Here is a 57,671-nt window from a genome sequence, read left to right on the forward strand (position 1 = left end):
GCTTTGCCATCATGCTGGGAGGCTCATTAATGACATTAACGATAGCGGCCTCATTTATCATCATTACAGACAAATGGTACATTGCGTTTGAAGAGAAAGAGATGACGAAAAAGTTTGGAAGGGAGTATCAGGAATATTGCCGTCATGTTCGACGCTGGATATAACTGAAATCGCTATTCAAAGAGATCAAAGCACAAACCGGACGGTAACGGCGATAAATGCATGATCACTAGCCTGTCTGTCGAGCTCAAAGCTGGGGTTAATCAAGTGGGCATCAAGCGTTGTGTATGCTGTTACCTCTGCCATCGAATACTGCGAGTCTGGCTGAAACTCCTGAGACAATAGTATGTAATCCAACACATTTCCCTTTGCAAAGTGGTAATGAGTGGCTGGCCGCAGCGCACTTAGATGTTCAGGTTTGAAAATGTCCCAACTATCGCGTAATCCCAGCCGCTCCCTTTCCTCTTCAACATTTTTAGTCAACCAACCGCAAAGATCACTCGTCAGCGGCTGGTTCAGGTCGCCCATTAATACAGTAGGGATCGGGTGTCTCGCATACTGCTGTTCCATAAAGAGACGCAACATTACGGCTTCCCAACTTCGTTGCTGGGCAGATAACCATTGTCCAATCAGTGGATGACTCTTTTCAACATTGTCGGCTTCTGTCGCTCTCTGCGATTTCAAATGGCAAACGTAAATCGCGACTTCACCAATATCTGGCACATTGATAACCGCGCAGACAGGTTTGCGGCTGAACTCGGGTATAGGGGCAGAATAGCCCTCTAACATTGAAAGTGGCGGTTCAACCGGCGCTAAACTCAGAATGGGGTACTTAGAGGCGATCGCCACCACGGGCTGAGAATACACATACTCGCTCTCTATTTTAGGCCGATCCACGCAAGCAAAGTGTTGGTAACCTATCCCTTCAAATAACCTCTTTGCAGCATCAATACTGAAGACTTCTTGCACCCCGACGATGTCTGCATTCAGTTGTTGAATCGCGTTTTTCGTCCAGCGACACTTGGATTCCCAAGCCTCCGCTTCATAGATATTTTCAAAGTCATAAAATGCACCAGGAGGCTCAATGAAATTGAACAAGTTTGCCGTGGCAAACGTGAGTTTTTTGTCTGTAAGCAAAGTACGACCTTACTGATTACTGCCAGTTTTTAGTGTAAACGCATCACTATGAATCCGCTGACAATTCTTTGGGTTAAACCAACCGACCCTGCTTAACTTATTTTTGTTAAGTCGGTTTCTACCTATGGTCAGTTTACTTTTTATCATCAAACGGGGTTGATCCAATACAACAAAAACGATAATAATTATCATTACAATAAGTTGAGGTCAGTATGGATAACCAAAAACCACTTTACAATGCATTCTTTAAAGCGCAAGACAGATTCATTGATCGCTACACGCCGTATGGATTCGAACCAGATGTCATTCATGATTATATTCATTGGGCGATGACGTTATCGTCGTTTTATGAACATGGCTCAGAGAATGAAAATCCATTGCTATGTGAGTTTTTCCTTCGTCAAGTCTACGCTCACTTAATTGAAGCGATTCAAGATCCGATAAGAAGTCGTACCTTCAGGCGGGTCTGCCTCGACGCCATTCATACTCCCTTACTATGCTTAAAGCGCTACTACTACCAATGGGACGATGGCGACATTAAGTTCTTACACCTACAACAACAATTAAAGCGAATTCAAACGCCGCACGACTAGATTAAAAAGGATCACCAATGACTCAACCTCCTGCCCCGCAAACATTCCGTGTTGAAAAAGACAGCATGGGTGAAGTAAAAGTACCAGTCAACGCTCTCTATCAAGCGCAGACTCAACGCGCAGTCGATAATTTTCATTTCAGTCAGCACAAAATGCCTGCTGCATTTGTCCAGGCCTTGGCATACGTAAAGCAAACCGCAGCGCTGACAAACGCTCAACTAGGTTTAATGGAAGGCGACATCGCCAATGCGATTGCTGATGCGGCGCAAACTATTATTGATGGTCAGCACTTAGAACATTTCCCGATTGACGTATTTCAAACTGGCTCTGGCACAAGTTCGAACATGAATGCCAACGAGGTGATCGCCACTCTGGCCAGCGATATTCTTGGTGGTGATGTCAGTCCAAATGATCACGTCAATATGGGGCAAAGTAGTAATGATGTTGTCCCAACCGCAATTCAGGTCAGTGCTGCATTAATGGCCGAACAGCAGCTTATCCCAGCGTTAAATCATTTCATTACCGTGTTGAAGAATAAACGCAATGAAATTGGCCATGTAGTAAAAACTGGCCGAACTCACCTGATGGATGCCATGCCAGTGACATTTGATCAAGAGCTTGGTGGCTGGCAATTCCAACTGGAACAAGCAAGAAATGGTATAGAACAAAGCCTAGTGAACGTGAAAGCATTAGCGCAAGGCGGCACCGCTGTGGGAACTGGTATTAACGCAGACCCTAGATTTGCTAAAGCCTTTGCAGATAATCTCTCTCAGGCAACGCGCTTGCAATTCACCTCTAGTGAAAATTTCTTCTACAACCTTAGCAGTCAGGATGCCTTGGTCGCTCTTTCCGGTCAGCTCAAAACGGCTGCTGTAGCTATCATGAAAATCTCGAATGACCTGCGTTGGATGAACTCGGGCCCACTTGCTGGCTTGGGTGAAATTGAGCTTCAAGGCCTGCAACCTGGCTCTTCGATAATGCCAGGCAAAGTGAACCCAGTGATCCCTGAAGCAGCAGCCATGGCAGCCGCACAAGTCGTCGGTAACGATACAACCATCACAGTGGCTGGGCAATCTGGTAACTTCCAGCTCAATGTTATGCTACCAGTTATCGCTCATAATGTACTGGAAAGCATCGAACTACTGGCCAACAGCGCGATGGCACTGGCCGACAAAGCGGTCGCAACATTCAACGTCCGTGAAGACAACCTTCAAGTCGCATTAGCGAAAAACCCGATTCTGGTGACGGCACTCAACCCTGTGATTGGCTATTTGAAAGCGGCTGAGGTGGCTAAGAAGGCGTACAAAGAAGGGCGTGCGATTATTGATGTTGCGGAGGAAGCAACCGATCTTGACCGTGAAACGCTTGAGCGCCTGCTTGACCCGGCAAAACTCACTCAGGGTGGGGTTGCGGAGTAAACCTGCTAGCACACATCCTTGTGCTGTGTGCTCTGGTTTAGATCCAAGCCAGAGATAAAAACAAAAATGGAACCGCAATTACTGATGCCATTTTTGCCAGTGACAACATCTCGCGGAGTACAATTTCACGCTTAGGTGATATCGCGTGCTCCGCACTTTGTGCCACTATTGCTTGGGCATTGTTCATATTTCCTCAAACATGCGCTTAGGTCAGTGGAAGCGCGATTTTAAAGGCTTCTCTTGGTCACCGCAATGCTTCCCAACACCATAGTGAGTGAATCATGATAAGCGATCATTAATAACCAATTTTTGTTTTCACTAACAAATGGTCCGAACCTGCTGGAATCGGTGAACTATAACGCTGACAAATCTTTCTACCAGCGCTGACCGACTGGAGCCACAAATGATCGATCGCAATCATTGAAATAGGCGGAGTTTTAAACGCTTCTGCCCAATTTGGCCAACTTGCAACAGGGGCTTTCTGAAACGTTGGAAACATCTTAGCAAAGCGTAGGCTGGTAGATGAAAGATTAAAGTCACCGACCACCATCACTTCATCACTGGGGTATACCTCAAGCAGAGACTCTATCGTTTGAATCAAGGCATTACGTCGATACCACAACGTTTTTGTCCTTGGTGAAGGGGGATGAGCAACAATCAATGTGATCGCCCCTTGTCTATTCGGGTACCAAGTACCACGAATAATATTCTGTTCATCCGGTGTCATGAAGACCGACATATTTTTCAAAGGGGAAACACTCAGAATCATCTGACTAGATGGATAACCAACCCCTTCCTGTCCACCATAAAAATAAGGATAAATATCATTAAGCATTTGAAGTTTGTCGCCAACTTCTGGGGCAACTTCTTGCATCACAATCAAGTCTGCCGGTTTAGTGAGCAGGTAATTGATGAATGCATTCACATCTGGATTCTCATAATAAAGGTTAAACTGTGCTACAGACACAGGGTTAGCGCATTGGGCGACAAGCTTTTGCTCAGACTTAGGGGTCATCAACGCGAACGCTCCAGCTAAAACAACGCATACCGCACTATGTGCCCACTTTTGCATTAGAGCACAGACCAATGCTAGCACTAGGTAGACAATCAAAAATAAACTGGGATACGCGACTATGTTTTCTATCCACCAAGTCGCTTCTTTAAGTGATAGCCCTGCCCAAACCAGTGCAGGAGTGTAGACCATCAACCATATTTTCCAACGCCTCACCATAAATCCTTTTAAGTGGAGCTTTCCTTAAGTATGTACCAGTTCTACGGAAATACCGTTTTTATTCTCGACCCAACATCCTTAAATGCTCTGTCACCTCTTTGCTTGGGGAATCAAAGCAAAAAATCGGTTTTCCTAAAGACATAATTAATACTAGGCTATTAGTAAGCAATTAAACACATAATAACTTACTATGAAAACACAACGTCAACTGGGCATAGACAAACAACTTGCTATTGCCACTCTTCTACTTAGCACAGCTATGGCATTTGTCATCGCTGGTATCAACGTTTACGTCGACTACCAAGCAGAGCAAGAAAAACTCGATAAGCAGATGCTGCATATAGAAGAAAACTATATCGACAGCTTACAAAACAATTTATGGGTGGAAGATCAAAAACGGCTCTTCACTCAAGTCAATGAAATATTTCAACGCTCCTACGTCGATAGACTCACCATCCTCGATAGCAGCAAACCTCTTGTTGAGCTGGGTGAGCCTATCAAAGGGGAAAAAATCACTAACGTATGGGATCTTACCTATCAATTAGGCAGCAAAGGCTTCACTCTTGGGCAACTGAAAATAGAAACCGATCTAGCTCCTGTTTACGAGCAGCTATGGCACAAATTTTTGCTTCTTCTCACCATGACGTTTATTCAGACGTGTGTGATAGTCTCCAGCCTCCTATGGATTACCCGTAAACTGGTTCTAAAGCCCGTAGCCCATCTTTCTGCGGCCATGACAGATTTCAATGGTAGCCCGATCCCCAGCAAGCTGGCGCCTACCAACCGTCTTTTTACCGATGAAATCAGTTTGTTAACCGAAGGATATAACCGTTGTGTTGATAAACTACATACTAACTATCAACAGATCATTGAGTCTAAAGATAAGTCCGAAGTCGCCAACATCAAGAAAAGTGAATTTTTGGCCAACATGAGCCATGAAATCAGGACACCAATGAATGGTATCGTTGGAGTTGCGGAATTGCTCAAAGAAACTAACCCCAATGAAGTACAGCGCAATTATGTCGATATCTTACTCACATCCTCTCATACCCTGCTTGACATCATTAACGATATCCTCGACTTTTCAAAAATTGAAGCCGGCCATTTTGAATTAGACCCCATTGAATTTGACTTAAAGAAGCTAATACAGCAGCAAGCCAATGAGTACAGCATTCGCGCAAAACAAAAAGAGCTATTCTTTGACTGCAATATTGACCCAGCGATTCCACAAACCATTGAAGCGGACTCAGTCCGACTAAAACAGGTCATTAATAACCTTATAAGTAACGCTCTTAAATTCACACACCGAGGCTATGTAGAACTCAATATTAAAATGTTAGAGAACGATGCGGGCAAGCAACTGCAGTTTGAAGTAAAAGACACTGGAATTGGTATCGCTAAAGAAAAGCTAGAAGCCATTTTTAACAAGTTTCAGCAAGCTGATGGCAGTACAACACGGCAGTATGGTGGCACTGGGCTAGGCTTAGCCATCAGCCAGAAAATTGTTGAAATGATGGGGGGTAAACTCGAAGTGTCTAGCGAAATAAGCCTCGGTAGTAGCTTCTACTTTTCTATACCGGTTGATGGTGCGACTGCTGCTTCAAGTACTCTGGCTTCATCATCACCCAATTTGGTCACGTTTCCTGCCTCTGCCACCACACAGATGAAAAGACTGTCTCCCAAATACAAAACTGGCCTCAAGGTGCTAGTCGTAGAAGATACGCGAGTTAACCAGCAGGTTATTCAGGTCATGCTGAATCTACTTGGCCTGGAAGTCGATATCGCCAACAACGGTCAAGAAGCTTGGGAATATTGTCAGAAAAACGAAGTAGCGGCCATTTTAATGGATTGCCAAATGCCAGTGATGAATGGGTATGAAGCAACACAAAAAATACGCCAGCTAGAAGGTTGGGCAGCTTATGTGCCTATTATCGCGGTTACGGCCAACGTGGTAAAAGAAGACAGAGAACGCTGCTTTGAGATTGGCATGAATGGTTTTTTATCCAAGCCTGTTAAACCTAAGGAGGTCGAAGAGGCGCTCATTAACTATGTTCCCGCTTATCAAAGCGCGCAAAACAAAGCAAAAATGGCCTACCGAACCTAAAAACTTGCCTCCCCTCTCTTATCCAGTGACCGTTCAACAAAAACAACAGGACGAATAAGTCACGCATGTTTAGAAGGTCTCCTTACGTCGCTCTTAATGAATCAGAACTATTTATTAATTCAATTATCATCTAAATTGGAAGTTAGGGTTCATAAAGAGACAAACCATGAGTAGGATTCTCGCGTTAGTTTTATTGTTGATATTGCCTCCGCTAGCGGTATCTCAAACGGATGATAAGGTGGTCAAATTTGTTGTTGGCGATTGGGAGCCATATACCAGCAGTCAAAACAATCCGGACCATAAGATTGCCGAAGTTCTCGTTAAAGCCGCCTATCAGACTCAAGGGTATCGTGTCGTCATAGACTACCACCCATGGAGCCGAGCATATCGGTATGCTCAATCCGGTCAATACGATGGAACATTTCCATGGTTTAGAAGCAAACAGCACGAACCGTTTTTTGTTTTTTCGAGTCCGCTTTTCAAACAAAAAATTGTGTTTTTCTACCACGAAGATAGTCACTTCGATTGGCAAAAGCATGACGATTTAAACCAATATCGTATTGGTGCTACTCAAGATTACGAAGTGACCCGATTACTTCAATCTAAAGATGTACGAGTAGAAATTGCTAATGAAGACCAAAGCAATTTCATTAAACTCGGCAAGCATCGCATTGACGCGTACCCCGCAGCCATAGATCGTGGCTACTACATGATGGGTACTGTCTTACCGGCAGTACAAATCAACAAACTCAGAGTTCACTCTAAACCGATTATTGAGAAAGAAATGTATGTCATGTTCGCTAAACACAACCACGAACGTAACAAAAAGCTGAATGACGTGCTCTATATGGGTATGCGGCAATTAATACAATCCGGTGAATACCAAAAAATCATTAGTTTCGAAAACCAAGTTTTCCACTCCGATGCTTCTGACGATGCCATTTACAGTGAGTGAAAACAAACTGTCACAATCCTTCGCTAACCTGCCATGCCAACCTAATCCTACATCAGCGAGAGCCTCGACATGTCTCAGCCTCTTTACGTTTTCGACCTTGACGAAACCCTCATCAACGCAGACAGTGCCATGCTATGGAACGAGTTTCTCGTTGAGAAAGGCATCGTCAATGATGCCAATTTCCTTGCGGAAGACCAACGTCTGATGCAATTGTACGCTCAAGGGCAGTTGAACATGGACGATTACCTTAACTTTGCCATGGCGCCCATTGCTCACTTACCAATCGAAGACGTTCAGATGCTCGTTGAAGAGTGTGTCGATAAATGGATTGTTCCTAAACAATTTCGTCAATCTATTCCTTTGTTAGCGGAACTTCATCAACAAGGGAAACAAACGCTCATTATATCAGCCACAGTGAGTTTTCTCGTAGAAGCCGTTGCACAACGCTTAGGTGTGGAGCACTCCATGGGAATTGATTTGGTCACTACTGATAACCGCTATACCGCAGAAATTTCGGGGGTACCGAGTTATCGAGAAGGAAAAGTGACTAGGCTAGAGCAGTGGCTGTCAGTGCAAGCAGAGCCCTACTCCGAAATTCACTTCTTCACCGACTCAATCAATGATCTGCCTTTGTGTGAGCGTGCTGATTTTGTTTATTTGATCAACCCATGCCCCAAGCTGAGAGCAATATCAGAGCGTCCTAATTGGGTTGTACTCCACTGGGGTTAAACGTTCTTTTGAAGCGAAGCCAACTCAGGGCACAAATCTCAGCCCTAACATAACACAGCCATCCTCGTAATAACGGTCCGTAAACACCTTAAAGCCATAAGAACCGTAGTAATCTTTAAGGTGTTCCTGAGAGGAAATAAAAATGGCATCTTTAGGGTAGATCTCTCGGATCGTGTTAACACTCATTTTCATCAGAGCATGCCCTAGGCTTCTTCCCCGATGACTTTTGGCTATGATCACACGACCGATCGTCACATCCCGATCTTCGGGTTTAATGTACTCAAGAACCTCAACTGGATACCCTAGTCTTTGAGGCATGAGTCGGCTGTAAGCCACCAGCCTATCGCCATCAAACCCCATCACATGACGGGTCTCTGGGTGTGTGTCTTTCCCATCGAGATCACTGTATGGATCTTGTGACTCAACGATGAACACATCAACTCTCAAGCGCAAAAACTCATACAATTCATGTACCGAGAGTTCTGAAAACGTTTTGATTCGCCACTCTAACATTATGCTTCTCCTTACTTTACTAGGAGCAAAGTTAATATTCATATCATCAATATTCATTAACCTTTGTTAATCTGAGCAGCCAGCGTTTAAGAGAACAATGTTGACATATAAGTTACAAACACAGCCCAAAAGCCGCTAAAATCTCTAAAACTCCATCCCAACCTGAGCTCACCAATGCGCCGATATCGTCTGGCTATGTGTTTTATTATGGTATTTCCTTGTTACGCACAAGCACAGAGCCTACAAGAGAGATGGCAATCGCTTTACCAAAAAAGCTGGCAATCGGGGGATGTATTGGTGAGTCAACAACAGCTCAGCCGCTTTCCAGCCGAGTTACTCCAAGAGCGCACCCGTTATCCTGATTTTGAATACTACACTTGGTCAGATATTAAATATATTCACGAGATATCTCGGAATTGCTCTCTCAATGATCCATTGCCTCAACACCTCAGTGATGCTGCCGAGTTCGAGTTAGCGCTGTGTAAACGCCAAAAGCTTAACGAAGAGTGGTTCGCTACTCACCACTTATTACACCCCGCAGGTGGCAGCTTTGCTGATCGCTATCTAGCTCAATATCCAGATATACAGAGTGATAATCTGTTTCGTTACCTAACGGTTAATAACCCTAGACACCCCTTACATAGCCAGTTTTCAGCCCTCTCAGCAACTGGCCGAGAAGCCCTACTCAAAGGCTACAGAGCATGGATGGAAGATGACACTTTGTGGCTAAGTGGTGAACAGGGTTGGAAGTCGATATCAGCAGATACATGGCGGCCCCTTGCACGTCAGCTTGATATCACAATTACAGGTCCGAACTGCACGTTTCGCTACAGCAATCTTTGTATCAGTGAGATGGCAGAAAATGTCCTCGCATTACGCTGGTTTGTCGCAGGTTTATCCTTATTGATACTCTTTACCACCGCCAAAGGTCTCTACGCCAAACGCAAACAAAGTCGTGAAAGACGCTTCGTACTGCAGTTGCTCACTCATGAGTTACGCACACCAATGACTAGCCTAGGTCTAACTGTAGAGATGCTTCGAGATCAATTTGATCACTTACCAGAGAAAGCTCAGGAAGCGGTCTGGCGCTTAATGTCTGATCACCAAAGGCTGTCACAATTAACAGAAAACAGTAAGATTTATCTGAGCACACAACGCTCCGAACAGTTACTTGAACAGACGGCTTACCTCAGTGATTGGCTTGATCACATTTGTGAAAAGCATCAACTCGATTACCAGCTTAACCAAAATAAAGCGTTAACCTTGCCTTTCTATTGGCTTTCTATTTGCCTGGAAAACTTAATTAAAAATGCCAAACAACACGGCAAAGGCGAAATTGGCATTAACGTAACCTTGGACCGGACTTTAGTTATTGAAGTGACTGACCAAGGAGCTTTCCCTAGCCCAATGAAGCGATTTTTAACTCATCTGCGGCGACCAACAAACAATGAAAATATGGGAATAGGTTTGAATATTGTTGAACACTTAATTCAATTAATTGGCGGGAAGTTAACCATACAGCGCCAACCTACGCGCTGCACACTGGAGATACCGCTATGAAGACCCTGCTATTGATTGAAGACGACCCATTACTCGGGCAAGGGCTTGTCTCTTGGTTTGAGTCGAACGGCTACCAATGTATTTGGGAGCAAGAATCCAGCAAAGTGGAGAAACACTGGTTTAAAGCGGATCTAGTTATACTCGACAGACAGCTAAGCGATGGAGACAGTGTGGCTCATTTACCCCATTGGCTGCTCCTCAAGGCTCTGCCCGTTATTTTCCTCACCGCTAGAATCGACACTGAGCAAAAAGTAGAAGGTCTGATGGCTGGAGCAAAGGACTATGTCACCAAACCTTTTTCCCATCAAGAGCTGTTGGCACGTGTTGTCAGCCAGCTCCGTCCATTAGGAGACAGCACTCTTCATTACGGCAAGATTGAAATCCATCTTGCGAAACGTGAAGCCACCTTCGACAACCAGCCAATCACCCTAAAGCCGAAGGAGTTTCAACTGCTAGTACTACTAGTACAAAACCAAGGGCGCGTCTTTCATCGAGATGAATTACTGAATAAAATCTGGGGATATCAAGCTTTTCCCAGCACTCGAACCATAGACAACCATGTGTTACGTCTTCGGCAGAAACTGCCTGTATTGAATATCGAGACGCATCGTGGTGTGGGCTATCGGCTCAATGAGGCTGCGTTATGATGCACCGTTCATTCTGCCTGCTGTGCGCACTGTTATTTTCGATAACCGCTTATGCAAATTGGTTTAGCGATACGCCACTCTCGCGCACCTACGAAGCCCTACTTAACGGACAGCCTCTGCTCTCCTGGCAGGAGTTACATCTTGCGCTCAGCCAGCAAAATATCAGCCGTGACTACTGGCAGCCTGTGAAATTAGAAATCTTAAACCAAACTCAATGTGGTCAAAAGCTCATAACTCACTCAGAGTTTTTACCAGCCAATATCAGCCTCAGTTTTGTTCGGCGCTCTGGCTTGGCTTCACAGGGTTTTCAAATCAAACTATCCGCTGAAGATGTACATTCCACATTAGACGTTGAGCTCATTTCTCCCACCAAGAAAAGGATTCTGTATGGGTCATTTACCTCTCAGCTAGGCTATCAGGAGATGGAAAGCGAAGAAATGCTGGTTGAGCCCGAATCTGGCATCTACCAACTAAAGCTCAACGAGAATACCTACGCGCTGATCATCGCAATGCCAAAAAATCAAAACTGGCTGACGCTAGATAACATCACACAACAGATCACTGTGACTCCACCTACAGTGACCGACAGTTGTGCGAAAGCCATGGCACACTGGCAATGGTTTGATCGCCACTACACATTGATCGATAGACGAATCCCGATTCAAACACTCAATGCTCCATTTCCGAAATCGAGTCAACAACCAAAAGGAGCAGCACATCTCAGTGCATCGGTCTCAATCTTCGAGTATCAACAGGGGCTTAAGGTTGAATATATACAGAGGCTGGCTCTGCCCTTTTCAGCCAGCCAGTAAGCCAATACACAAAATAATAGAGACAAATGGGTGACATTAAGCACCATAGCGTGCGCTCTAATAGTGACTTAAACCACTAATAGGATTTCGTCATGTCTTTTAAATTCAAACCCATGGCCGCTTTGACTTCGCTGTCGTTTTTCGCGATTCTACCTTTTAGCGCAAGCGCACAAACACTGACTCTGAGTGACCACTCAAATCAGATCGCTATCTCCCCTCAAGATCTGAGCATTCGCTGGAATGATCTTGTCATTAATAGTCCATCTTTGAGTGTCAATGAACAAGCTCAAACGATCTCAAGGCTCACAGTGGACTCACCGACCAAAGCACATTGGGTTCTCCAACCAAGTAAGCTCCGCGTCAACGCGGTATTAAAAGAGCAGGCTCTTGAACTGAGCTTCGCGGTTCCAAAAAAAACTAAGATAAAACGCAACCAACCTATCGTTTTACGTTGGTTTGATTTGCCGCAAAAATGCACCGACACACTTTACCTCCCCTTTAGTGAGGGAATGCGCATCCCAGTAGACAACAAGATGTGGGCGAACTATCTGACAGAAAACCACTCAGGAGCAAATACCACTCAAGACCTGAAAATGCCCTTTTGGACTGTTCAACAAGGCAAAAAAACGATCAGCTACCAGCTTGTCAATGCGACTAACAACAGCCTCACCTTCTCTAACACAATGCCCAAAGTTGATATGTTAGCAGACCACCGCTTTACTACTCTCAATAAAAACCAAGCCTTCAAAGTGCGAATAACCTTAGGTGACAACTGGATGGATGGCGCCAAAGCTTATAAGCAATGGCGCATTGATCATCATCAATCCACAACGCTGGCTGAAAAAGCACAGCAAACGCCTCAATTGGCGAGGTTAATTGGTGCCAGTCAGGTCTATCTGTTTGGCAAAACGCTGATCAGTACTGACGATGTCACAGATTGGTGGGGACTCAAAAATTGGTATTTTTCACAAGACGATCTCACACAACCTCAGGCGGCAATCCAAGAGATCAAGCCACTCACTAAAGGCCGAGACTGGCTGAGTCGCTATCATAAACAATTACTTGTTGACTCACTCAATGCGTCCTTACAACTAAAGTTCCTCGCCCCTGCACCATCACAAAACAACAATGCTATCGCAGCGCAATACCAAGCTGCACAACGCCAAAAACACTGGCTATTGCAAAATTCTTCACAATACCTAATCTCACCTGAACGATGGGGGCAAGCGTTATCACTCGATATGCTCGACAATATGAAAAAAGCAGGTCTAACCAAACTTTGGCTGGGCTTCGACAACTGGATGCCTGCCTTTTATCAGCCTCAAGCTATTGATGCTGCCAAACAATTGGGTTATCTGGTCGCCACCTATGATTCTTACAACACGGCGATACCAAAAGGCCTTAACGACGGTTGGTTAACAGCTCAACTCCCTGACCAGATGAGAGAGCAATGTGCGATTGAGCAAGCAAACGGTGAAAAGAAAACAGGGTTTCGTGGCAATGGCTACTACCTTAACCCAAATTGCGAACTGGATTACGTGAAGCAGCGCGTTGAGGACATCATCCAATACGGCCGATTCAATAGCTTGTTTCTCGACGTAGACGCAACAGCAATGGCAAGAGAAGACTATCGTGATAACAGCAGTGAAAGCGATATGCTGAATGCGTTTAACCAGCGAATGAACTGGATTGCCAAGCAAGGTAATCTGGTACTGGGCTCAGAAGATGGCAATAGCCTCACCACAACCGGCATCGCATTTGCTCATGGGCTTGAGACTGTCGGCTTCGGCTGGACAGATAAAGAGATGAAGCACGACCAACACTCGCCTTATTTTTTAGGGCGCTGGTACCCAGACCAAAAACCAGAGTTCTTTTTTAAGAGTGCGCAGGTCAAAGAGCCTTATAAAACACTGCTATTTTCACCTCAGTTTAGAGTGCCTCTTTACCAAGCCGTCTTTCATGACGAAGTGATAAACAGCCATCACTGGCACAGTGATAGCCTTAAATTCACTAACGTCCAAGCCGAACGTGACTTGATTTCCATGCTCTACAATACACCGCCAATGGTGCATCTGACACGAGATGAAGCAAACTCACCTGACAGCCCTAGACTCAAAGCACTAGCGCACTACCAGCAGGCATATACTCCCATCCATGAGCAATTGTGGGACAAACCACTCACTAGCTTCAAGTGGCTGGATAAATCAGGACAGGTTCAGCAAACCTCTTTCAGTGACGGTAGCACTATTACCGCTAACTTTGGCTCCAAATCCATCGAAAATTCAGGGGTTAAAATTGCTCCCCACTCCATACTGGCACAACTGAGCAATGGGCGTCAGATCCACTGGCAGGCTCACCATCCATAAACATAGAGCAGCCAAAGTCGCTCTTTCAAATATAAAAGAAGACGAACTATCAGCAGTTGGTTCTCTGGTTTCAGCCCTATATGGTGGGCTAACAACGCGCTAAGCTACTGACAATTTGTCGCACGGAGTTTTCATAAATGGAATGTATATTTCCGAATTTACCATTTAAACAAAAATAACATTAATGTTACTTTAAACAATGTTGGTTACACTGATACAAAGTCATTCTAAAGACCACGAATACTTTATAACAGTTTGGATATGGAAATTAGACCAACAATCTCCAAACTAAAAAATTTAAATTGTTGCCCTTGTTTGCCCGTACAGTCTGCCCACTGTGCGGGTATTTTCTTGCGAATCGACTTACCAAACTTAACTCACCTCACAGTATTCGATTAATTAATCACTTGATTAAATACTGTTGAATTTTTCACATATCGCAGACAAAAACAGCACTCTATAATTAATCAGTTGTTTAATATCTGAGGCATAATTTCGTGGCTGAATCATTGAGGAAAGCTGGCCGTCCAAGTACCAAAATCGATGTTCGCGCCAAGCTTATTCACCACTCTCGTGAGCTATTCACCATGATGGCGTACGACAAGGTATCAACTCGGCTCGTAGCTAAGCGTGCAGGCGTCAATGTCGCAATGATACGTTATTACTTCGGAAGCAAAGAAGGCCTGTTCGAAACCATGATCCGCGAAACGCTCCAACCAATGAAGCATCAAATACGGACACTGATCGCCGACAGTAACCAAAAAAACTTTTTCGACCTCATGCGTACGTACTATCGTGAAATGATCAAGATTCCACAGTTTCCTAGGCTCATCGCTCAAGTGATGAACATGCCACCATCAGAAACTCAACGTAAATTAATTGAGAAAGTCTTCGATGATATCGGCCAACCAATGCAGGACGTGATCTTTGACAAGCTCATAGACAGTGGAGTGTTAAGACCTGACGCCGACCCCAAACTATGCCGTGTTTCTTACATCAGTCTGATGGTTTTCCCCTTTATTGCTCCTCAAGCTTTACTGGCCATTCATGGCATTGAGCTCAACGAAGAATTTCTCAATCGCCTTTTTGAACACAACATACAACTTATGACACAAGGCTTCCTTCAGCCTTCCCAATCAACGGAATGACCCTATGAATATCAACAGAAAGCTGCTTTTCTTCCCCGCACTCGCCGTGGGTATCATCACGTTGGTTTTGGCCATCAAGATGAAGCCGGAGCTCCCCGTAAAACCAGCAGGAGATCGAGCAAGGCTAGTAGAAACCATCCCGCTCGAACTACAATCTATCGCACCGATGGCTATCGGCTTTGGTAAAGTTGCCCCTAAACTGGAGTGGAAAGCAATTGCAGAAGTGACGGGTAAAGTCGTGTATCGACACCCTAAACTAGAAAAAGGACAAGTACTTCAAGCTGGTACAGAAATCCTTAGAATCGACCCTCTCGATTATGAATTAAAACTGATACAAGCTCAGGCGGATCTTAAATCTTCACAAATTTCTTTAGCTAAGCTGGCGCTGGAAGAAGACAACCTTAAGCAGACGTTAAAAATTGAGAAAAACCGCCTCGCTATCGCCAACAAAGAGCTTGAACGCAAACAAAACTTACGCAAGAAAGGACTCACTTCCCAATCCGACGTCGATCAACAGGAACAGAGTACCCTATCTCAACGTAAGCTAGTGGTTGATATCGATAATCAAATCGGACTAATGCCCGACGAAAAACGACTCGCTGAGGCTCTGGTTAAAGTGAATACGTCCAAAGTCGAGGAGGCCCAGCGGGCTCTAGAAAAAACCGTCATCACGCTCCCTTATGACCTACGTATCGCTGATATCGAAGTTGAGCAAAATCAAGTTGTCAACCTACAGCAAACCATGGTGACGGCACATGGTATCAATGTCATGGAGGTGGAAGCCCAGCTATCCATTCATGACATGCACACGCTCGCTTCCAGCTTAGGGGAGTTTGGGCGAGACGCAGCAGGTATCCCACAACCCGATATGATTTCGGTCACTGCCATGATTGAACTCAATAGCGGCAACCTCAATGCCAACTGGCCTGCTAAAGTAGCGCGAATCAGCGAGACAGTAGACCCCAATCAAGCAACCGTAGGTGTGATTCTTGAAGTTCAGCAAGATTATCGCAACCTAAAACCAACGTCAGTTCCCCCTCTAGTAAATGGTATGTTCGTCAGGGCTAGAATCGAAGGTCAAGGTAACCCAAGTTGGGTAATTCCAGAACGAGCATTGCATGGTGATAAGGTCTACATCAAAGGTCACGACAACAGGCTACAAATACGTACCGTCAATGTGCTTTACCGACGAGACAACCATGTTGTGATCGACGGTCGCTTTGAACAGGGTGAAAAACTGATTGTGAACGATCTTCTCCCTGCGATTGAGGGAATGCTCCTCAAAGATCAAGCCGACAACAGTGAGGAGTCTGAATCATGATCCGATTCTTCGCTAAACACCCAACGGCAGCAAACCTGCTAATGCTAACGCTGCTGATATTGGGTATGACTTCTTTATCGACAATCAAACGAGAGACATTTCCAGAATTTGATCCTCCCTATATCATGGCGGGAGTGACTTACCCCGGAGCCTCACCGCAGGAAGTAGAAGAAAGTATTTGTGTCCGCATGGAAGATGCTGTCGATGGACTGGCCAACATCGAAGAGACTCAATGCGAAGCGATTGAAGGGTCAGCTCGCCTTATCTTAAAGTTAGATGAGAAAGCAGACATTGGCCGTATGCTGGTCGATGTACAGACTCAAATCAATGCGATTAACGACTTCCCCCAAGAAATAGAATCCCCTGTGGTGCAAGAGCTGGACTGGAATGAACCGGTAGTGGATGTTGCGATTACTGCTGACACCACTTGGCCAGAGCTCAAAGCTTACGCAGAACAGCTTAAACGGACATTAAAACTCGATTATGACGTTTCATTAGTCGAGGTCGCCGGGTTTTCTGCTCACCAATTTCAAGTCGAACTGGACAGCCAAGCGATGCGTCAGCTTGGCCTGAGCGTTGGTGATATTGCTGAACAAATTGGCCGTCAGAACGTAAAACTACCCAGTGGCAATGTGGAAACACCCGATAAGAACTTCCTGATACGATTTGACGAAAGGCGAATAACCCCTGAAGAACTAGCATCTATCGTTGTCGGCTCTGGTCCCAATGGTTCTCTCATCCGCTTACATGATATCGCAACCATCACTGATCGCTTCGAGTTGGATGAGCAAAAAGTTCTGTTTGACGGGCATCCTTCCGCGCTTTTGAAAGTCAGCAAAAACAAAGAGGATGATGCACTGCGCATCAAAGAGCGGGTCGCTCAGTTTGTTGAAGACCAACAAGCCATCGCCCCCGATGGCGTCACGTTAGAACTGACTAATGATTTGTCGTCAGTGCTGTGGGACCGTTTGACCATGATGGTCAAAAATGGTTGGCAGGGTATCATATTAGTCTTTGCTACTATGTGGCTCTTTTTTAGCCTTCGTTACTCATTCTGGGTTGCGGCAGGCCTCCCTGTAGCATTCCTAGGTGGTTTGTTTCTGATGGCTCAATTGGGCCTTTCGATTAACATCATGTCTCTGGTCGGGCTACTCATGGCGATTGGTATCATGATGGATGACGCCATTGTGATTGCCGAATCGATCGCGGCCCACCTCGACCGAGGTCAGAAGGTGGACGAAGCCGTAACCAATGGCGTAAAGAAAGTGCTACCCGGTGTTATTTCTTCTTTCCTGACGACTGTCTGTATCTTCGGAAGCCTATTATTTCTTCAAGGAGAAATGGGCGCCGTACTCAAAGCCGTCCCACAGGTGTTGATTTTAGTTTTAACCTTAAGTTTGGTTGAAGCTTTTCTTATCTTACCTAACCACCTTTCTCATTCTTTGCATAAAGAAAAGCAAGATAAGCCGCCAGCAAAATTCAAACAAAAACTGCTGAGTGAATTCGAATATTTCCGTAATACCAAGTTAGTTAACGCCGTTGAGAAAGTAGTCCAATATCGCTACGCCTTTATCGGTGGGGTATTTGCCCTATTATTGATTTCTGCGGCAACCTTAGTCGGTGGGCTACTCAAATTCCAGCCATTTCCTGAGCTAGACGGCGACATTGCAGAAGCACGTATTATTCTTCCGCCCGGCTCTTCACTCTCGCAGACGGAAGACGTTGTCGATAAAATCATCGCTTCGGCACGAAGGCTTGATAAAGAGTGGAGTGACAATCAGGAAAACGGCACACCACTCGTCCAGCATATCACCAGTCAGTTCAATGCCAACGCTGATGCGAGTGAATCAGGCCCACATATTGCCACAGTGCGTTTGGATTTGCTGGGGGCTGAAAGCCGAAACACATTAATTGAGGAATTCATTGCAGCTTGGCGTGAAGATGTCGGCGAGCTCGCTGACCCAATTTCACTGGTTTTTAAGCAACCGACTATGGGGCCGGGTGGACGTGCCATCGAGATACGGGCGAAACACAATGATCTCGACGCTCTGAAAGCCGCTTCCATCGACATTCAGCAATATCTCAACGAGTTTGATGGCGTGCATGGAGTGCTTGACGATATGCGGATGGGTAAAGAAGAGGTGCTCGTCAAACTCCGTCCTGGCGCCGAAACCTATGGTATTAATGGCCAGCTTATCGCAAATCAGCTGCGTGCTGCTTTTTTTGGTCAAACCGCCGATGAGATTCAGGTCGGCGTGGAAAACATTTCCATCGAAGTCCGTCTCGATAAAGACCAAGCGGGAGACTTGCAACAATTAGCAAACTTCCCGATCATTCTGTCGGATGGTAGCCAGATTCCTCTCGCAACCATTGCCACTTTGAATTTCCAACGCAATTACGTGAGAATACAACGTATTGATGGATTGCGTACCATCAGCGTATTCGGAGATATTAATAACACTAAAGCAAACTCAACCGCCATCATCACTCAGTTCCAAAAAGAAGAAGCACCTAAGTTAATCAAGAAATACCCGGGGCTTCGATTCGATTTTGAAGGGGAGGCAAAAGACACCGCAGAAACCGCCACTTCAATGGGTAAAGGCTTTTTACTCGGTCTGTTCGGTGTTTTTGCTATTTTGAGTTACCAGTTCCGCAGTTACCTAGAGCCCTTTGTCGTCATGCTGGCTATTCCGCTGGCCTTTATTGGTGTGGTTTGGGGGCATATTCTGCTCGGCCACTCGCTGAGCATGCCAAGCATGATGGGCTTTGTCTCTCTAGCAGGTATTGTGGTCAATGATTCGATTCTCTTGGTGCAGTACATCCGGCATCATGTCGATGAAGGTGACAGTGTTCATGACTCGGTTGTCAAAGCCAGCCGTGAACGTTTCAGAGCCGTTTTTCTCACCTCTATGACAACAGCCGCAGGTTTATTACCTCTTCTGACGGAGACCAGCTTACAGGCACAAGTGATCCAGCCACTGGTCATCTCCATCGTATTCGGCATCTTTGCATCCACACTTCTGGTGCTGTTTATGATCCCTGCCGCTTATGCCATCCTCGCCGATTTTGGTGTAGTGCATAAACATGAAGAGATTTAAGAACTGCAGTCTATGAATACAACAAGGGCGCTTTTTGCTCCCTTGTTGTTCGTTGTTATTCAAATGCAGTTTTGCGGTTGTGTATCAGCTTATGCTTAGCCCAGCGAAATATGCCTTTGATGTCATCAAGCATCAAGTATAAACATGGTACCAACACCAAGGTTAGCAATGTGGCAAACAGCACCGCAAACCCGAGCGCTACCGCCATCGGAATCACAAACCGTGCCTGTAAGCTGGTTTCAAACATAATAGGCAATACACCAACAAAGGTGGTAATCGAGGTGAGGGTGATAGCTCTAAACCTTGCACACCCAGCTTCAATCACCGCTTCTTTGATGGCGCTCCCTTTTGTTCGTAGATGGTTAACGTAGTCAGTCATTACCAAGGAGTCATTGACGACAACGCCTGCCGCCGCGATCAAACCAAACGTAGACATCATGCTCAGATCGAGACTGAACCAGTAATGCCCCCAAATGGCTCCTGTCAAACTGAATGGAATGACCGACATAATAATCAGTGGCTGGGTATAACTCTTCAATGGCACCGCAAGCAAAATATAAACAATGATCATCCCAGCAACGAAAAAGATTTTTTGCTCATCTTGTTGAGCTTGCTGTTCTTCAATAGTGCCACCAAGCTGGCTTTTTACCCCTGTATAATTCACTAACATATCTGGAATGATCTGCTCGTGGATTCTACCGACAACTTCATTAGGCTCAACCAACTCTTCATCAATCGAGCCATACACGTACACACTGCGGAAACCGCCTTCACGGCGAATGCTGCTTACTCCCGGCTTTTGGTTAATTTCCACCACATCACCCAACATCACCTTCTTACCTTCCGGGGTTGTGATGACCGCATAACGTAAAGAGGCAAATGCTTCTCGGGTCAGTTGCGGGTAACGAACCATGACTTTGATCTCTTCCCCATCACGCAGCACGCGTTGCGCTTCACCACCGTAAAAACTGCCACCGACTTGCAGAGCTATATCGGACAGGCTAAGCCCTAAGTCATAAGCCACAGGCGCAAGAGATAACAAAACTTCCTGACTACCTGCATCAATGGAAGACGAGATATCAAACAAACCTTCCTGCTGCTTAAGTTCGAGGATTAACGCTCTTCCCGCCGCATTGAGTGTATCGATATCAGAGCCATACAGCAGAAAGCCAAACTCGTCGCCTTTCTCATCATCATTCACATTGTCTGAAACAGTAAGCATTTTTAGGCCAGGGATCACAGGTAGCGCTTCACGCCAACGACGAGCTAATTCAAAGGTATTGAAAGGGCGCAGCTCTTCATCCACCAAAGGGATCACCAAACGCCCTTCTTTGCGCCCCTGACTGAAGGTCAGAATGTCGCGAATCATTTTCTGACCGGTTTGTTTTTCCGTCTCATCATCAATGTTGAGCACCGTACTTTCTATTAACTTCAGTGCGTCAATCGTCTGCTCACTCGACACGTTGTCATTCATCACCAACTTAATACTTGGGAAATCGTGTGGCACTTTAGGGGAGGGAATTATCCTGACGTAGTTCGCCATCACTAGAGCCACACTGATCACTAAAAGTGCCGTAAAACTGGCAAATACACTCCATCGCCAATACGTACAGAAAGTCACAAAACGCTTGTATGGACCATTCACAAAGCTGAAGAAACGATGGTTAAATCGGTCTCGCCAACTGCCTTTTTTGATCGGTTTAAACGTCGAGTGCGCCAAATGTGAAGGCAAAATCAGTTTTGATTCGATTAAACTAAAAATCAAACAAAGAATCACAATAGCGGCAATACCAAAGAAAAATGCTCGCTCGATGCCCTTTGACATCAAGAAAGGGGCGAATACCGCAATCGTCGTCAACACACCAAAGGTCGCAGGCGTCGCGACACGCTTGACACCACGGACGACATTATCAACCCCTCCGCCACGCTTCTCTATTTCAGAATAGGCACTTTCACCAATTACAATCGCGTCATCGACCACTATACCCAAGACCATAATGAACGCGAACAAGGACACAATATTGATACTGACGCCAATCGCCGGCATTAGCATAACCGCACCAAGAAAACACACCGGTAACCCTATCATTACCCACATGGCCAGTTTAACGCGCAAAAATAAACTCAGCATGAGCGCAACGAGCACCGCACCTTGTAGTAGGTTTTTCAGCATCATATCGAGGCGAGCATTGAGGTAGTAAGTCATGTCCACCAGTGTTTTGATCTTCAAATCCGATGGCAATTGAGTATTCTTCTGCTCAATATAGGCCTTCACTGATTCTGCAACCGTCACCATATTCTGGTCCTTAGTCGCTTTTACAGAGAGGTAAATTGCGTTTTCACCGGAATATTTGAAGTATCGGTCATCCTCAGTAAAACCGTCTTTGATGGTCGCAATGTCCTGCAGTAATACTCTGGCACCGTTTGCGCCTATTTTGACCGGGATATCGCGGAACTCTTCTCCGTTGTAATACTGATTTTCGATACGAACCGAAATCATCCCTGCATTGGTTCTCACCTCACCGGCGGAATAGTTAGCGGAATAACGTTGAATCGCCTGGGTGATGTCATTTAAAGTCAGGCTGTATTTACGAAGTATCTGTGGTTCAACTTCAATCGCAATTTCATATTCTGGCGCACTGAGATCCACCAAGGCTACATTTTGTAGCTGAAGTAGCTCGTCTTCGATGTGTTTGGCTATCGGTTTGAGCTCGATCAGTGAGCGGTCACCAACCAACGCCATTTCAATCACATCCTGGCGATATTCAAATTGATAGACCTGAATCGGCTCCATACCCGCTGGGAAGTTGGAAACAGAATCCACTTTCTGTTTGACTTTATCCAGTACGTCTTCAACATCTTGGTTAACATCGACCTCTATTTCTATCGCTCCGCTTCCACGAGAGGCCGTCGTCACCGCTTTTTTGATCCCAGTGACATCTTTGAGAGACTCTTCGAGTTTAATCAGAATACTCTCTTCAACTTCCTGCGGAGATGCACCTGGGTACTGAGCACTGACGTTAATGTAATTCACTTCAATGTTGGGGAACATTTGACGCTGAATAAAAAAGAAACTGACCGTCCCAACAATGAGCACAAATGCCATAAGTAAATTGGCCGCAACCGGGTTATGAGCAAAGTAGGCAATCAGCCCTTTTTGTTTTGAATCATCCATGTGCCATTCCTACAGGTTTAAATCTGTTTGGGTGGCTGCGACTTCAACTCGCATCCCTTGCTGTGGGTATTCAGGGACGGTCAGTACGATCTTATCTTCATCCGTCAGGCCCTCATTGATTAACATAAATTCTTGCTCTGCTCTTAGCACATTGACAAGACGAGGCTCAAGCTCATTATTTTCATTCACCACCCACACCTGCCGATTATTGACCAGTTCTTGAGGCAAACGGTAAATATGCTTAAGCTCTTTACCAACAAACTGAACTTCAACGTAGGAACCAAACTTGAGCGGTGACGCATTCGATTCAATCGCGTATGGGTCATCAACACGCACAACCATATTGATCATTCGCGTCGCACTGTCGACAACACCAAGATCACGCGCAATAACTCCCTCTCGTTGGGTATCCACAATGCCTCTTTGTATAACATTGGCGGCTATGCCAGCATAGTTCTTAGGTAGAAACGCACTATCGAATCCTGCAATCGGAATATGTATCTCCGCGGCCTCGACATTGTTCAGCGTTGCGACATGCGCACCTGCGGAAATATACTGACCGACACCAATATCTCGGGATACCACTAACGCATCATACGGAGCAACAACATTGCAATGTTCAAGATCACGGTTAGCTCGCTTGAGTGCAGCTTGCGCTGATTTCACCTGAGCTTGCGCGCTTAAAACCTGAGGTTTACGTAAATAGAGTTCCGTCACCTGTTTGGCTGGTAGGTTTTTTGCCTGCCGTTTAGCCACTTCGGCTTTGGCTTTTTCTTCGATTAACGCCGCTTGAGCACTTGCTAGATTCGCTTCTGCTTGAAGCACTGCTGCTTGGTAATTATCGCGCTCAATAGAGAAGAGTGTTTCCCCTCTTTTTACCACTCCACCAACAACAAAATTGGGGTGCCAGCTGACCACTTCTCCTGAAACCTGAGCTGAAAGTTGAGTCACTTCAGCAGGAACCAATTCGCCATAGCTTGTGATAAGTACTTTGTGGTCACTTGAGCGTACTGTTGATACCGTGACCATGAGAGGTTTCTTTTCCGGCTTAGTTCCCGATCCATCAGAAGCACTCGCAGTAATCGCAGCATAGCCAGCATAAGCCCCTCCTAGAAGAATAAAGGGAAGCAACCAACGTAACGGCTTAATTTGCATAAATAATCCTTATTAGAATGACAGCCTATTGTCCTTACCTGATTATCGTCAGACATATTTTTATACGAGTCAGCACTAGCTTCGACATCATATAGATAATAAATATCCATATCATTTATGCTTTTTATTGTTCATTAATTTCACTAAAGAACTGACTTAGCGAAAATTTTCAGCAAAGACAATGCCAACCACAAAGTATTTAAAATACAATAAGTTAAATAAAAAGAAGCCACACCAAAAAACATGAATAAGGTAAATATGTCTACATGTTGGCGAAATTTACCTAGGTTCCTGACAGCCACATAAAGTTGATGTATTCAGCACGGCCACGGGAAGAGCAAGATCTGTTTATTTGATAGGGGAAGTCTATTTCCTACGGCAACACAAGGAAATGTTTTGGGCCTGAAATCGAAGTCGCCGGTTACGACTTAACATAATGCTAAGCCGTAAACCCTGATTCAATCTTCCAAATTAAGGGGCTATCGGCTGAGGCTGGTAGCGTCCAGGCTTGTGATTCATTGCCAGAATCAAGTTTGTCGTTATCGCACCGACAACAGAGAGAAGAATCAAGGAAATATCAACGATAAACAGAGATAAAACAACGATCGAGCAATCGAGCGCCATTTGGACTTTACCCGCTCGAATACCAAAACGCTCCTGAAGAAATAACGCGAGAATGTTAAACCCTCCTAGACTCATCTTATGACGGAAGATAACCAACATCCCCATACCTATTAAGCCTCCTCCTAGCAGTGCAGCGTATACAGGCTCGATACGAGCAATCTCTATGACATGATGGAGATGATCGACAGCAAGGGAAACAATGCTGACAGCGACAAAAGTATTCACGGTAAACCGCCAGCCCATACGGGTAATCGACAAGGCATAGAACGGTAAGTTAAGTACAAAAAACACCTGACCAAAGCTGAAATCGCTTACCTTGGTCAGAAATATCGATAGCCCTGCGGTACCACCAGTTAACAAACCGACTTTATTGAAGAAAATCACTCCAAGTGAAACCAGAGCACTCCCTAAAATCAGCGCAAGTAAGTTCTCACGCAAACTATGTTCTTTATCCATTTTGGCTTCCTATCCTAATACAGCTCACAAATCATGCATGAGCCAAACGCGGATAAGATGTCGATAATTGACAATAATGTCGAGATAATGCGTTAAATCTGTTAATAGCTGAGTGTTTAAGAAGGTTTACAATTCCTTAAGATAGGCCCTAACACTATTTAGCAATTTCAAACGATGTTGATAACTAGGTTAATCATTGATTGATGTTAACCTGACTGATTGAGAACCTTTTTTACAAACGGTTGTTTTACCATCAAAACAAACCGAACCTGCCATCCGCTTTGCTCTGTACATGGCTTCATCCGCCATACTTAACAACACCTCTTTGTTCTTGGTTTGATCAGGGAAGTAACTGACACCTATACTCGCCCCAACGTTAAGTGTTCGGCCATTAAATTCAATTGGTGCGTTGATCGCATCCAGTAATTGCTCTGCCTTTTTCGCAACAATTTCAAAATCATGCAACAGATCAAGACAGATAACAAATTCATCGCCACCAAAGCGTCCTGCAAAATCAGACTCTCGAATGGCGGCAGTAATACGACTGGCAACTTCAATAAGAATGGCATCTCCAGCTTCATGCCCAAAGGTATCATTCACAGATTTAAAGTCATCCAAATCAATGAAGAAAATAGCCAGCTTGCATTGAGTTCGGTTCGCTTTCACGATGGCATTTTCTAGTGCTTTATCAAAAGCTCGGCGATTAACTAGGTTAGTCAGTGGGTCATGTTCAGATAAAAAGATCAGTTGTTCCTGCTTATGCTTAAGTTGCTGCGTTTGGCGCATCACCTCCTCTTCCAACTCTTGCTTAGTCACCGTAGTTTCACACAATGACAACGTCATCTGGTTAAAAAACTGCGCCATGATTCGAAACTCGGTGTCCATTTTCACTGCTTCTACTTTCGAGTCTAATTTCCCTTCAGCCAAATCAACCATCGCGTTTTTCATGGCTTCTGCACCTGATTTGAAGCGAAAAGCAATTAACCAAGCCGTTGCACTGACTAAGATTGAGCAGATGACCAACCAAGCCGCGGCATAGATCATCACTTGGTGAAGGCTATCTGCATTACGATTAAGTACCGACTGATAAACATAAGCGAGTTCTTCCGTCATATTCTGAACAATCATATTGTAGCGAGAGTGAAGCAACCCCCGAGCATTAATGTTCCCAGAGCCCTGGTCATCCAAGCCATTAATTGATAAGAAGTAGACTTGTTTCTCTTTATTAAGCAGCGCGTTCAAGCTGCGGTTCATACGTTGGATATTACCCAGCAGACTATTATTTTGTTTATAGGCAGTTAATTTCGTGGCTAATTCCGCCTGAGCTAACTCGACTTGATTAAGGCTAGGCTCATCACCAAATTGAAGAAAAACCCACAGCTGACTTCTGAGCAAATCGACACACAACTGCAAATCAATGATCTGATCCAGCTCGGCTTTTGTCTTACGTTGCTCATCCGATACTTTTGCAAAAGAGATAATGATGAACAAAGTCAGCATCAGTGTAGTGGTCGATAGAACAAACAACTTCTTAAACAATGAATCCAACATGGCTTACTCTCGCAAAGCAATGATCTGCTGATAGGGTTGAGTAAAAAAAAGGTTCCTAAAATCGGGTTGTTCATTCGCGACCAACTCACTTTCTACTGCCCATCTTGCTTGATATTGCAGGTTGGAAAGTAAAGAATTGCCCAAAGATAGGCGGAAAACATAGTCCTCCCAAGACCATTTAACCTGATTTTCTGGAATATTTAGACGCTTGGTAATGATGCTTAGAGCCTGACTAGGATTGGCATTAATCCACTCTACAGCATCATCAATGGCTTGTAATAAATACGTGGGCTCTTTGCCGGCAAACTCGAGATAAGGTGTTGTCGATAGTAAGTTGAAAGAGAGTTGATAAACCCCTGGAGTCCCTAAATTCAACACTTCAGCTGCAGATAGAATATCCGCTTTATACCCCATAGGCTCCCATGCTGAAATGGCCTCCACACGGTAAGACAATAAAGCGGGAACCAGCTCATGAGGCTGAAGGTAGACCTTTTCGACATCAAGACTTTTGAGATTACTGGCGATTAAAATAGCATCGAAATAAAACTCACTGGCACTACCTTTTATCACGCCCACCTTTTTACCCTGTAAAGCGCTTAAATCTTTGATTCCAGAAGGATCCAGCGTCAACAGTTTCAAATCGTTGTCGGATTCAACAAAGCTGACCAGCAGGGCCAAATCATTGCGTTCGAAACTCTGGAACATGACTACGGATTCGGAAGCCGTCGCATACTCTACATCACGATTTAGCATCAGTTGAGTGCAAGCAAGGCCTCCGACACAAGGGTAAAGAGTAACATCAAGATCATAGTCTTCAAAAAAGCCGAGATGCTCAGCAATTAGAAAAGGCGAAGAGAGTGGGGTCAGAGAGACACCAACTCTTATTTTGTGGTTACTAGACTCTTCCTGCCATTCATATTTAACGACCCCAAAAGCCGCTACACCTATCAATACAGAGCCAAGACCTAAAGCCAATAAATTCCATTTAACAAGTGGCATGACAAACCCGCTCTAAATTAAGAAACCTAGCTCATATAAAGTTAGCTTATAGATTTATGACTTTGAAAGAAGGCACCATTTTTTATAGGGTTCAGTGTAATTCTTTACCGTTTACGTGAAGGAAATCACAATAAATCACTAAAAAGTCATAACTCTCAGAAATAATACGTATTTAACAAAGTTAGCAATAAACTCCCCTCACCTAGAATACGTAAGAACAAATCAGACTCATAGTTATACATATATCCCTCAACCACACTGCTTAATTTTAGGGTATCCGATGAAAGTACTAATTTTTGGTGGAAACGGTGGCATAGGCCACGCAATTTGTCAGCATTTAGCGCAAACAATCCCTTCGACAGAAGTGCACGCAACCTATAGAAATACTCGACCACCGAGCTCACATGAAGCAATCATTTGGCATCAACTAGACGTAACAAACGAAGCGAAAGTACAATTGCTAGCTAATGAAATAAAGTCATTAGATTGGATTATTAACGCGGTTGGATTGTTGCATGATAAGCACCACGGGCCCGAAAAGAACCTCAAATCATTTGAACCCGATTTTTACCTGAAAAACATCATGAATAATGCGATGCCGACTATGTTGATCGCCAAACACTTTCAAAGCGCCTTGAAGCATAGCAGCCAGCCAAAACTCGCAACTATCTCAGCCAAAGTCGGCAGCATTAAAGATAATCAATTGGGAGGCTGGTATAGCTATCGCTCATCTAAAGCGGCACTCAATATGCTACTTAAAACCCTCAGTATTGAATGGGGAAGAACTATGCCCAAAGCATGTGTTCTTTCACTACATCCAGGCACAACGGACACCGAATTATCAAAACCTTTTCAAGCCAATGTACCAGAGGGAAAACTGTTTGAACCTGATAGAGTGGCCGCAGATCTCGTCAAGATCATTTCCGAAGCAACATCAGATATCAGCGGCAGCTTTCTTTCTTATAGCGGTGAAGAACTGCCTTGGTGAGGCATAGGTTTAAGCAATGACAATCAAACCAAACTTCGACAGTAACTGCTCTTGCTGCCAATCACAGATCTTCACACCACTAAGTGAGACCCTACGCATGTCTAAAGCTTCCAAGTCAACATGAGTTAAGTCTGCGCTTTCCAAGTTAAATGTGCCCCACTGCTCTTTGCTGAATTCACCACGCGACAAATCCGCACCCAGCATACTGGCTCCGAACAGGTTGGCACCACTCCAACGATTTTCAAACAACTCGCACTTTTCTAGCAATGCGCGCTCGAAGTCGGTGTAACTCAGGTTACACCCTGTTATGTACGCCGAACAAAAGTAAGCTGAATGGCTAATACGGTTCACAAAATTCGCACGCTGAAAGTTCGCACCTTTTAAATCGCACTTTCTCAATTCGATACCAAAACAATCTGCACCAACAAACTGGCTCATGGCTAACATACAGTTTTCAAAACTGGCATCCTTGAGGTTGGCATATTGGAAGCTGCACCCTTCCAGCGCTTGCGCTTCAATGAATTTACAGTTGATAAACTTTGCATCACGTAAATCCGCTCGGTCAAAGTTGCATTTAATGAACTGACAACCCTCATACACCTGCTGCTGTAAGTCCTGATGAGAGAAGTCTTGCTGATGATACGTCTGATCTTTTATAGACATGTGTTCTCCTTAGTTGGCGCAAGACTAGCACTCTAAGCCTTTGTTTTTCCATAAAAATAAAACCTTAAACATCAGGCGCTTAAAACACCCTAAAATCGCCAATTTAAGGCATCAAAATGGCGATTTAAGAGCCTTCTACTTTGAAATTCGAAGGCGCATATCAAGAAAAAAGTTTAAAGCTTTAAATCACTGTTCAGATGACCGTTTTAAAAAGTAAAAAGGCGTAGAGCATTTGGAGCAGTTTTGCTCTAATACACGGCAGTGAATCTCAAGAGATAACGTAATGGAAGAAATCTATTTTGCTGGTGGCTGCTTATGGGGTGTACAGGAGTTTATGAAGCACCTGCCAGGAGTATTACTAACTGAAGCCGGGAGAGCCAATGGCACTAGTCAGGATACCAAAGGGGAATATGATGGCTATGCAGAATGCGTCCGCACTCAGTTTGACCCTGAAAAAGTATCAGTTCTGGAATTGATGGATTTCTTCTTTGAAATTATCGATCCATACAGCCTCAACAAGCAAGGCGAAGATATCGGTAAAAAATACCGCACTGGCGTATATAGCATAAACCATAAGCATTTAACTCAGGCTCAGGACTTTATTGAGTCTCGCTCAGATCGCGAACGTATTGTGGTAGAGATACTTCCGCTGACCAACTATGTCAAAAGCGATGATGAGCATCAGGATCGCCTGACCCTCTACCCAGACGATTATTGCCACATTCCGATAGACTTACTACACAAGTATAAGAATCAATACAACCAAGGCTAGAGTAATACACTAGCCTTGATGCTATTTAGGAGGAGGCTCCTAAACTTTAAACTTGCTGAGATTAGTGTGTAAGTCATTGACATGTTTGGCGATTGCTTCATTTGCCATGGCTGTACTCTTCGTTTCTTCCGCGGTTTCTTCTGCAAGAGTTTTAATGCTGGTCAAGTTATTATCCAAGTCTTGAGTAACCGTCGATTGCTCCTCAGCCGCAGCAGCAATTTGTAAGTTAAGCCCTGCGATCTGATTGACTGATTCTGCAGCAATTGAAAAAGTATTGGCAGATTCTGAACTCTTCTCTAAACAAAGTTTTGCGGTATCTGTCCCTTTCTTCATACTCGATACAGCATTTCTTGCTTCAGACTGCAACGTATCGACTAGCTGCTGAATATCCACCGTTGCTTCTTGAGTGCGCTGAGCGAGTGAGCGAACCTCGTCCGCAACCACCGCAAAGCCACGCCCTGTTTCACCTGCGCGAGCCGCTTCGATGGCAGCATTCAAAGCAAGCAAGTTAGTTTGTTCAGCGATACCTTGAATAGATTCCAGTACTTGCCCGATATTGTTGGTCTCGGAAACAAGGTTTTCAATCACACTCGATGATGTGGTGACCTCATTTGCCAGCTCTTGGATAACCTCCTGAGTTGCTAGCGCTTCTTTCTGACCATCCATGACGCGTTTTCGAACTTCATCAGTCACCGAAGACGCGTTGGCCGTACTGTTCGCCACTTCCTGTGTCGTCGCGTTCATTTGGTTAATCGCTGTCGCCACCTGCTCGATATCGCAACGCTGCTTTTCAACGTTCTGTAACGTACGCTGCATAGCGGTAACGGCAACTTGTGAAGATCCACCAAGCTCTCGCGCCTGTCCATTGATTTGCGAAATTGTTCCTATCAACACACCTAAAAAATGATTGAACGCATTCGCTACTGTTCCGGTTTCATCTCGAGAAGAATCGTCGAGTCGAATAGTCAAATCTCCATCGCCTTCAGCAACCTGCTTTAATCTATCAATTAAATTTAAGATTGGCGTACGAATAGCACGTGTGACCAAGAAAGGCAGAAGAACACCTAAAGCTATCGACACTGAAGCAATGATCGTCATCCACTTGATCGCATACTTCTCATCCTCTTCAGCTTGCAGTGCACTGGCGAGAGTAAAGTTGTGCACCTCATCAAGAATCGAAATCAACGATTTATCAATTTCATCTTCATGTGCTTCCACTTTCTTAGAGAACTCAAGCATCTCTTCGATTTGACCATTGCTGCCGTAGTCCATTGTTTTGTCAACTTCACCAACAAGCGTGCTGTAAGACTTCTCGACAACTTTCAGCTTGCCAAGAAGCTTCTCGAATTTTTCTTGCGCCTCAACTGAGTGCAACAGTGGTATGGCTTTCTCAATGAACTGTTCAACTTCATAGAGTTCTTTTTCGGTTTTGACCGTCAGGTCATGAACCTTTTTCTTGGCTTCTTCGAATACGCTCATCTGGGCCATTCCTTGCTCAACGCGGATCGCTTTAATGAGTGCTCTTTCGAACAGAATCGCTTGTTCCAACTGATGCTCTGTCACCACCGTCAACATTTTAGTTAACGGGATATCTTCTTCTGCGATATCAACCAGCTCGTTACCAATCTTGTTCATTTGATAAAGGGCAAAACCGCCCATAATCATCATGGCAAGCAATTGGGAAAACCCAAGTAAATACACCTTTTGGGCAATGGTTAATTTAGATAGCATACCTATCCCCTCAATCCTTTCTAACAAAACACTTTAATTCACATCACTGACTTCCGCGTTGTAACAAGCGAATGTATGTCGTGAGAGCTAATATGGCGAATGTTGGGTTGGCAGGTGTTTATAGCTCGCAGAATGATGATCTATTCTCTACATTGCCCTATATGCTTTGACAGAGTCCGTTCTAATTGCTTTTGCTTAAGCCGTTGAATCGTTCCACTGACAGGCACAAATTCCAACATTTCCACTTATGGTTCCTAACTCTCTTACTTCAAAAACCATACTGTTTATTTAATCACTTGGCTCTGAAGCCATCTTGCTCTTTTGCTAGCGCATAGAGGGCTCAAAATTGGCTGCTGAGCACATCTCTATGCAATAACCCTGTCAAACACTTTCTTGAACATGGCTCTGATAGCTGATATGCAACAGGGTTTAACAGAATGTTTACAAATTATGTGCCAGAGACAAAATCGTACTTTAATGATCGATTTGAGAGAAAAGCGGGTAATAAAAGCCATTAAATCAAAAAAACAAAACGCATATTGCAACCACATTGCAATATGCAATTGCAATGTGGTTAAAGCAATCAATAACCACACAAATCAAATGGAAAAGAGTTACTTAGGTTTTTTGCTGACTTTTTACGGTTGGCATCAATGCTCCAATCCGCCAGTCAAATTTTACGGCACATACAGCCAACAATATCCCAATGACTCCCAAACCTTGCGATAGATTCACCACATTACCAAAGGCAAAGTAATCCACCACTAAAGCGGTCACGGGGTACACGAAAGATAAAATGGCGATGAGATGAGTGGTGAGTTTTTGAAAGGCATCATACATAATGACGTACATAAATCCGGTATTTACTAAACCAAGTGTGAGTAACGCTCCCCACTGAACTGGAACCTTCGGCAGCGCCGACCAATCCACCATAGGTAACAGTAAGACAACACCCACACTGACCTGAACAAGTGCAATCACGCTTGGCGATACTTGGCTGACTTCTTTGGTCAATAATGTCGTCACTGTGTACAACAGTGCAGCACCCAGCGCCAATAACAGCCCAAACAATATTTGCTGGCTGCCAACATCTTCACCTTGCAGCAAAGTACTTAGCTGCGTTAGCTCCAGATCAGTCACTAACACCAACCCAATCACTGCTACTGATAGCCACACAATGAGGTTCATTGATGGCAATTGCCTTGCCATCAATGAACCAGCAACAACTAACATAATTGGTTGCATGTGGTAAGCAATCGTCGCAATAGAGAAAGGGATATAATCAAAAGAGGCAAAGAGCAAAACCCAGTTACCCACCAAAGTAATACCACCCGCCACAATCAATCCAAGTACCTTTCTATTCAGGCCTGCAGTAAACGAACCATACTGCCATTTAACGTAACCAGCCAGAAACAGGCCTGCGATCAAACAGCGGAAAAATACGACATTCCAAAACGACTGACCTGACTCAATCACAAACAATCCTATGGTTCCCGATAACACCATAGCGGTAATCATTTTGATGGTGCCTGCTTCTGTATCATTCCTATACATAATTCATCCCCTTGAATCTACTAAGTAATACACATAGATTAAGAAGTAATCCCCGACAAAGGCATGGCGAAATGAAGCTCATTTTTCAATGAGACTTAAAAAAGGAAGACAAATATGCGTAAGAACCTTAAAAACGAAGATTGGACGCTGGACGCCATCGATAGCCAACTACTCGACTTACTTAACGATAACGCGCGAATGCCAGTCGCAGAGCTAGCCCGAGAAGTGAAAATGTCGTCTCCGAGCGTTAACGAGCGACTCAAGCGTATGGAAGAGTTCGGCGTTATTTCAGGATATCGGGTTCAACTCGCACCAGAAAATTTAGGATTCCCACTTGAAGCCATCGTACGTATGCGTCAACTACCGGGAAAGATAAAACAGCTGGAAGCCATGATCATCGAAACGCCAGAGTTTATTGAATGCGACAAAGTCACTGGTGAAGATTGTTTTTATGCTCGGATGCGTTTCGGCACAATGGAGCAATTGGATGAAATCCTAGACAAAGTATCCTCTCTGGCTGAAACCAATACCTCCATTGTGAAATCAACACCCGTCAAACGACGTAACGTGCCTTACCAATATTCTCGCTCACAAAAATAATGGGCGAGCAAAATTCTGCTCACCCATCTTAATCTTCGCTCAATGAATCAATCCATTCATCGACTTTGACCTGCTAACTTAGCGCTTGCCGCTCTGTGTTTTTCCGTGGCAGGTTTTACAATCAAACCGATGCCTATCAGAAATAACGCACTCGCGATGACTTGAGACACAGAGAGCACTTCGTCATACATGAAATAGCCACTAACTAAAGCGAATACTGGAACAAGCAAAGTCAAAGGTGCTGCGGTGCTTAACGGGTATTTAATCAGTGTTCGATTCCAGACCCAGTAACCAAACAAGGTGGTTGGATAAGCCTGGAAAGCCACCGCAATTGTCGTACTCGTATCCCAGTGTTCATAAGCTTGCCAAAGGATTTGTTCACCGTGCAATGCTGTCGCGAACAACACGAGCGGTACAGGCGCAAACAACATTCCCCACACATTAAATGCAAAAGCCTGTTTGGTTTTGGAAGCTTTAACGATGACTCCCATTAAGGTCCAACTGATTGCCCCAATCATAATCAGCATAAGGCCTGAAGCAGTAATATTACCGTTAGTCGCAGACACCAGCACCAATAGCGCGACCATAGCAAGCAAAGCCCCCATCCATTTTCGAGGCGACGACTTTTCTTTAAAGACAAAAAGCCCGACCGCCATGCCGATCAATACGTTGCTCGACAGTAAAACCGAAGACATTCCGGAAGACAAACCCGCAGTAATCGACCAAGACGCCATGCCCCAGATCCCGACGCCAAACACTAACCCATAACTGACCAGATAGCGCCAAGCCACGTTTGGTCTGGCGATAAAAAAGATCGCCGGGATCACCGCAAGCGCGAAACGGGCAGCTGTCGCAATCAGTGGGTGAACATTGGTAATCCCCATTTTGATCATTGAGAAGTTAAATCCCCAAATAGCCATGACGAATACCGCAAGTATTAGGTCGTTTTTCTTCATTGTTATCCCTCCATTCATTCTGTGAATATGAGTATCGCTTGCGAGTAAAAAGGGATACAGATACAATTTTTCAAATAAAAACCAGTACAGTTGTTGTGATGATGAGCATTTATAAGCAGTTAGCCAATCAATTCATTGAAGATATTCAACACGCTAAGCTGTGTGAAGGGGACAAAATGCCCTCTTTACGGCAGCTCTCACAACAGCACTCTGTCAGTATGTCGACCGCCGTTAGTTGCTATCAGGAGCTGGAATCACAAGGCTGGATTCAGTCACGCCCTCAAGCGGGTTACTTCGTCGCACCTCGCCAGCACTCCCACCAAACACCTGAACTCACGCAGTTTGTCAGCACAATTTCAAAAGTCCGCCACTTTAATTCTGTACATTCAGCACTGCGTGGTCCATTAGGTGTTTCCAGTACTGCTAATGATGAACAAGCCGTAACAGAGCTCGAACGCAGTTTTCGCCGAGCCTTGCGTCGAATGGGCGACCGACTCAACCACTATCCTGATGTTCAGGGAGAGCCTCTGCTGCGTCAGGCATTATCGACTCACTTTTCTAAAGTCGGCGTGCACTTTTCTGCCTGTGATCTTGTCATCACCGCGGGTTGTATGTCAGCGATAAAAGCGGCAATAGAGTCCTGTACCGAGCAAGGTGATGCCATCGCGATCAGCTCACCATGCTTTAACGGCATCATCGAGTTACTTGGCCAAATGGCGCGAAAAATCGTCGAAATTCCTTCTTTAGACGACGGAATAGACTTAGAGCAATTAGAAGGACACTTTAGGCAAGGGACTGTTAAAGCAGGGATTTTCTGTACTTCTCATATGAACCCTCAAGGAATCAGTATGTCAGCCCAGCAAAAGCAAACACTGGCTCTGCTAGCGAATCAGTACCAAGTTCCCGTGATTGAAGACGACGTTTACCTTGAGCTCTCCTACTCAAGCCATACCCCTCTGCCAGCCAAATACTACGACCAAAATGGCTATATTCTCTGGTGTGGATCTGTTTCCAAAAGCCTCTCGCCCAGCTACCGGCTAGGTTGGTGCTTACCCGGGCGCTATATGTCCATTTATCAAGGCAGGTCTGGCGCCAGTAGCTATGGGGTCTCGACACCAATTCAGCTTGCTGTCGCTGACTTTATTGACTCCGGCCAGTACGCTAAGCAGCTCAGACGCAGAAAGCAAAAGCTACTTTCGCTAAGAAAAGACTATCTCGATTACCTGATCACTCAATTGCCTAATCACATAAAGATCAGCAACCCACAAGGCGGTATGGTACTTTGGATCCAAGCTCCGGGTTTGGACAGTAAACAGTTACAGAGTGAAATCGAAACTCAGCAAATTGATATTCGCCTTGGGCATCTCTTTACCACTCTCGATATCTACTCTGACTGTGTCAGAATCAATATGGGTTACCCACTTGAAGGGCGTGCCAAACAGGATTTGGACACACTTATTAGTCTTTTGATTGAACTCTCAGGATGAAGTGACGTTTAAGGCGCGCTTAGAACGTCACATCTTTACTCGTTATACGTTTTCCAATTCAGGCTCGCTGATGGACGCTTTCAATCCTTTTGCAAGACGCTCTACTGCTACCGTTAGCTCCTCTGGCGTGGCATTAGTGTAGTTCAGTCTTAATGCAGGCTTGGCTTCATCTGCATTTGGATAGAATACCGGGCTTGGCACAACCGCAACGCCATTCCCTAGCAACGCTTTTGCTAGTGCAAATGTATCGCAGGATGGCAGCGTAACCCAAATGAACATGCCACCTTCAACAGGCTTCACTTCGCAGCCAGCTGGTAGCTGCTTTTGCAGCTCAGCAAATAGCTTCTCATAGCGGGATTGATACAGTTCTCTAACCGTACCAATGTGCTGTTCAAAGCCTTGGTGTTTCAGTAGACCTAGCAGTAGCGCTTGCATAGGGACACTTGAGTGTAAGTCAGCACCTTGCTTGATCTTGATGAGTGGCTCAAGATATTCACTCTTACCACTTACGACACCAACTCGCAGACCCGGAGACGCGATCTTTGAGAAAGAGCGCAGCACAATAGAGTGTTGTGGACAGAAGTCAGAGACCAATGGAATCGCTTGACCTGAGAATCTAAGTTCACGGTACGGTGCATCTTCAATCAGAACAACATTGTATTGCTCACACAATGCACCAACCTTCTGACGAGTTTCCAAGGTCCAGCACACACCAGTTGGATTATGAAAATCTGGTACGGCGTAAAACATCTTAGTTGACTGTTCAGCGAAGCTCTTCTCAAGTGCATGTAAATCAGGACCCGCTTCCGTTTGAGGTACAGTGACAATATCAGCCTGAACCAAACCAAACACCTGCATCGCACCAAGGTAGCTAGGTGCTTCCATGACCACTTTGTCGCCCGGGTTGACATAAGCACGAGCGATCAGATCTAGTCCTTGCTGCGAGCCTGTACAGGCCATTACTGAGTGCGTCTCTGGCAACTCAAAATACTCTGTTAGGAACTCTAAAAGTGGTGCGTAACCTGCGGTTGCTCCGTATTGGAAAACTTCCGGCATTGATGAAAGGCTTTCTAGTGTCGGCTTCATTAGTTCAATTGGAAATGTACTTTCATCTGGCAAGCCACCCGCTAGAGAGATGACATTTTTATCTGATGCAGCAGCGAGAATTTCACGAATATAAGACGACGAGATTTGTTGCAGGGAGCGAGCGATTTCCATAACAGTTCCTGAGTGTAATTTTAGAATTTTTATCGTCGAAAAGACGTTAATGAAGTGTATAACCCATTGATGAAAATAGGATGTCCGTTTATGCTGTTCAACATGTCCATTTATGCTATTTTTCTTTATGAGCCGACAACACATATTTCGAATCAATGACGTGCTTTATCACATTCATAAAGACATCAGTAAATCCTTACCAGCCAAGGAATTAGCGGACATCGCAGCGTATTCTGAGCAACACTTTCACCGTGTTTTTAAGCAGGTTGTCGGAGAATCCATCCATCAGTATATTCGCCGAACACGAATGGAGTACGCCGCAAATCAACTAATGTTTGATCCACATTCCTCAGTATTAGACATCGCCAATAAATGTGGCTTTCACTCTGTTTCTTCGTTCAGCCGCGCATTTAAATCCACTTTCAGTGTCTCGCCAGGAGAATGGCGAAAGCACGAGCAACAAAACACCGATAAGCCCTACCTTAAAGATCCTGAAATCGCCGCAGGCTATCATCGCGTCGCAAAGAAAACTCTTCCCGAGCCTAAAATCACCGAAACCTCCGATCGCCTCGCTGCCTATGTTCGCCATGTGGGTTACAGCCGAACCGTAAAAAATGCTTGGCGAGTTTTAAATGCATGGGCAAGCAGCGAGGGACGTGACACATCACATCAATACGGTTTACATCATTCAAACCCAGCGTTGGTTGAACTGGATAACTGTCGCTACGTAGCGTGTATCGAGATAGACAAACCGATCAAAGTGCGCGGCTTAGTTAATCAGTTGATCATTCCCGGTGGACTGCACGCGGTATTTCGCCTGACCGGCGTCTATGGAGAGTTGCTACCTCAAATCAGCAAAGTACATGAACAGTGGCTGCCTGACTCCGGCTTCAAGCTAGGTTCAACACCTGCCTATGTCCATTATCACAGAAACCATTTTCTGCATGAGGATGAGCAATTTGAACTGGATTTCTATCTTCCCATTAGCTTTTATTAACCTCCCTCAATATTGCGTTACACATTAATGATGGGGAGAGTAGCCAACGCATAGAGATAGTATTAAGGCAGATGTAGTAACATACACCTGCCTTAATTAAAGCAACGAGTCCAGATCGAGTCAGTTTTATCGACCTTTAAAAGAAACTTTCGACAGACTCAAAATCGATACGGACTCATTTTGAAACTAACTAGTTTATTTACTGTCTCGGGTTTCTTCCCGAACAAATTTCACTTTCAAAGTCGCTACGATAAGGGTTGATATCAAGACCGCCTCGTCGCGTATATCTCGCAAAAACTGTCAGCTTTTCAGGGGCACAGCATCGTTTGATATCAGAATAGATTCGCTCAACGCATTGCTCGTGAAACTCATTATGTTCACGAAATGAGATTAAATATTTCAGAAGACTCTCATGATTGATTTTAGCTCCCGTATAACGGATGTATACGCTTCCCCAATCTGGCTGATTCGTCACCAAACAGTTCGATTTCAAAAGGTGAGAACATAAAGATTCAGAGACATACTCATCCACTGTGCTTCCGCATAGCGCATCCGCATCATACTCAAACGAGTCAACAGTAATATCCAAACCGTCAATGCAATCAAATTGCTTATTTATTGAGGTTTGTTGTGGTTCATCTACATCCATAAATGACACCGTCACTTTAGCACCAGCAGCATTAGTTAAGTCGGACTGCATTTTTTCAATAACAATATCTTTCGACTCAAAACGTGTTTGATTGAAGCTATTTAAATACAATTTGAATGACTTCGATTCAATCAAATTGTTGGACGTATGAGGAATAATAAACTCCGCGATTGCGACGATCGGTTTACCTTTATTGTTCAACCACGAAACTTCAAAAGCCGTCCACAAGTCATACCCAGCATGAGTAGCGACCTTCAGGTCTTTAATCTCATCTCTGCCTTTTTGTCTTGGGATAGGGTCGAGTAACTCAGGTTGATACTGAGAGATATACTCGCTTTTTTTACCTAGGTTCTTATCATAGGTTGTCATTATTATTTAATTCCTTGACGTTGATTAAGCGGGAAAACAATTTCCTTGCGAAATAAATTGGCGCGACACTGAACAGTGCATATAAGATCTTAATAGTAACCTGGCTGAGAAACATAACGAAAAGTACGTCATTGGGTAGTACATTAAAGAATGCAATACTAATAAATAGTGCGCTATCCACAACGGATGCGATACTGGTGCTTGCTATGACTCGAATGGCAAGCCATCGAGATTGAGTGGCGATCTTTATTTTGTTCAGGACGTAAGCATTGATGTTCTCAGAAATAAAGTAAGAACTTAAAGAAGCTAAGAACACTGAGGTCATACTCGTGACAAGCGAAGTATACTGTTCATCCATCGCTTGCCATGGGCCTATGCTAGGAATAGTGGTGGATAAATAGAGAAGAACGAGTATCCCAGCATTGACCACTGTCGATTGTATGATGGCTTTTCTGGCGAGCTTTAAACCAAAGTATTCGTTTAATATATCAACAAATATAAATGAAATTGGGTAAAGAAATATTGCGGCAGGTACAATTAAGCCTGTGTTGAATATTTCTACAGGTTTAATTCCGGTAATGTTTGACAATGTAAAAAGAGAACACAGACACAGTACAAGAAAAGAGTAGCTCATCCAATAACTTTCATGTCTGTCCTCTAGCTCGTATGCTCCTTCAAAGCTCGATTTTGAATAAACTTTCTTACATACTTCAACTAATTCATTTCGATTTAGATCATCAGCGACTTCACTGGAAATAAGATCTTTAGCGGGCATATTCACGACCTTTCCAGTTCCCCGAATCATCACGCTAGCCATCATTTCAGGGGCACCATTAAAGCCAATCAATTTATATTTTTTATTAAACACAAAAACGTTCCTCGAGTATTACTCCAAAAAGAAAATCGCCTTCTAAGAGAGAAGAGTTAGGGGGAAGAGAATGCAATGCACCACCGCGAACAATGAGCTTACTCAGCTCTTTTTCATTGTGATTCGAACGATCAATAATCAGTAGATTGCCCTTGGTAAAATAATTAGACAAAACCTGACCCACTCGAATCGCTACGATGTTACTCCCTTCAGAAAAGTGATAGGTAAGGGGATAATCAGTGACCAGGTCGCCGATGTAATATTCACTTTTCTGGATGAACTCCATTTCACTTAGAATCGGAACAGCAATTGGGTTCTTGTTTCCGCATACCGACACGACAGGTGTTTCAGATAGAAGATCTTCTAGGGATTCATTTTGAATGATATGACAGGTTGTTCCAAAGAAGTTAGCAATTCGTTCAACCGTCGAGGTCTGTACTCTTTCAACCTTGCCATCGAGTATTTTATAGATAGTCGAACGCGTAACACCAGTTTTGCGACTTAATGACGCCTTAGTTTCTTTACTCTTATTTAGGCCAAACTGTATGTTGTCTCTGAGTATGTCCAGTTGCTCACTGTTGTTCTTCATTGATGTGCCTTTTGGTCATAAAGCGAGGCCCAACCTCCCCAAAAAACAAATGATATCAGTATCATATAAAAAAACAATTAAATATACACATACATTCATAATGTGTACACTAAAGTGTATCTTTTGCTGTTGGTAAATAATCATGAATACAGAAAGCCTAGAATCTCGCCTTCAAGAGATAACATATTGGTGCCGATTGATTCACACGGAACCGGAGAAAAAAGAAGCAATAGGCTACCTCTACGTTCACACTCAGCTACTATTGGATGAACTTAAAAATAAGAAATACTCCGAGCAAAAAAATGAGGTTTTAGAATAAACCGTGCCTAACACACTACCTTGCCAAACCTTTACCAACGATTGACACCTATCATTACGTTCTAAAACAAAAGGCTTTCCACATAGGAAAGCCTTGTTCATATCAGTCGAAGTGACCGTAGCGATGTTATTTGACTAAAAGCAGTCGCCCTGTCAGAGCTGGAACAGAAACCGCACCGGATGTTGCCTGAACATTAATCAGCTCACCACTCATCAAGTCTTCAAATTCGTCTGTCGATTTGACTCTTGTTAAATCGACATTGAATGTTTGTTCCGATGTTGATGTGTTCAGCACATAGATGATCTGCTCATCACCATTCACTTTCAGGTCAGCATACAGGTTGTCATCCAACCATAAGTTGCGCCTTTCACCCGCATAAAGCGCCGGATGTTCACTACGAACCTGCATAATTTGAGTCAGATAGTTTTTCACATCTTGTTGCTCAGCAGTCAGTGTCACCCCAGTCACGCCTTGAACTTTCGCGCTTGAGCGAGCGACATGATCATCACACAGCCCCTGAGAAGCACAATCTGATGTGACCTTGTCCGAGAAGTTAGCGACTTCGTCACCAATTTCTTCACCGTAGTAAAGTGTGATTGGTCCAGAGTAAGCCGCTAGAAAGCTAAACGCGGCTTTATGTCGCTTGACTGCTTCACCAAGATTGCCACGCTGAATCAGGTCACCGAAGCGCACCAAGTCATGGTTACCAAGCATTAAGTTTGGCATCGCATGGTAAGGCGACTTGGCACGGCTGTTCCACTCTGCATCCAACACTCGGGCATTGTTGCTTGCCCCTGATTCTTCAACCGCCAGAGCTTGAACTAAGCCGTAACGTAACGGGAAGTTGAACGCCGACGAAAGGCCCGGTTGTGCGTCACTGCCATAGGTTGTTGCCGTAATCTCATCTGCACCTTTCCAGACTTCACCGACCATGTAGCCCAGTGTTCCCCATTGCTTACCAGCATTCTTATTATCCAGTGAGGCTTGCTCTACTGCAGCTCGAATGTTGCGCCATGCCTCAAGTGGAAGCTGATAAGATTGGTCGAGACGCCAGCCGTCAATACCAAACTCTTTCACCCAATAAGTTGCCACCTCTGTGAAGAAGGCTTCACTCGCTGCATCTGGGTAATTCACATACATACCCGGGTAACCCTCTTCCCCTCTCAGGCTTGGTAGCTTACCCATTGGGGAAGGTTTCACACCAGTGAGGTTAGTATGACCGAACACCCCATCTAAAAGCACGTATAGACCTTTAGCGTGAGCAGCATCAACCAGTTCTTTCAGCTTCTCATTGGTGCCAAATTTAGGATCGACATTGAAGTAGTCACAAGCAAAATATCCCGTGGCGTCAAGGCGATCATCACCAGCCTGGCCCGCACAAGAATCAAACACAGGTGTTAGCCACAACGCATTCACGTTTAAGCTTGCAATGTAATCAAGACTGTCAATGACACCCTGAAGGTCTCCATTGTGGTGCGAATTGCCGTAGCCCACACCATAGTTATGGTCTGGGTCTCCATCGACAAATGATTCTACCATCACCTGATAGATCCTCAGATCACAAGCTTTGCTGTCATCCTGATAGCAGGCATAGTCAAGATTTGTATCTACGACAGATACTACCAACGCGGATTGGTCTGAAGCGTCTAACGTAAATTTGTACACGCCTTGCTCGGTCACTGTCACCTTGATATTGCCATTACCTGCATCTTCAAGCGTGACAGAACCGTTGCCAGTCGAGAAACCACCAAAACCAAGGTTGATCGTACTCCAGTCAGAAGAAGCCAGTTTGAACTCATACTCTCCCGGAGTGAGGTAGCCTTCAAAGGCGTACACACCGTCACCCTGATAGGCCATTTCATCACTGGTACTCCAGCCATTCATTGAGCCACGAACGTATACTTTGGTAGAGCCGTAAGGCGCAACATCAACGGGCTTACTATCAACGTTCAGCCCTTCTCCTTGCGCACCATTTTGTGTCTGGACAAAGACAGCCGCTGTGAGTGGTGGAATAGTGAAAGCGCCGTCTTCAAACTTCGCCTGCTTAACGACTGAATCAGACGAGGCTTTCAACACAGGATGCAACTCAAAGCTTTGTGCTCCAGAAATCTGAATGGTTTGTGCTGAAGTATTGGCATTAATCGCAACAACAATTGAGTCGAAATTGCTATCAAGGTCTGCGCCTGCACTCACCCCATCATTCACCGACATCACAATCATGCCCGGTAATGTCAACGGCCCAGTATTATGGAAACGTACACGCTTCAAGACTTGCTCTTCACTCACTAAACGAAGCAATGGCGTGCCGGAACGAATCTTCAGCAGTTCCTTGAAGACCTTGTCTGTCCAAGCAATATGCTCCGGAGTTGCCACGGTATTCGGGTTGCTAATGATTGATTGGATAGCACTCCAGTTAGCCTGATCTTTGTCAGCACGTGGCAGGCCAATATTCCAGTTATTCGTCTGCTTGCTGAAGTCGACTTTGTTGTACCAATCACCACTGTCGTAGCTATCGCGCTCCATGGATTTAGAGCGCAGTAATTCAGACCCCATGTGCAAGAATGGTACACCTTGTCCGAGCATTACAGTTGATAGACCTACGATCTGCATACGTGCACGGTCCGCTGGCGTAGCGCTGGCATCGGCTTTGTACTGGCTGAAATCCCACAACGTTTGGTTGTCATGCTTTGAAACGTAGTTAATGGATTCCTGAGGATCGAGCGTATAAGCCGCACCCTGCCCTCCGTACTGGAAGTCACGACCGTACACAGTGGCACCGCTATACGTTTCTAACGGGTAGTTTTGCAGATTACCTGTCATACCGTAACGGATAAGATCCATCTTCGATTTCAGATCATCATTGAATCGGCTACCCGCATTAGCAAAACCCGGATTTTCAAGCAGGGCATCACCACTATCGAATGGCCCACCACCACGGACGCCATCACGTAGACGATCGTTGTAAGTCCCTATGCCTGTACCCGCCATTGGCCATTGGGTTGCGTTTTCGCCACGTTGACCATCAGCAACTTCACCAAAGTTCCAACCTTCGCCATAGAACCAAGTATCTTCATCTACTAGCTTGGTTTTCTCATACACGTGCAGCATGCTCGACTTCATCAGGTGTCCCATCAAATCGAAGCGGAAGCCATCAATCTTATAGTCCTGAGCCCACATCACTACACTGTCTGCCACTAGCTTCTCGAACATACGGTTCTCAGACGCAGTGTTATCACAACAAGTTGAGTTCTCGACAGCACCTGTGATTGGGTTCAGGCGATGGTAGTAGCCCGGTACAGCTTTATCGAGCACAGATTTGTCATACAAACCTGACGAGTAAGTGTGGTTGTAGACAACATCCTGTACCACTCTGAAGCCCATATCATGAAGCTTCTGCACCATCTGACGGTACTCACGAATACGCGAAATGCCCTCAGTTGCAACAGCGTAGCTGCCTTCTGGTGCGTTGTAGTGGAATGGGTCATAACCCCAGTTGAATCCATCCAGTGGACGAACATCTGCGAGCAATGCCTGCGCTTCGCCACTGTCAGGGTCCGTTTGTTCTAACAAAGACAGAATGGTTGCACCGCGTGAAGTACCATCGCTACACAACTTGGCATCAGGATTAATGCCGCAAAGTTTTTCTACGGTATCGGTCAGATTCACCGTCTTCGCTGGATCTTCAGGGATGGAAGCCAAATCGTAAGTCGGTAGAAGATGGATCGTTGTCAGGCCAGCTTCTTTTAACGACTTCAACTGCTTAACACTGTCGCGTTCATCTTCTAAGAAGGCCAGATACTTACCGTTGTTTGCTGGTGTACCCTGCGTATCGCTGACACTAAAGTCACGTACATGCAGCTCGTAAATGATGTGATCTTCTGGATTCTCCAGCTCTGGAATCGATTGACTGTCCCAACCTGCCGGTTTGGTTTCATCATCGGTGAGATCAACCAGTTGAGAGTGCAAACTGGACGTACTCAGAGAGAGAGAATAAGGGTCAGTAGTCATCATCCACTCAACGTGGTCGGTTTTCGGATGGTAAGCCTTCACACGGTAACGATAGAACACATTCTTCAGTGAAGCATCGCCTTGGTAATGCCAGATGCCAGTTGCTGAGTCGACAGTCAAACTGAATGGCGATTGTGCGATTAGTGCTTTATACTGATCGTACAAATACAGTTCAACATCTTGAGCTGTTGGCGCCCAAAGCGCAAAGTTCGCACTATCGCCTTCAATCCAGCTACCCAGTTTTGCTTCATCCGCATCATTTGGTCCTGCGGTGTAAAGCGTGTCAACAACGCCCGGAATCTGGACGCGAGTTGCGACCAGCGGCTTGCCTTCATCATCGAGTGCCACTGCAATTAGCTGTGTTTTCAACAGCGCTTTAGCTGTTTCAGTATCAACATCCAGATAGAAACCGACACGATCTTTCAGGTGTGGGAAGTCAGGATTATCAACGTTGCCAGCAAATGAAATGTCGTACTTGATAAACTGTTCTGGCTGGTTGATATCACCATTACCCGCAGCACGACTCCAGATTTGGTAACTGGCTGCTTCACTATGATCAAACCAAGCAATGGAATTAACATCGAGCCAGTGAGCAGCTGCACCGTCAAGTTTCACCACAATTTGCTCATCTGGTGAGTATTTAACGACTGAGCTACCGTGTGTCGTATAAAGTGTATTACCTTTAGCAAATTCAGCCTTCAGATCGTCACCGCCCAGCGCTTTTTCGTCACCTTTGTGCACGATGAAATTCATACACGCACCGTGATCGGATTTCAGTGGTACAACATACTTAGCACCATATTGCGGGTCGATTTCTCCCCAAGCGTATGGGTTGCCCCAATCTACGCCGTTTAAGGCGTCAGCCGACACTGCGTCACAAGATGCGTTATTCCACAGGTGCAGCCCCCAGTCCGCGTAATTACCGTCATCTCGTTTGTAGTAAATGACCGATTCAGAATAGACAGGCGCAGGCTCGGATGAACTGTTATCTGGGCTGGTTGGGTTTGGATCGATGCTGTCTGGAATCCCATCTCCATCATCGTCGCTAGAGGCAAAGTCTCCTAGACCGTCGCCATTGGTGTCTTTACTTTCAAATCGATCTTCAGGGAATGCGTCCACGCCATTATCGGCACCATCACCGTCTATATCACTGTCTTCGCTGTCAGTAATGCCATCACCATCACGATCGGCAGGTTGACTGGATGCCGAGTAAGGGTCGGTTCCTAAACGAATTTCTTCTTCATTACTCCAACCGTCACCGTCGATATCTGAATCATGCGCATCTGGGATTTTGTCGCCATCCAGATCGGAGGGGAAGCTCGCCGATGAGTAAGGGTCGCTAGCGAGTTCTAACTCGACAACATCGCTGAAACCATCATTATCATCGTCCGTATCCGCATGATCGCCAATTCCGTCATTATCAGCATCTGCCGACTCTTTAATATCGGTTGGGAACAGATCAATCGCATCGGCTACGCCGTCACCATCGCTATCTTGCGCGATAACCGGCACACCTTGCTCATCCAGCATTAACGTCTTGTTAAGCAGTTCATTACGACCACGTTTAAGCTCTTTTCCTAATGCTTTACTGCCCAGCTCCAACGTATCCGCCAGCGCTTCCATATCTTGCTCTTCAACGGTTTCTGGCAGTAATTGCGTTAACGCCTTCGCGCTTCTTGCGACGACCACCTCTTTCTGATCAATATAATCGTTTTCAATATCTAGGTGTGGCTGTTTGAGTTGTCGACGCAGTTTGCGCAATGCTTTACGTTCGCTGACACCTTGCTGCATTTGCGCAGCAATGTAAGTCGAGAATGGTGTGACCAAAGAGTAATGGCTCGGTGCCATCAAGGTATAGTCTCTTGTCACAGCGACACCCGGAATATCAGCGTCAATCGATACGCCTCGTTGGGTTTTAGCGACAAGATAAACGTCTTCGTCTTCGATATTTAGACCTTCAAGGTCAATGGCAGCATATCCGTCTTTATCAGTGACGGCTGACGGTTCATAACGGTCTTGTCGACCATTTCCGTTGACGTCCAGCCAGACAGGTGCCTTTTCGATGTAGCCATCCATCACGTTGACTTCTAGCGGGTCATTACAACCTGCCAAAAGCCCAAGTGACGCCATGGCTAGGCTCAGTTTTGTTAGCTTGATGTTCATTTTTATTTCCATTTATATTCACGTTCCACGAGCGATAAACTTTTCTGTTTGGTTAAATCGCTTCAAGCTAACGTTATATTTTTAAAACAGTTAATTTCCTCATCCTATAAAACTGATTGGGTAGGCGTAGAAGAAGGGGAGGAGAAAATAATTTAGAATCGGGCTCACAGTTACAGCTGATAAAAAGATCGAAAAATTACTGAGAATAAGTGCAATCAGTGAGAAATCTGACACTTTGTAGTGACGGTATCAAAGGTAACTGTAGGATTACAACAAGCCGATTCAATGTTGAGAAATAGGATCTTTCACACAAACTCCACCCTGCTCACCCAAGAATAAGTCGAGTTTATGTGAACATAGCTCACGAGTAACAAAGTGACTCCCATACGAGCCGCTCTCATTTGATGTGATGTTTATTGATTGGCGAGTAAGATTCTTCGCAGCATACTGGCGAGCTGTTCTTTTTCTTGTTCATCAAACATGTTCAACATTCCGTTCATATTTGATAAGTGCGACGTCAAGGCATCATCGACTAATTGAGCACCCTGTTCGGTAAGCGCTACTTTACAACTGCGTCTGTCATCGCCGCTTGCTAATCGCTCAACCAAGCCTCGTTGGACCAACTTTTCAATCCGAGTGCTCATAGCTCCTGATGAGACCATCAAGGTTTTGTACATTTCTGTTGGTGTCAGTGGTTGCTGATTTCTCATCAATGTCGCAAGAATATCAAACTCCAGCATACTTAATTGGTGGTTTTTAAACACCTGTTCCAACCGGTTATGCCACAGTCCGTGAACACGCATTAAGCGCCCAATAATCCCCATGTCAGAACAATCCAATTCAGGTTTAACATCACTCCACTGACTCAATATACGATCAACAGGATCTTGCATATCTCATCCCTCTACTGATTTATCTTTTCAAAAAGATACTTGATAAAAAGACAAAACTCCATTACTTTATAAAAAGTATCTTTTGTGAGAGATACTTTTTATAAAGACAAAGGCGCGAATGGAGGCACACATGAGGCGTACTCAATTATTCATTACATTAGCGATGACGGCCCTCGCTCCAATTGTTTGGGGTAGCACTTACATCGTTACAACCGAACTGTTACCTAAAAACAGCCCTTTACTGGCCTCAATGCTACGTGCTTTGCCTGCCGGAATATTATTAGTGTTATTTTCTCGCACTGTTCCGAGGGGAAGTTGGTGGCCCAAATTGGCTCTACTTGGCTTGCTCAATATCGGGTTCTTCTTCTACTGCTTATTCTATGCCGCCACTTACTTACCCGGTGGAATGGCAGCATTGATCATGTCCATACAACCTATATTGGTCATGGGGCTGAGTGTGGTACTACTAAGAAACAAGCTAACAGCGATTCAGTTGATAGCCAGCGGTTTAGGGATAGGTGGCATCGCAATGCTCGTCATCAATAACCCTGGTCAACTCAATACCTCGGGAGTTGTTATGGGGCTGCTCGGTACCGTTAGCATGGCACTAGGCGTAGTGTTAACAAAAAAGTGGGGACGACCTGAAAATATGTCCTTACTGAGCTTCACTGGATGGCAATTGTTGTTTGGCGGGCTGATGTTACTCCCTGTTGCCATCAGTGCCGAGGGGTTACCTCAGCAAATCACGTTAGCAAATGTTGTCGGTTACAGCTATCTGGCAATTATTGGTGCCATGCTCGCCTACTCACTTTGGTTCCGTGGAATTGAAAAGCTCAGTACAGTTTCGGTCTCATTCCTTGGTTTTCTCAGTAGCGTTTCAGCTGTAACGCTCGGCTACCTATTTCTCAACCAAACACTGACTTGGCTACAGCTTATCGGAGCGTTAAGCGTATTAATTTCGATTCTACTGGCTACATCTTCACCATCACATTCAACAGAAAAAACCAATACTTCATTTAATCGAGAGGAACTCGCATGAAACTTACTATTGTCTCAGGCAGCCAACGTGCTGATTCTCAAAGCTTACAAGTTGCCCACTATCTATCAACACTCGCGAACTCGGAGTTTGCAGAAATAGACATTCTTGATCTTCACCAATTGAATTTACCCCTCTGGAATGAAGGAGTATGGAGCGGTAGTGAAGAATGGGCACCTTGGAGAGAACTTGCACAACAGCTACGCAGCAGTGATGCCTTTATCTTCATTACTCCTGAATGGCATGGTATGGCAACGCCCGCTTTAAAAAACTTCTTGATGCTCTCTACAGCTCAGGAGATGGCACATAAACCTGCTTTAACCGTGAGTGTGTCAGCCAGTGTGAATGGTGTCTATCCCATCAGTGAACTACGCTTAACTGGCAGTAAAAACAATCATGTATGCTTTCTTCCAGATCACTTGATCTTCCGAAATGTTGAAAGCCTCCTCAACAAGGATGGAAGCGTCAATGATGAAAGCTTTCAAATGCGGAGCGAATATACAATCAAACTATTGTCTGCATATGCGCATGCATTGAAACCAATCCATCGCGATATGCTAGAGGCAGGAAAGCCGTTTTTATACGGAATGTAAAAAGGGTGAGCAAGCTTGAGCACGTGTATCCGTGCTCAAGAATCTCGTTTAAGTATCAGCCTTTAACATTCGGCTGATAATGATATTTTTCGATATTTTCACCAGTGATCACCTGAATTTCAAAAGGTTTACTGGTATCTAAGCCTTTGGTAGCAAGTTTTGAATCGTTACGCCACAGGCGTGAGGGGTAGTCCATATTCGGTACGTCACCAACAGCATCAAAGACACCTCGCTGTATGACTTTTCCATCCTGAACTAGCATGACTTTATATAAGTCTCGACTAACTGAATTAATGGTGTCACCGTAAACTCGGACAATAAATGCACCATTCGAATAGAGAGAATTTAATAGTTGCGCTTGTTGCTCACTATTCTCTTGCGGGCGCAGAATACTTTTCGCCTTTTGGTTATTAACCCCTTTCGATTGTTCACGGGAAATATACTCAACAGATGTCACTATAGTTTGAGACTGATCGAGCGCCATATTATAAGTAGTATTATTGACATCTATCTCAAACTGTTTATTCAGGCCATACGCATCCTGTTGTACTGAAGCGCCCGTGCTCTGACAACCCGCTAGTGCGACTAATACTAAAGCACCAACCATAGAGCTTCTAAACATTATTACTCCAACAACTGACAATATAGTTATAAAACGCGATGATTATACATATTAACAACTTATATAAAAGTCACTTATGGAAGCAATTTAATACTTATTAACTAATTAGTTGACATGGTGAATAAAACTTAGGCGTTATTCTGAGAGATGTATTAATAATATCATTGAATTCTATAAATCCGTTTCAGATTTCAAAGCTAACCAAGAAGAAGGATCCCCTTCTAACGTCAGTGGGTGTAATGGTAAACCGGGCTTTGCATAGCTCAGTCGATACAGCCTTTGTGTTACATGGTAACTATCTAGCCCAGATATCGTGACCGACTCCATCGATTCAATATCAACATATCCGTCAGGTTGAATAAACTGATCCGGTATCAGGATTTCTTCCACTTCCCCTATTACTAAGCACGTATTATTTGCAGTGATATCAATGTATTCACTGAGCTTTAAACCGATTTTTAAATTGCTCTCCAACACATATGGAGCGGGGAAACGCTCAGAAAAGTACGGTGTTAAACCTGTCTCATCAAACTCTGACTGCGTTCTTGAGTACCGTGCTGATGTTTGATGTGCTGCTCTTGCAATGTCTGATCCCACCGAGTTGATAGAGAAAAAACCAGATTGCAAGACGTTCTCAAGAGTGTGCCTATCAACGGTATTTGGCCTACTGACAAAACCAAGAAGAGGAGGCGAAGAACCAATATGGACAACCGAACTAACAATCGCAAGGTTGTTGTTGGCCTGTTCATCTTGGGTTCCAATTAAATTAGCGCTTTTAAAGCCAGACAAACTGTTTATTAGCCTAGCTCTCTTTCGTTCATCCATGGCAGAGAGTTGAGACTTGGTAAAATTTTTATCTTTCATTATTTATCATTTGAATCCTCTACGGCATCAGTTAATAGCACATAGTTAAGCCGCTAAATAGGAAAGAAGCAGAAATAATATCGCAGTCACTACCAAGGTTGGCTTCAACATAATGTACTCTCCAAAATTCATAATTCGAACTCTTTCTACGGCTCACGTATTCCATCAGATCATCGGTCCCTTACCACACGCGTGTTTGCGGCTGCATTGAACGGAGAATGTACTGTGAACCATAGGTCACGTTAGCGAGATGAGGTTAATCTTTTTCACCGTATTCTTCGTATCAAAGCTGGTACGAACAATCGATATAACCCCATCAATTAATTAGACACAAATGGTGAGCGCAGTGAAAATAAGTTTGAGTAAGCTAGAGAAATTCTTCTTCATCGATAAATTGATCATTCATTCTCTGGATTTGTCACTCTATCAAGCATCTGTCGTTATAGAGGGGCAGGAATATTATGTATCGGATGAGCAGGGGCTGATGCTGAAAGCTCTATCTGTCGTTGAAATGCAAAAGAAATGTTCAAAGCTAAATGTCACTAAACAATACTTGCGACACACAAGCGCCTATGACGAGATGGTGGGCGGTCCTACAAAAGGATCCAGCAACGCTCTAGAGGTTCTGTTGTTGGACAATGAATACTACTGAGTTGGCCAATTACCATTATAAATCAACAGCTCTGCGAATAACCTCAATCATGACAATCAGCGCCAGTCTGAAAATATCTAAACATTAGGACAATGCAGTATAAAGCCAGTCAGGAAGAATTAGACAAGCAGAAATAGAGACGATGGCAAACAGCAGCAAACCATAATGGCTGATGTTAGGCGTTGCAAAAAGATGCTTTTGATTTCGAATAAAAGACGCCTGTTGAGAGGTAATTCGCCCCCAGAATCGACTCGCTATTACGCCAAATACTAAGAAAACAACAGTGCCTATTGGCGCAAACCAAGGCCAAGCCACCTCTGCATACCTTGCTGCAAACACGGCAAATACACTGGCAATACTGCCTACAATCACCCCTATCTCGTTCGACCTAGACCAAAACAAACCAAGCACAAAAGAGCCTAGTCGAATGCCAACAAAAATGGACGTAAGGCTGGCAATAGTTTTCAAAACAGATTCATTGGATACTGCCAGCAACGCAGGCACGACGACCATCGCCGCAGCAAGAAGGCTCATCTTACGTGCAACTGACTCGTAGTGCTGAGCTGTTGCGTCGCGTTGAATAAAACGTTTATAGATATCGAATGTAGCTACTGTTGCCATCGAGTTGTAAGTAGAGTCCAACGTCGACATCGCAGCGGCAGCCAATGCCGAAATAATCAAACCTACGACGACTGGATTTGTATGGTTAAAAACGAAATCTAGAATCACTTCATTACTATTATCAAAGCTTTGATCTTGATAAAACACACTGAGCAATACGCCGATCAAGGCAAAAAAGAGGTAAATGAAAAAGGCGCCATACCCACACAGCAGCATCGACTTCTGCGCAGTGTGTTCATTTTTGGTTGCCAATGTTCTTTGAATAATGAGCTGATTGGTACCATAAACACTTAAATGTAGAAAGCTCACAGCAACCACCCCAGCCCATAACGTTGTATCAATGCCCAGATCAAAGTCTGCATTAATAATATTGAGGTGCTGCTTCGAAAGGTGCTCTGCGGTATTGATGTCCATCAGTAAGATAACCAGTATGGCAATACTTCCAATTACTAACACCACAGATTGAAGCATGTCTGTCCAGATGACTGTTGATATACCACCCGCATAGGTGTAGCAAGCAGTAAAAAGACTGATATAGATAATAGCTTCGGAAATAGAAACGGGCAGAACCTGGACAAGAATCAGGGCGACGGCATACAGGATCACGCCAGCAGAAATGCACTGAACAATCAGAAACACCATTGAGTTGATCGTTCTGGCATAAACACCGAAGCGCAGCTCTAGATACTCATAAATTGAGGTCAGGCCGAGCTTATAGAACACTGGAACAAAGAAAATAACCGCAAAGAAAATTACGATGGGATAGTTGAGGTGGATACTCATCGCTTCCATACCTGAGCTGTACACCCAACCTGGCATTCCTACAAACGTCATTGCGCTAATGTAAGTCGCGAGAATCGAAACCCCAGCAGTAAACCAACCAAACTGCTTATCTCCAGTAGAAAAATCCCCACCAGCACGGCCACCTTTATTAACTAAGTAGCTGATCAGTATGGTTATAAATATATAAACAGCAACAATTGCAAAACTTGAGTACGTAACCATTTTTAAATTTCACCTGATAGCATAGTGCCGTAAATCACATACTCATCATACTTAAAAGGATCTGATACTAGGTATTTCTTCACCATTACTGTGATTACTGTCACTTGATTTGATTACTTTGTGCACAGTAACTGTTAGAACACTCAAAATAGCGATCTTGATCACCAAAAACAACAAAATGGGTACGCACTCATTTTAAAGTTGATTTTGATCACGGATCCAATCACAGCAAAAAAACTATGATCCACAGCGAAATACAGAGTGGTCAGATCCGAGAACGATCGTTTTAATTCTGACTTACAAAACTAAAAAACCGAGTAAAATAGAGGTTTATCGGTCATGAATTCGAAAAAACACATGAGCGAAGTTCCTATAATTCAAAGGGTCACCGCCTATCTAGCGATACTAGTCGGATACTTTTTCTATTGTTATAACTTTGTAATCATTGACTACGTACGCCCATATATTGTTGAAGCCTATGACGGCATTAGCCTGTCTGATACTGCTCAATTCTACACCTGGCAGTCAGTAGGCGCGCTGATCGGGGCGTTGAGCTGTGCCTGGTTTGCGACCAAGTTTGGTAAAAAATCAACTTTGATTACCATCACAGCTCTAAACGGCGGTGCCACCATCATCAATATGATGTTTACCGACTATACAACCTGGGCAGCGATGCGATTCATTATTGGATTATCACTAGGTGGCTACTTCACGGTGGCAGTCAGCTTAATGATTGGCCTATTTACCCCAACGGTCCGAGGTAAGCTAACGGCATTTGCTTCATCGATGTTCTCAGTCGCTCTGATGGTGATGGGGGCATATGCAGCGTTCATTTCCAGCATTGATGCTCCATGGGAAAGCTTGATGTGGGTCGGCGGTATCCCTCCATTAGTCGCCGCAGTAGCGATGATTTTTGTCTTACCAAGTGACAAAAAGGTCATCGCCTATGGTGAAGAGGAGCAGGTTTCTGAATCAGGCACATCCACTCCAGCTAAACAAGGTTCTTGGGGAGAAATGCTCAGCAAGCCCTATCGCACCTTGACCGTCACCTGTCTCTTATTGGCAGGCCTTAACTTCTATGGCTTCCAATTCTTCAGCGGCTTCGTAACCACTTACCTGAAAGAAGTTCGTCAGTTTGATGGAGCCACTATCGGAGTCATCTTCTCCATTTCTGCTTTTGGGTCTCTATTTGGTGCTTGGGTTTGGGGAGCAATCGCCGACAAATATGGACGGAAAGTGAACGCGTTTGGTTTCATCCTTGCAGGTGTGATGGCATCAGTATTCTTCATCGCTCCAAGTAATGTCATGATCGGAAGCCTGAACATGCTGGCTATCCTCGGTTTAATTTACAACTTCGGCTTATCTTCGTCAGCAGTATGGGGTGGCTATTTCTCTGAGCTATTCCCTGCCCACCTTCGCAGCTATGGTGCTGCTCTGTTCCATGGTGGTCGAATCATCGGCATGTGGGCGCCAATGGTATTGATCTTTATTCAGGAACGTACCGATCTACAAACTGCTATGTGGGGTTCACCGATTGTATGGATTGTCGCAGGCTTGCTCTGGCTATCACTGCCAGAAACCTTGAAAGGTGGCTTATTCGACAAGAAGAAACGAGCGCAAACCGCTCAAGCATAACTGAATCAGATTTTCCGGCCTGAACACTGGGCCGGTTCCAAAAACTTTTCGAGTCCTGTTCCAACATCTGGCTCGACGTATCAAGAGAGCAAATTATGGCTAAATATCAAGAAGCAAAACGCGTCGTGCGTGATTATTTCAACGCAATGGAAAACGCGACTCATGAGAATGTTGCAGAAGTACTAAAAGCACATACCTCGGAAGATTACTTGTGGCGCGGAGTCTACCCTTTCCGCGAGCAAGAAGGAGCCCAAGCTGCCGCTGAGGTTTTCTGGGCGCCGTTGATGAAATCCATGACACGCATGCAGCGCCGTCAGGATATTTTTATTGGCGGTAACAACGAAATCAATCCTGATGAAATTTGGGTAATGAGCATGGGGCACTTTATGGGCCTATTCGATGCAGAGTATCTCGGGATGCGCCCAACAGGGAAGATCATGAACGTTCGCTACGCTGAGTTTAACTGCGTAGAAAACGGTAAGATCACAAAAACAGGTTTGTTCCTCGATCTGCTTGGCGTGATGGATCAAGCTGGCTGTTACCCACTTCCTCCTTCAACTGGTCAGCACTTTGTTTATCCTGGGCCACGTAATCATGACGGCCTGCTATTTGAAGATGCCCAACCGGAAGAAGGCCAAGCAACTCTCGACTTGGTTAACAAAATGGTCGATGACCTGTCTTCACTGAACGATAGCGGCGCTATGGGGTGTCCACCAGAAGTTCTCGAAAAGAGTTGGTCAAAAGACATGATTTGGTATGGTCCGTGTGGTATCGGCGCTTCTTACACAATTCCGCGTTACCAACAACAGCACCAACTGCCATTCCGCAATAACTTGAAAGACAAGAAGTTCAACGGCCACGTTTGTCGATTCGCAGAAGGTAACTTCTCTTGCTTCTTCGGTTGGCCAAATCTTTCCAACACGCCAATTGGAGGCTTCCTTGGAATGCCAGGTGGTGAAATCCGTGCTGACATGCAGGTGGTTGACGTGTATTACCGTGACGGTGACAAACTATCTGAAAACTGGGTCTTGATTGATCTTCCATACTGGCTGAAACAACAAGGCCTTGATGTATTTGAGCGCACTCAAGCAATCCTAAACCCTTCTCTGTAATTATCCCTTAATGCCTGAGCAACTCTTCGCTCAGGCATTGAATCTCAACCGACATATACACTCAGAAGTAAAGCATCTGGACGCAACAAAGCTTTTGTTAATCTCATCGCGTTAAATTATCCATTTATCAGGTACTTTGCTTAAAGTACTCAATCGCTTTCAAGGACGAATATGTTGGAGCAGGTTATCGGGATTCTATTCCCGGTCTTCGCGTTGGTTTTAGTCGGTTTTTCTGTTGGACGCTGGCTCAAACCTGACTTTCGCCCAATCAATCGCATCAATATGGATGCGTTTACGCCAGCATTAGTGTTTTCGTCATTAGTCTCAATGCCGTTGGACACCGAACAAGTCCCGTTGCTCAGCGCTTCATTAATCGCGGTACTCTTGCCGGGGGTTTTAATGATCCCCATCTGTAAACTTGCAGGCCTGCGTTATAAAGCATGGGCTCCCCCTCACATGTTTCGTAACAGTGGTAATCTGGCGATTCCACTCTTCACCTATACCTTCGGTGATACAGCCTTGGCATCCGCAGTGCTATTGTTCGTTGTTTCAGCCTGTATCCACGTGAGTCTTGGACTCGCGCTGCTAAGTGAAGGAAACCCTTTTAAGCAAGTCATTCGTATGCCGGTCTTTCTCGCTGCATTTGCCGCCATGGTGCTTAACCTAAGCGGGATCGGCGTGTGGGAACCACTTTATGAAGCGACGGCGTTGCTTGGCCAAGCAGCAGTGCCAGTAATGCTACTCTCACTGGGTGCACAGATGTGTCATATGCGATTGAGTGGGCTTAGAGTGGGGATTTTCTGCACTCTTCAGTCTCTGGCAACGGGTGTGGCCGCTTTCTGGGTAATTTATACCTTTATCCCTCTGCCAGCCATGCAGTTACAAATGATGGTGCTGTTTACTATGCTACCGCCCGCCGTCATGAATTATATGTTTGCAGAACGATTTAACATCGAGCCGAATCGTGTGGCATCTATGGTACTGTTTGGCAACTTCTTCAGTATTTTAACCTTACCACTATTATTGACTTTCGCTCTGTCCCTCGGCTGACCATTCTTCCGGGTTAGTGAGCATTGTTTTCCCTTTGAATGTTTCAGCTCGGATATCTTGTGGGT

Annotated in this window: 47 protein-coding genes (2 of these 47 cut by a window edge); 24 read left to right on the forward strand and 23 right to left on the reverse strand. The window is 44.7% G+C overall.

Annotated elements, in window-relative coordinates:
- Window positions 1-164: the end of an isoprenylcysteine carboxylmethyltransferase family protein gene (locus tag L1D15_RS05025; RefSeq protein ID WP_275658321.1), read on the forward strand. It extends 235 nt beyond the left edge of the window; the window shows 164 of its 399 coding nt (coding positions 236-399); its start codon lies off the left edge, out of view; its stop codon occupies window positions 162-164.
- Between the two features lie 22 nt (window positions 165-186).
- Here L1D15_RS05025 and L1D15_RS05030 read toward each other — a convergent pair whose 3' ends face one another.
- On the reverse strand, window positions 187-1,137 hold the full coding sequence (locus tag L1D15_RS05030; protein ID WP_239874869.1) for an endonuclease/exonuclease/phosphatase family protein: 951 nt from the start codon (window positions 1,135-1,137) through the stop codon (window positions 187-189).
- Between the two features lie 212 nt (window positions 1,138-1,349).
- Here L1D15_RS05030 and L1D15_RS05035 point away from each other — a divergent pair, with 212 nt between their 5' ends.
- A complete protein-coding gene (locus L1D15_RS05035; protein ID WP_239836035.1) occupies window positions 1,350-1,730 on the forward strand; it encodes a hypothetical protein in 381 nt (126 codons plus the stop codon).
- A 17-nt stretch (window positions 1,731-1,747) separates the two neighbouring features.
- A complete protein-coding gene (locus tag L1D15_RS05040; protein WP_239874870.1) occupies window positions 1,748-3,148 on the forward strand; it encodes a class II fumarate hydratase in 1,401 nt (466 codons plus the stop codon).
- A 37-nt stretch (window positions 3,149-3,185) separates the two neighbouring features.
- On the opposite strand, the gene L1D15_RS05045 is transcribed toward L1D15_RS05040, so the two are convergent.
- Both L1D15_RS05045 and L1D15_RS05050 read right to left on the reverse strand, forming a co-directional pair.
- Window positions 3,186-3,335: a hypothetical protein gene (locus tag L1D15_RS05045; protein WP_239874871.1), complete on the reverse strand. Its 150-nt coding sequence runs from the start codon at window positions 3,333-3,335 to the stop codon at window positions 3,186-3,188.
- 108 nt (window positions 3,336-3,443) lie between these two features.
- Entirely contained in the window at window positions 3,444-4,376 is a 933-nt protein-coding gene (locus L1D15_RS05050; RefSeq protein WP_239865384.1) for an endonuclease/exonuclease/phosphatase family protein, read from the reverse strand.
- Between the two features lie 193 nt (window positions 4,377-4,569).
- Between L1D15_RS05050 and L1D15_RS05055 the strand changes: the two genes are divergently transcribed.
- From L1D15_RS05055 to L1D15_RS05065, 3 genes are all read left to right on the forward strand, one after another.
- Window positions 4,570-6,483, forward strand: a complete 1,914-nt coding sequence (locus L1D15_RS05055; protein ID WP_239874872.1) for an ATP-binding protein — start codon at window positions 4,570-4,572, stop codon at window positions 6,481-6,483.
- Window positions 6,484-6,649: 166 nt separating this feature from the next.
- A complete protein-coding gene (locus L1D15_RS05060; RefSeq protein WP_239874873.1) occupies window positions 6,650-7,438 on the forward strand; it encodes a transporter substrate-binding domain-containing protein in 789 nt (262 codons plus the stop codon).
- Between the two features lie 69 nt (window positions 7,439-7,507).
- Window positions 7,508-8,167, forward strand: a complete 660-nt coding sequence (locus L1D15_RS05065; protein WP_239874874.1) for an HAD-IB family hydrolase — start codon at window positions 7,508-7,510, stop codon at window positions 8,165-8,167.
- A 24-nt stretch (window positions 8,168-8,191) separates the two neighbouring features.
- On the opposite strand, the gene L1D15_RS05070 is transcribed toward L1D15_RS05065, so the two are convergent.
- Complete coding sequence (locus L1D15_RS05070) at window positions 8,192-8,680, reverse strand: GNAT family N-acetyltransferase (RefSeq protein WP_239874875.1); 489 nt, start codon at window positions 8,678-8,680, stop codon at window positions 8,192-8,194.
- A gap of 174 nt (window positions 8,681-8,854) precedes the next feature.
- Here L1D15_RS05070 and L1D15_RS05075 point away from each other — a divergent pair, with 174 nt between their 5' ends.
- From L1D15_RS05075 to L1D15_RS05105, 7 genes are all read left to right on the forward strand, one after another.
- Window positions 8,855-10,240, forward strand: coding sequence for a DUF3404 domain-containing protein (locus tag L1D15_RS05075; RefSeq protein ID WP_239874876.1), 1,386 nt, complete (start codon window positions 8,855-8,857; stop codon window positions 10,238-10,240).
- Complete coding sequence (locus L1D15_RS05080; RefSeq protein ID WP_239874877.1) at window positions 10,237-10,887, forward strand: response regulator transcription factor; 651 nt, start codon at window positions 10,237-10,239, stop codon at window positions 10,885-10,887. The genes L1D15_RS05075 and L1D15_RS05080 overlap by 4 nt, the downstream gene beginning before the upstream one ends.
- Window positions 10,884-11,699 carry a DUF2861 family protein gene (locus L1D15_RS05085; protein ID WP_239874878.1) on the forward strand — a complete coding sequence of 272 codons (816 nt, stop codon included), beginning with the start codon at window positions 10,884-10,886 and terminating at the stop codon, window positions 11,697-11,699. The genes L1D15_RS05080 and L1D15_RS05085 overlap by 4 nt, the downstream gene beginning before the upstream one ends.
- 113 nt (window positions 11,700-11,812) lie before the next feature.
- Window positions 11,813-14,065 carry a glycoside hydrolase gene (locus tag L1D15_RS05090; protein ID WP_239875120.1) on the forward strand — a complete coding sequence of 751 codons (2,253 nt, stop codon included), beginning with the start codon at window positions 11,813-11,815 and terminating at the stop codon, window positions 14,063-14,065.
- A gap of 497 nt (window positions 14,066-14,562) precedes the next feature.
- Window positions 14,563-15,213 (forward strand): TetR/AcrR family transcriptional regulator, encoded by a 651-nt coding sequence (locus L1D15_RS05095; protein ID WP_239864508.1) that lies wholly within the window; start codon window positions 14,563-14,565, stop codon window positions 15,211-15,213.
- Between the two features lie 4 nt (window positions 15,214-15,217).
- Complete coding sequence (locus L1D15_RS05100) at window positions 15,218-16,534, forward strand: HlyD family secretion protein (RefSeq protein ID WP_239874879.1); 1,317 nt, start codon at window positions 15,218-15,220, stop codon at window positions 16,532-16,534.
- Window positions 16,531-19,632 (forward strand): efflux RND transporter permease subunit, encoded by a 3,102-nt coding sequence (locus L1D15_RS05105; protein ID WP_239874880.1) that lies wholly within the window; start codon window positions 16,531-16,533, stop codon window positions 19,630-19,632. Before L1D15_RS05100 ends, L1D15_RS05105 begins: the two co-directional genes overlap by 4 nt.
- 55 nt (window positions 19,633-19,687) lie before the next feature.
- Here L1D15_RS05105 and L1D15_RS05110 read toward each other — a convergent pair whose 3' ends face one another.
- From L1D15_RS05110 to L1D15_RS05130, 5 genes are all read right to left on the reverse strand, one after another.
- On the reverse strand, window positions 19,688-22,807 hold the full coding sequence (locus tag L1D15_RS05110; protein WP_239874881.1) for an efflux RND transporter permease subunit: 3,120 nt from the start codon (window positions 22,805-22,807) through the stop codon (window positions 19,688-19,690).
- 9 nt (window positions 22,808-22,816) lie between these two features.
- Window positions 22,817-23,962 carry an efflux RND transporter periplasmic adaptor subunit gene (locus L1D15_RS05115; RefSeq protein WP_239874882.1) on the reverse strand — a complete coding sequence of 382 codons (1,146 nt, stop codon included), beginning with the start codon at window positions 23,960-23,962 and terminating at the stop codon, window positions 22,817-22,819.
- Between the two features lie 471 nt (window positions 23,963-24,433).
- Window positions 24,434-25,042 (reverse strand): YitT family protein, encoded by a 609-nt coding sequence (locus L1D15_RS05120; RefSeq protein ID WP_239874883.1) that lies wholly within the window; start codon window positions 25,040-25,042, stop codon window positions 24,434-24,436.
- Between the two features lie 189 nt (window positions 25,043-25,231).
- Window positions 25,232-26,593, reverse strand: a complete 1,362-nt coding sequence (locus tag L1D15_RS05125) for a diguanylate cyclase (RefSeq protein WP_239874884.1) — start codon at window positions 26,591-26,593, stop codon at window positions 25,232-25,234.
- Between the two features lie 3 nt (window positions 26,594-26,596).
- Complete coding sequence (locus L1D15_RS05130; protein ID WP_239874885.1) at window positions 26,597-27,592, reverse strand: ABC transporter substrate-binding protein; 996 nt, start codon at window positions 27,590-27,592, stop codon at window positions 26,597-26,599.
- Window positions 27,593-27,872: 280 nt separating this feature from the next.
- On the opposite strand from L1D15_RS05130, the gene L1D15_RS05135 reads away from it, so the two are divergent.
- On the forward strand, window positions 27,873-28,580 hold the full coding sequence (locus L1D15_RS05135; protein WP_239874886.1) for an SDR family oxidoreductase: 708 nt from the start codon (window positions 27,873-27,875) through the stop codon (window positions 28,578-28,580).
- A 9-nt stretch (window positions 28,581-28,589) separates the two neighbouring features.
- On the opposite strand, the gene L1D15_RS05140 is transcribed toward L1D15_RS05135, so the two are convergent.
- Complete coding sequence (locus L1D15_RS05140; RefSeq protein WP_239874887.1) at window positions 28,590-29,243, reverse strand: Qnr family pentapeptide repeat protein; 654 nt, start codon at window positions 29,241-29,243, stop codon at window positions 28,590-28,592.
- Between the two features lie 283 nt (window positions 29,244-29,526).
- Between L1D15_RS05140 and L1D15_RS05145 the strand changes: the two genes are divergently transcribed.
- Window positions 29,527-30,015 carry a peptide-methionine (S)-S-oxide reductase gene (locus L1D15_RS05145; RefSeq protein ID WP_239874888.1) on the forward strand — a complete coding sequence of 163 codons (489 nt, stop codon included), beginning with the start codon at window positions 29,527-29,529 and terminating at the stop codon, window positions 30,013-30,015.
- 39 nt (window positions 30,016-30,054) lie between these two features.
- Here L1D15_RS05145 and L1D15_RS05150 read toward each other — a convergent pair whose 3' ends face one another.
- The gene (locus tag L1D15_RS05150; RefSeq protein WP_239874889.1) at window positions 30,055-31,746 is read right to left on the reverse strand and encodes a methyl-accepting chemotaxis protein; all 1,692 of its coding nucleotides are present in this window, start codon (window positions 31,744-31,746) and stop codon (window positions 30,055-30,057) included.
- A gap of 618 nt (window positions 31,747-32,364) precedes the next feature.
- Window positions 32,365-33,300: a DMT family transporter gene (locus tag L1D15_RS05155; protein WP_239874890.1), complete on the reverse strand. Its 936-nt coding sequence runs from the start codon at window positions 33,298-33,300 to the stop codon at window positions 32,365-32,367.
- Between the two features lie 114 nt (window positions 33,301-33,414).
- Between L1D15_RS05155 and L1D15_RS05160 the strand changes: the two genes are divergently transcribed.
- Entirely contained in the window at window positions 33,415-33,900 is a 486-nt protein-coding gene (locus L1D15_RS05160) for an Lrp/AsnC family transcriptional regulator (RefSeq protein ID WP_038159838.1), read from the forward strand.
- 56 nt (window positions 33,901-33,956) lie between these two features.
- On the opposite strand, the gene L1D15_RS05165 is transcribed toward L1D15_RS05160, so the two are convergent.
- On the reverse strand, window positions 33,957-34,856 hold the full coding sequence (locus L1D15_RS05165; RefSeq protein ID WP_239874891.1) for an EamA family transporter: 900 nt from the start codon (window positions 34,854-34,856) through the stop codon (window positions 33,957-33,959).
- 101 nt (window positions 34,857-34,957) lie between these two features.
- On the opposite strand from L1D15_RS05165, the gene L1D15_RS05170 reads away from it, so the two are divergent.
- A complete protein-coding gene (locus L1D15_RS05170) occupies window positions 34,958-36,343 on the forward strand; it encodes a PLP-dependent aminotransferase family protein (RefSeq protein ID WP_239875121.1) in 1,386 nt (461 codons plus the stop codon).
- A 42-nt stretch (window positions 36,344-36,385) separates the two neighbouring features.
- Here L1D15_RS05170 and L1D15_RS05175 read toward each other — a convergent pair whose 3' ends face one another.
- Window positions 36,386-37,561, reverse strand: a complete 1,176-nt coding sequence (locus tag L1D15_RS05175) for a PLP-dependent aminotransferase family protein (RefSeq protein WP_239874892.1) — start codon at window positions 37,559-37,561, stop codon at window positions 36,386-36,388.
- A 127-nt stretch (window positions 37,562-37,688) separates the two neighbouring features.
- On the opposite strand from L1D15_RS05175, the gene L1D15_RS05180 reads away from it, so the two are divergent.
- Window positions 37,689-38,558, forward strand: a complete 870-nt coding sequence (locus L1D15_RS05180) for a GyrI-like domain-containing protein (protein WP_239874893.1) — start codon at window positions 37,689-37,691, stop codon at window positions 38,556-38,558.
- 199 nt (window positions 38,559-38,757) lie between these two features.
- On the opposite strand, the gene queF is transcribed toward L1D15_RS05180, so the two are convergent.
- The 5 genes from queF to L1D15_RS05205 form a co-directional block, all read right to left on the reverse strand.
- The gene (gene queF, locus L1D15_RS05185; RefSeq protein WP_239836007.1) at window positions 38,758-39,576 is read right to left on the reverse strand and encodes an NADPH-dependent 7-cyano-7-deazaguanine reductase QueF; all 819 of its coding nucleotides are present in this window, start codon (window positions 39,574-39,576) and stop codon (window positions 38,758-38,760) included.
- Complete coding sequence (locus tag L1D15_RS05190; protein WP_006961413.1) at window positions 39,563-40,444, reverse strand: queuosine precursor transporter; 882 nt, start codon at window positions 40,442-40,444, stop codon at window positions 39,563-39,565. The genes queF and L1D15_RS05190 overlap by 14 nt, the downstream gene beginning before the upstream one ends.
- On the reverse strand, window positions 40,437-41,033 hold the full coding sequence (locus L1D15_RS05195; protein ID WP_239874894.1) for a helix-turn-helix domain-containing protein: 597 nt from the start codon (window positions 41,031-41,033) through the stop codon (window positions 40,437-40,439). Before L1D15_RS05195 ends, L1D15_RS05190 begins: the two co-directional genes overlap by 8 nt.
- 445 nt (window positions 41,034-41,478) lie before the next feature.
- Window positions 41,479-47,523: a pullulanase-type alpha-1,6-glucosidase gene (pulA, locus tag L1D15_RS05200; protein WP_239874895.1), complete on the reverse strand. Its 6,045-nt coding sequence runs from the start codon at window positions 47,521-47,523 to the stop codon at window positions 41,479-41,481.
- A gap of 413 nt (window positions 47,524-47,936) precedes the next feature.
- Entirely contained in the window at window positions 47,937-48,416 is a 480-nt protein-coding gene (locus tag L1D15_RS05205; protein ID WP_239874896.1) for a MarR family transcriptional regulator, read from the reverse strand.
- A gap of 130 nt (window positions 48,417-48,546) precedes the next feature.
- On the opposite strand from L1D15_RS05205, the gene L1D15_RS05210 reads away from it, so the two are divergent.
- Both L1D15_RS05210 and L1D15_RS05215 read left to right on the forward strand, forming a co-directional pair.
- The gene (locus tag L1D15_RS05210; protein ID WP_239874897.1) at window positions 48,547-49,455 is read left to right on the forward strand and encodes an EamA family transporter; all 909 of its coding nucleotides are present in this window, start codon (window positions 48,547-48,549) and stop codon (window positions 49,453-49,455) included.
- Entirely contained in the window at window positions 49,452-50,045 is a 594-nt protein-coding gene (locus L1D15_RS05215) for an NAD(P)H-dependent oxidoreductase (protein WP_239874898.1), read from the forward strand. The genes L1D15_RS05210 and L1D15_RS05215 overlap by 4 nt, the downstream gene beginning before the upstream one ends.
- Before the next feature lie 55 nt (window positions 50,046-50,100).
- Here L1D15_RS05215 and L1D15_RS05220 read toward each other — a convergent pair whose 3' ends face one another.
- Window positions 50,101-50,667, reverse strand: coding sequence for a hypothetical protein (locus L1D15_RS05220; RefSeq protein ID WP_239874899.1), 567 nt, complete (start codon window positions 50,665-50,667; stop codon window positions 50,101-50,103).
- 171 nt (window positions 50,668-50,838) lie between these two features.
- On the reverse strand, window positions 50,839-51,531 hold the full coding sequence (locus L1D15_RS05225; protein ID WP_239874900.1) for a flavin reductase: 693 nt from the start codon (window positions 51,529-51,531) through the stop codon (window positions 50,839-50,841).
- 346 nt (window positions 51,532-51,877) lie between these two features.
- Here L1D15_RS05225 and L1D15_RS05230 point away from each other — a divergent pair, with 346 nt between their 5' ends.
- A complete protein-coding gene (locus tag L1D15_RS05230) occupies window positions 51,878-52,183 on the forward strand; it encodes a DUF6482 family protein (protein WP_239874901.1) in 306 nt (101 codons plus the stop codon).
- A gap of 84 nt (window positions 52,184-52,267) precedes the next feature.
- On the opposite strand, the gene L1D15_RS05235 is transcribed toward L1D15_RS05230, so the two are convergent.
- On the reverse strand, window positions 52,268-53,809 hold the full coding sequence (locus L1D15_RS05235) for a sodium:solute symporter (protein ID WP_239874902.1): 1,542 nt from the start codon (window positions 53,807-53,809) through the stop codon (window positions 52,268-52,270).
- 339 nt (window positions 53,810-54,148) lie between these two features.
- On the opposite strand from L1D15_RS05235, the gene L1D15_RS05240 reads away from it, so the two are divergent.
- The 3 genes from L1D15_RS05240 (at window position 54,149) to L1D15_RS05250 (ending at window position 57,606) form a co-directional block, all read left to right on the forward strand.
- The gene (locus tag L1D15_RS05240) at window positions 54,149-55,444 is read left to right on the forward strand and encodes an MFS transporter (RefSeq protein WP_239874903.1); all 1,296 of its coding nucleotides are present in this window, start codon (window positions 54,149-54,151) and stop codon (window positions 55,442-55,444) included.
- Between the two features lie 95 nt (window positions 55,445-55,539).
- On the forward strand, window positions 55,540-56,556 hold the full coding sequence (locus L1D15_RS05245) for a nuclear transport factor 2 family protein (protein ID WP_239874904.1): 1,017 nt from the start codon (window positions 55,540-55,542) through the stop codon (window positions 56,554-56,556).
- Between the two features lie 171 nt (window positions 56,557-56,727).
- A complete protein-coding gene (locus L1D15_RS05250) occupies window positions 56,728-57,606 on the forward strand; it encodes an AEC family transporter (protein ID WP_239874905.1) in 879 nt (292 codons plus the stop codon).
- Here the strand turns inward: L1D15_RS05250 and soxR are convergent.
- On the reverse strand, window positions 57,577-57,671 hold the end of the coding sequence (gene soxR, locus L1D15_RS05255) for a redox-sensitive transcriptional activator SoxR (RefSeq protein ID WP_006961429.1). Its footprint extends 373 nt past the window's final position; only the last 95 of its 468 coding nucleotides appear in the window; its start codon lies off the right edge, out of view — the gene reads right to left on this strand; its stop codon occupies window positions 57,577-57,579. The two genes, L1D15_RS05250 and soxR, sit on opposite strands and share 30 nt — an antisense overlap.

Origin of the sequence: Vibrio sp. Isolate25 (genome assembly GCF_022398025.1) — a bacterium.
GTDB classification, from domain to species: domain Bacteria; phylum Pseudomonadota; class Gammaproteobacteria; order Enterobacterales; family Vibrionaceae; genus Vibrio; species Vibrio coralliilyticus_A.

Bases quoted from the DNA above. Each gene is read 5' to 3' on its own strand.
- L1D15_RS05135 (WP_239874886.1), top strand. From the start codon at position 27,873: ATGAAAGTACTAATTTTTGGTGGAAACGGTGGCATAGGCCACGCAATT.
- L1D15_RS05125 (WP_239874884.1), bottom strand. From the start codon at position 26,593: ATGTTGGATTCATTGTTTAAGAAGTTGTTTGTTCTATCGACCACTACA.
- L1D15_RS05245 (WP_239874904.1), top strand. From the start codon at position 55,540: ATGGCTAAATATCAAGAAGCAAAACGCGTCGTGCGTGATTATTTCAAC.
- L1D15_RS05180 (WP_239874893.1), top strand. From the start codon at position 37,689: ATGAGCCGACAACACATATTTCGAATCAATGACGTGCTTTATCACATT.
- L1D15_RS05100 (WP_239874879.1), top strand. From the start codon at position 15,218: ATGAATATCAACAGAAAGCTGCTTTTCTTCCCCGCACTCGCCGTGGGT.
- L1D15_RS05225 (WP_239874900.1), bottom strand. From the start codon at position 51,531: ATGAAAGATAAAAATTTTACCAAGTCTCAACTCTCTGCCATGGATGAA.
- L1D15_RS05040 (WP_239874870.1), top strand. From the start codon at position 1,748: ATGACTCAACCTCCTGCCCCGCAAACATTCCGTGTTGAAAAAGACAGC.
- L1D15_RS05070 (WP_239874875.1), bottom strand. From the start codon at position 8,680: ATGTTAGAGTGGCGAATCAAAACGTTTTCAGAACTCTCGGTACATGAA.
- L1D15_RS05205 (WP_239874896.1), bottom strand. From the start codon at position 48,416: ATGCAAGATCCTGTTGATCGTATATTGAGTCAGTGGAGTGATGTTAAA.
- L1D15_RS05195 (WP_239874894.1), bottom strand. From the start codon at position 41,033: ATGAAGAACAACAGTGAGCAACTGGACATACTCAGAGACAACATACAG.
- queF (WP_239836007.1), bottom strand. From the start codon at position 39,576: ATGACAACCTATGATAAGAACCTAGGTAAAAAAAGCGAGTATATCTCT.
- L1D15_RS05150 (WP_239874889.1), bottom strand. From the start codon at position 31,746: ATGCTATCTAAATTAACCATTGCCCAAAAGGTGTATTTACTTGGGTTT.
- L1D15_RS05155 (WP_239874890.1), bottom strand. From the start codon at position 33,300: ATGTATAGGAATGATACAGAAGCAGGCACCATCAAAATGATTACCGCT.
- L1D15_RS05220 (WP_239874899.1), bottom strand. From the start codon at position 50,667: ATGTTTAGAAGCTCTATGGTTGGTGCTTTAGTATTAGTCGCACTAGCG.
- L1D15_RS05235 (WP_239874902.1), bottom strand. From the start codon at position 53,809: ATGGTTACGTACTCAAGTTTTGCAATTGTTGCTGTTTATATATTTATA.
- L1D15_RS05160 (WP_038159838.1), top strand. From the start codon at position 33,415: ATGCGTAAGAACCTTAAAAACGAAGATTGGACGCTGGACGCCATCGAT.
- L1D15_RS05210 (WP_239874897.1), top strand. From the start codon at position 48,547: ATGAGGCGTACTCAATTATTCATTACATTAGCGATGACGGCCCTCGCT.
- L1D15_RS05055 (WP_239874872.1), top strand. From the start codon at position 4,570: ATGAAAACACAACGTCAACTGGGCATAGACAAACAACTTGCTATTGCC.
- L1D15_RS05130 (WP_239874885.1), bottom strand. From the start codon at position 27,592: ATGCCACTTGTTAAATGGAATTTATTGGCTTTAGGTCTTGGCTCTGTA.
- L1D15_RS05065 (WP_239874874.1), top strand. From the start codon at position 7,508: ATGTCTCAGCCTCTTTACGTTTTCGACCTTGACGAAACCCTCATCAAC.
- L1D15_RS05085 (WP_239874878.1), top strand. From the start codon at position 10,884: ATGATGCACCGTTCATTCTGCCTGCTGTGCGCACTGTTATTTTCGATA.
- L1D15_RS05250 (WP_239874905.1), top strand. From the start codon at position 56,728: ATGTTGGAGCAGGTTATCGGGATTCTATTCCCGGTCTTCGCGTTGGTT.
- L1D15_RS05060 (WP_239874873.1), top strand. From the start codon at position 6,650: ATGAGTAGGATTCTCGCGTTAGTTTTATTGTTGATATTGCCTCCGCTA.
- L1D15_RS05080 (WP_239874877.1), top strand. From the start codon at position 10,237: ATGAAGACCCTGCTATTGATTGAAGACGACCCATTACTCGGGCAAGGG.
- L1D15_RS05105 (WP_239874880.1), top strand. From the start codon at position 16,531: ATGATCCGATTCTTCGCTAAACACCCAACGGCAGCAAACCTGCTAATG.
- L1D15_RS05090 (WP_239875120.1), top strand. From the start codon at position 11,813: ATGGCCGCTTTGACTTCGCTGTCGTTTTTCGCGATTCTACCTTTTAGC.
- L1D15_RS05110 (WP_239874881.1), bottom strand. From the start codon at position 22,807: ATGGATGATTCAAAACAAAAAGGGCTGATTGCCTACTTTGCTCATAAC.
- L1D15_RS05175 (WP_239874892.1), bottom strand. From the start codon at position 37,561: ATGGAAATCGCTCGCTCCCTGCAACAAATCTCGTCGTCTTATATTCGT.
- L1D15_RS05145 (WP_239874888.1), top strand. From the start codon at position 29,527: ATGGAAGAAATCTATTTTGCTGGTGGCTGCTTATGGGGTGTACAGGAG.
- pulA (WP_239874895.1), bottom strand. From the start codon at position 47,523: ATGAACATCAAGCTAACAAAACTGAGCCTAGCCATGGCGTCACTTGGG.
- L1D15_RS05240 (WP_239874903.1), top strand. From the start codon at position 54,149: ATGAATTCGAAAAAACACATGAGCGAAGTTCCTATAATTCAAAGGGTC.
- L1D15_RS05215 (WP_239874898.1), top strand. From the start codon at position 49,452: ATGAAACTTACTATTGTCTCAGGCAGCCAACGTGCTGATTCTCAAAGC.
- L1D15_RS05170 (WP_239875121.1), top strand. From the start codon at position 34,958: ATGAGCATTTATAAGCAGTTAGCCAATCAATTCATTGAAGATATTCAA.
- L1D15_RS05115 (WP_239874882.1), bottom strand. From the start codon at position 23,962: ATGCAAATTAAGCCGTTACGTTGGTTGCTTCCCTTTATTCTTCTAGGA.
- L1D15_RS05035 (WP_239836035.1), top strand. From the start codon at position 1,350: ATGGATAACCAAAAACCACTTTACAATGCATTCTTTAAAGCGCAAGAC.
- L1D15_RS05165 (WP_239874891.1), bottom strand. From the start codon at position 34,856: ATGAAGAAAAACGACCTAATACTTGCGGTATTCGTCATGGCTATTTGG.
- L1D15_RS05045 (WP_239874871.1), bottom strand. From the start codon at position 3,335: ATGAACAATGCCCAAGCAATAGTGGCACAAAGTGCGGAGCACGCGATA.
- L1D15_RS05120 (WP_239874883.1), bottom strand. From the start codon at position 25,042: ATGGATAAAGAACATAGTTTGCGTGAGAACTTACTTGCGCTGATTTTA.
- L1D15_RS05075 (WP_239874876.1), top strand. From the start codon at position 8,855: ATGCGCCGATATCGTCTGGCTATGTGTTTTATTATGGTATTTCCTTGT.
- L1D15_RS05140 (WP_239874887.1), bottom strand. From the start codon at position 29,243: ATGTCTATAAAAGATCAGACGTATCATCAGCAAGACTTCTCTCATCAG.